Below are 54,371 nucleotides of genomic sequence, written 5' to 3'. Positions count from 1 at the left end.
ACTGTTGAACCTCATCGCAATGAGTCTGGTCGTGCTGGGCTCGTCGGCATCGATCGCGTGTGCGCACGGTGGACCGCCGCGGCCAAGCTTCGGCGTGCGGACCGGTGGGGCGTCGAGTTGGTGGCGCGAGGCGTATAACCACGGCTATCGAGATGGCAGGCGGGAGGCGGAACGGGACGCCCGCCGCGGGCATCCACGCGACTGGCGAGATCGCCGGTGGGATCGCCGTGACGAGCGCCGCCGAGCGTACGAAGAAGGTTACCGTGACGGTTATCGCGCGTCGCTGGGACGATATGGTCGCTCGGGTCGGTCGGGCTACGATCCCGGCTACCGTGATCCGTACGGGCGGTCGGGTGTTGGGTCACGCGCCCCTCGCTCATACCGCAGCCCGGCGTTCGCCCGCGGGTATGAGGACGGCTACAAGGAGGGACGAAACGCTGGCAAAGATCGAGATCGCTACGACCCGCGCCGCGAGAAGAAGTACCGCAAGGGTGACAGCGGCTACAAGCGCGAATACGGCACGAAGGACGCCTACCACACCGAGTATCGCAATGGCTTTGTTGCGGGCTACGGCGCCGGCTATCGGGAAAATCGACGATAACGCTCATAGACCCGGGTCGTCCAGAGGGCGTGGCTGGGCACGACGAGTCTGGGTCCGCCTGGGACGTCCTCTGCCTCGCGGAACGCTTGCCCGAGCGCAGGTTGGACGCCCATGACGCGGAAGAAGGCCGCTGACACACGCGAGCCGGCCACTCGTTCTGGACGACCCGAGCCGACCAAGTTGAACCCTTTGGTCAGGCGTCTGCAATGTGCGATGGGATGACGCGCCCTCTTTCCACATCCCTGGCGGGACTCCACTCCCTTTCACGTTTCTTACCAATGTAAGCCCGGCCACCGTAACGAGCTGACGCTCGACCGGGCACGGTGGCACGTTGCTGCCCCACGTCGCACGCCCAACCGCTGTTCGTATGGCGAGACTGGGTCGTTGTTACTAGAAAGTACCGAACTGCTGCCCCGAGTCAGGACGCTCGTGAGAATTCGCAGCGCCTGACCGGGTGCATGATGCGCGTCCGTCTTTCATCGTCTGAGGAGGTGCCGTGATCATCGCATACGTCAGCTTCGTGATCGCTGGGCTCCTGATCCTGCTTGGCTTCATCGCGCTCCTCGCGCAGAAGGTCTACATCGATCGCGAGACACAACAGCCCGTCGAGGTGGAGATCCCAATGGTTGGGAAGCTGAAGACCAACGTGCCTGCGCTCGCGTTTCTCTTCGGCGGCCTCGCGCTCGCATACCTCACCTTCGACAAGGCATACCCGCCGCATCCCGTGGAGCGGATAATCAGAGGTTCGTTCCAGAACGAGACCGGCCAAAAGATCAACTTCTCGAGCGGCGAGCTCAAGGTCACGCCAGCGGACAGCGACATCCGGGTGTCCGAGAACGGCAAGGAGTTCACAATTACGCTCAAGAACGTCAAGGAAGGACAATCCCTCGAGGAGGTGATCGAGAGGATCCATTTCTCGCATCCCGAGGTCGTGATGGAAGAGATCGTGCTGAAGGACGAACTTGACGCCTACCGGTCGGATCGTGAGAGCAAGCTGAAAAACGTCGGCGAGCATGCCGTCAGCTTGAAACCCATTCCGGTGAAACTCTTCGACGAAGGAGGTGCCACGTGAAGTTTGTCGCCTGTTTCACGTTTCTGCTCGTCTTCTCGGCTGGAACGGCGTGGGCCGATAGGTTCCAACTCCTGCATCGAACCGACGGCGGCAACGATGCCTATCATGTCGCGTACGCAGAGCTGCGTGTCGTTGACGGACGCAGTCAGAAGGAGGTGTTCAGAGGATCCACTGACAAGTATGGACGGGTCATCATCGACCTCGAGAAGAACGGTCGGTACGAGGGCCAGGTGACCTATCGGCAGACCAAGTGGCGCGTGCGCCTCGACATCGACGGGTCGAGGGACCTGAAGCGAGTGTATGTGTCGAAATCCCGGTGATCCGGCCGGATGTTCGGACCATGCGGCTTCGGCATTGATGCAGCCAGGCGTCATTCTCGCCCATTCGACGAGCCGTGCGGCGTTACAGGACAGCACACCGGCGCACCTGAGCCAGATGTCATCCCTGTAATCCCCGAATCGTAAATTGCCGCGGAGAAGTCAGCGTCACCTCCTATCGGCGGTTCATTCCAAGAGCTCCTCCACACTGACAACCCCGCCGTCGTCCTCGGCGTGTGGCTTGGAAGGTTGGTAGCGGTACGGGGATTCGAACCCCGGTCTCGTGGCTGAGAACCACGCGTCCTGACCCCTAGACGATACCGCCCCGCAGGGGCAAGAATCCTCAAGTCTAGCCGAGGCGGCGCGGTCGGGGCAAGTCTCGTTCCTTGCGTGTACATTATCATCCAGCACATGCGCAATTTCCTGTTGTCGCTCCTGCTGTTCGTCGTGCTGGCCGGGGCTGTCTGGTATGGCGCCGGTAAGCTGGAAGGCCCCAAGGTCGCGATCCGCAATCCCAAGGGCGCCATCGGTCATGCGTCACCGTTCGACGTCATCGTGAACGCACAGCCGAATCGGCTCGAGGGCCTGGAGATCGCCCTCGAGCAGGAGGGACAGTCGTACCCGATTTTCAGCCTCTCGAATCGGGGCGATGCGCAGATGGCGTTGGAGGGCGAAGGCACGCGGGTGCGTGGAACGGTCGGCCGGCGGAACGTCCCGTCGTTGGCGCAGGAGCCGGCGCGGCTCGTGGTTCGCGCGTCGCTTGCCGTGCTGTTCGGCCTTCGCACCGTGGACAGCGTGACGACGCAAGACCTGGAGGTGCGGCTGGTGCCGCCGCAGATTGCGGTCACCTCACTGCATCATTTCATCAACCTCGGCGGCTCTGAGGTCGTGCTCTATCGCGTGAAGCCGGCTGATGCGGTATCCGGCGTCCGGGTCGGCGACATCGACTATCCAAGCTATCCGGCATCCGGCGCCGGCATTCCAGACACCGACCGCTCGCTCAGGATGGCGTTCTTCGCCGTCCTCCACGACCAGACACCCGACGTCCAGATTTCAGTCTTTGCACGAGACTCGGCAGGCAACGAGGGGCTCGCGGATCTGGATCATCGCGTTTTCCCCAAGCGGTTTCGAAGCAGTCGCATCCAGCTCCAAGAGGGATTCATGCGGCGAGTCGTCCCGGCCATCCTGCAGAATACGCCTGACTTCAAGATTCCGAATCCGGATAACGTGCTCGAAGCATTCCTTATGATCAATCGCGACCTACGGCAGAAGAATGCCGAGGAGATCGCCGCGCTCTCGCAGAAGACGGCACCGACCATCCTTTGGCGCGGCCCTTTCAAACAGATGGTGAACACGGGTGTCGAATCAGGATTCGCCGACCACCGCACGTACTTCTATCAAGGCAAGGAAGTCGATCAGCAGGTGCACCTCGGCTTCGACCTCGCCTCGCTGCCGCATTCGCCGGTCGTTGCCGCCAATCGCGGTCGCGTTGTGCTCGCTCGGTATTTCGGTATCTACGGTAACTGCGTCATCCTCGATCACGGGATGGGCGTCCAGTCGCTCTATGGCCATCTGCACGAGCTGCGCGTCAAGGAAGGGGAAATGGTTGACAAGGACGAACAGATGGGGACCACCGACATCACTGGGCTCGCCGCGGGTGACCACTTGCATTTCACGATGCTGCTGCACGGCCGCCCGGTCACAGCCATCGACTGGTGGAGCCCACAGTGGATCGAGGACCGGATCCTTCGGAAGCTCCGTGAGGCAGGAGCCAAGATCGCGCCAACGTCGTAAAGAACAGTGACGAGTGACGGTGGCGAGCAGCGAGTGGCGAGTGACGGGTGACGGGAGGCGGGAGGCGGGAGGCGGGTGAGGAGGGGCGCAGCGCGGGCGAAAGGACGTCTGCGCCGTCATTCCTGCGCCCTGTGGCCGGTCGTCTATAATCAACGTAGGCTCGTCGTGTCTCGGCCTCGGCCAGCTTGGCCCAGCAGGACGCCCGGGCTCGAGTATGTAGCGAGGGGGCCTTCAGGCCCGTCGCTCCCACTTCTCACATCCCTGAGGATCCTCGGTTTGTCGAAATCCGGTGTGCTCGCCTCGGCGCCCGCGCAGGGCCGCGCTGCCGATTATCTCGAGCTGGCCAAGCCACGGCTCAACCTTTTGGTCATAGCGACCACCGCGGCGGCCTATTGCCTTGGCGCCCGCGGCGCTATCGAGATGGCGCCCCTGCTGCACACGATTGTGGGGACGGCGCTGGTCGCCGGCGGCGCGTCGGCGTTCAACATGCTGCTCGAGCGCGACGTCGACGCGCTCATGGCGCGAACGCGGAATCGACCGCTGCCAGCGGGACGAATCGGGGTAGTCGAGGCTGGCGCGTTCGCGGCGGCCATCTCGGCGATGGGGCTGGTCCAGCTCGCGCTGTTCGTCAATGGGCTGGCGGCTGGCATCGCGCTCGCCACGCATCTGAGCTACGTGCTCGTGTACACGCCGCTGAAATCGCGCACGTCATTGGCAACGGTCGTCGGTGCCGTGCCCGGTGCCTTGCCTGCCTTGATCGGGTGGGCGGCAGCCACCAACTCACTCTCGCGTGAGGGCTGGCTGCTGTTTGCCATCGTATTCCTGTGGCAGATGCCGCACTTCCTCGCGATAGCCTGGCTCTGTCGCGACGAGTACGCGCGCGCCGGGTTCGCGGTGCTGCCGGTCGCCGAGCCCGATGGGCGCAGTACGGCGCGGCAAACCGTCGCGTACGCCGCCGCCTTGTTCCCGGTGAGCTTGACGCCCTCGCTGGCTGGTCTCAGCGGGCCCATGTACTTCGCCACCGCGCTCGTGTTGAGCGCGCTATTCCTCTGGCTCAGCCTCAGGTTTGCGCGCCGCCGGACACGGAGCGAAGCCCGGCGGCTCTTCTTGGCCTCGATTCTGTACTTACCGCTCCTCTGTGGCGTGCTCGTCGTCGACGGGCTGCTGCAGCTATAAAGGCTCCGCTGGTAAGCGGGGCGCGCTCCATGTTCGACGTCACACTCCTCCCCACCGTCAACGCAACGCTCAATGCGGCCGCGGCATGCCTCCTCGTCGCTGGTTTCTACTTCATCCGTCGCAAGAGCATCTCGCGCCACCGGGTGTGCATGGTCGCCGCATTTGGGACGTCAGTGCTCTTCCTCATCAGCTATCTCGTCTACCACGCGCAAGTCGGGTCCAAGCCTTTCCCGGGCGAAGGATGGATCCGAACCGTTTACTTCGGCATCCTGCTCACGCACACCGTCCTCGCGGCTACTGTCCCGCCGCTTGCCTTGATTACGCTCAGCCGTGCGCTCGGTCGCCGGTTCGATCGGCACCGTGCGATCGCGCGATGGACGCTACCCATCTGGCTCTACGTGTCGGTCACTGGCGTCATCGTCTACCTGATGCTCTATCACTAACGATAGATCAGGTACGGAGCGCGCTTCAGCCGCCAACGCGCCTCACCCTCCGCCCACGACGCAGCGATGTCGGCCGGGTCATCACCCTTCCGAACGCGAACGATGAGATCTTCCGAGCCGAACAAGGTGCGTGCTCGTTCGAGCTCGTACTGCGCGGGGTAGAGACGCGCGAGCGCCGACGCGATTTCGAGGCCAACGCGGACGGGCTCCAGCGCCTCGCGATCCGTGACGATGATGAAAACACCTTCGCATCGCTCGTTCGCGTACTTGCTCGACGTCGGCGTGAAGGAGACCGGGTAAAAGCGCACTCCGGGCAGAGCACGCGCATTGAGCTCCTCTGCCAGCCGATTGCCGTCGATCCAGGGTGCGCCAACGTGCTCGAAGGGCGTGTCGGTGCCGCGCCCTACCGAGATGTTCGTGCCCTCGATGGCACCCACGCCCGTGTAGAGCGCCGCCTGGTACATATTGCGCATGTTGGGCGACGGGTTCGTCCACGGTTGCCCCGTCTCATCGAACCAGGCGTCGCGGCGCCAGTGCTCCATTTCGACGACGCTCAGCTTCGCGCGAATCTTGTTCTCCGCGTTGAAGAGACGCGCCAGCTCTCCAAACGTGAGCCCGTGGCGGATGGGCATTGGGAAGTACCCCGTAAAGCCCATCGCCGCCGCATCCTGTACCGGACCTTCGATCTGCCACCCGCCAATTGGGTTGGGGCGATCCAGAACGACGACTTCGATCTTCCGCCTCGCCGCCTCCTCCATCACATACGCCATGCTCGTCGTATAGGTGTAGAAACGGGCGCCAACATCTTGGATGTCGACGACGAGCGTGTCGATGCCCTGGAGCATCTCGCTCGTTGGCCGGCGCGTGTCGCCGTACAGTGAGTAAATTGGCAGCCCGGTCTTCTGATCTCGCGATGAGGAGACCTTCTCATCCAGGACGCCGCGGATGCCGTGCTCCGGGCTGAACAACGCGATCACCGTGAGGTTCGGCGCGTTGTGGAGGAGGTCAATCGTGCTCGCGCGGTCGCGGGCGCGGCCCGTGTGGTTCGTCACCAGGCCAATCCGGCGCCGCGCCAACCGCTTGAACTGCTCGGCACGAAGAATATCGATCCCGGTCAGCACGGCAGGCAACCCGGAGGCTGGTGACTCGACGGGATCTGGCTCCAGCAGCCGACCGGGAGATCGGCCAACAAAGGCCGCTCGCATTCGATCGGCCCGCTCCAGCGCCTCGTCATCGACATCCTCGAGCGCCGACGCCGCAACCGTGGCCACGTCGGCACGCAACGTGTTGACATCTCCCTTGCCTACCGGATGCACGCGATTGGAGAGAAAGACAACGTACTCGCGGGTGGCTGGATCGACCCACAACGATCCTCCCGTGAATCCCGTATGACCAAAGGACCCAAGCGGAAGGAGCGCACCGCGGTTCCGGGAGAACGTCGAGTCGATATCCCAGCCGAAGCCGCGAGCGTTCTGCTGGGTCGGCGGCGTCTGGGGCCTCGTCATCAGGCGTACCGTGAGCGGCGACAAGATACGCGTGCGGCCCAGTGTGCCTCCGTTCAGGAGCATCCGAGCAAAGCGCTCGAGATCCTCCGCCGTCGTGAACAGCCCGGCGTGTCCCGCCACACCGCCCATCCTTCGGGAGGTTGGATCATGAACGACTCCACGCAGCATGCGCTGATTCGGCCCGTGGCAAGGCCAGCCGAACGGCGTGCACAGCTCGGTGGGAGCCACCCGCGCTCGGAGCTCCGCTGGTGGCAGGAACATCGTATCGTCCATGCCCAGGGGCTCGAAGATGTGCTCACGCGCGTAGCGGTCGAGTGGCATCCCACTCACGCGGCGCACGATGTCCCCGAGCAGAAAGAAGTTGATGTCGCTGTAGATGAAGCGCTCGTCGGGTCGCGCGATTGGCACCTCCTCGGTGGCGAGCCGAATGGCCTCGTCCGAGCCGCGCCACTCGAACGCCAAGTCGAGATCCGGCCTCAGTCCCGACATGTGCGTCAGTAAATGGCGAATCGTGATCTCTTCTTTGCCGTACTTTCCGAACTCCGGGACGTAGGTGGCAACACGATCGTGGAGGTGCAGCTGTGCTTCTTCAAGAAGACGCATCACGCTCGTCGTCGTGGCCATTACCTTGGTGAGCGATGCAACATCGAAGATGGTGTCCTCGTCCATCGGCTCGACCTCCGGCTGGAGCGCACGATTGCCGAACGCTTTCTTGTAGATCGTGTCATCGTCCCGCCCGACGATGATGACGGCGCCAGGGAGCTGACCCTCGGCAATGGCCCGCTCGACGAGCTCGTCGATCCGCTCGAGGCGCTGCTCGTCGACCGCACCGGTGACGCGAGCAGGATTCGCCGCAGTCACCCACAGCACAAGTAAGCACAGGAACAGAGGATTCCGGCGTCGATCGGTACGACCACTCATGGGGGGCATTATACGGGGGCCGTCACGAAGAAGCGGGTCGTGCAGGGGTGACAGGGTGACACGGTGACGGGGTGACAAGGTGTGCGGGTGGGCGTGGGCTTTAGGTCTTCGACGCGGCACCCTCGAGACGTCCCACATACGCCAGAAACAGCCCGCATCACCGTGTCACCTCGTCACCCTGTCACCCCCGCACCCTCTCACCCTAAAACAGCACCTTGGCCGCGACCTGCGCCTGCCGCGGCGACCCGGCCTGGGTGAACTGGCCGAACGTTGGTAGCGGATCAGAGGGGTAACGGCCGGGGCCGAAGATGTTCTGCACGTCGGTATAGTTGGCACGGTTGAAGAGATTGAAGACCTCCACGATGGCTTCGAGCTTGACGCGGCCGCCCAATGGAAAGCGTCGGGCGATCCTGAGATCGACGGTGGCGTGCATGGGGAGGACACCAGCGTTTCTGCCGATGCTGGTGGTCGGGTCAGCGGGGTTCGTGCGTGGCCTGTCGGGCGGAAAGGCGCCGCCGTCACCGTCGCCGTTCAAGTCGACCCCGGCGAGAATGCTGTAGGGGCGGCCAGATGCGAGCGCCACGATGGACGAGAGGTGCACGTCGCCTGGAACGACGAAAAGCCCGCTGAACACGAATCGGTGCCGCTGGTCCTGGAGCGACGGCCCGCGCTCGCTGTCGCGATCGAAGCCAAGCGGAAGGCCGGTGGGATCGTTGGGATCGCGTCCGCGGCCGTTGTGCTCGGGCAGGAAGGCTGTCTGGAAGTCGGTTGTATCGTCCTCGGCCTTCGAGAGCGTGTAGCTTGCAAGGAGCTCCATCTGGTGACTGAAGCGCTTCCTCAACGCTACCGAGATTCCCTGATACCACGTCCGGCCATACGAGGTGTACTGCAGCACCGAGGCAGACGAGCCGGGAACTGCCCCAACATCGAGCGGTCGACGGTTCGGCCCGAGTGCAGAGACGAGGGGGTTGTAGTCGATCGTCCCCACCTGGTTGAAGCCTCTGACGTACAGGTAGTTGATGGCCAACGCCATCTGACCCGGCAGCTGCTGGTCGAGTCCAATCGAGGCCTGATGCGCGTACGGTGTCTGGAGGCCCGGATCGACGGCAATCTCGAGGCTCGGAAACGCGCCGAAGAGCCGCCGCGCGTCCGCTTCTGAGAGCCGCCGCTCGGGCGCGCGCCACGCGATGAGTGAGAGGGGCGGCGGGGCAACAAGGGTGCGGAGGCCGTCCGGATCGCCGTCGACAATGTCCGCAATGCCGAGCATGCCCGTGACGTGGTTGTCGTAGAAGAGTCCCCACGCCGCGTGCAGATTGGTCTCACCGCGGCCGTTCGGGTCCCACGCCAGGGCCATGCGTGGTGCGAGGTTATTACTGTCGCTTGGAAAGCCGTACGACTCGGCAACACCAGCAACTCGATACGTCACATCGGGCCAGAACTGACGTTGATACCGCACGCCGAGCTTCAGCGTGACGCGATCCGTCCGCCAGTCGTCCTGCACGAAGAGCGACAGGTCGCCGGATGGGTACGGCTTGCTCGCGTTCCCATATCCCTGGATGTAGCGGACCGGGAGGCCAAGCGCGAACGCCTGGATTGCAGAGAGGGGGCCCTCGACGCCGAGAGACGCCGCTTGTTGGGCACTGAGATCGGTAAAGATGTAACGGCCGCCAAAGTGGAGCGGCAGCGCCTGCTCGAGGTGGTCGATGTAGTTGAAGTCGAAGCCCGTCTTGATCTGGTGGCGACCCGCGAAGAAGCTGAGCGTGTCGACCACCTGGTAGCGTTCGTTGAGGCGCGGTTGAGGCGTGAAGCGATGCCGTCCAAAGCTGGCCACGCCAATGATCTCGGCCGTCGGCCCGCCCTGATCCTCGGCGAGACAAGAGCCGCCACACGCGGGATCGAGCGCGTTCACCTCCTGGTCGCGCCGCGCGTATTGGAAGCGCAGCTCATGCGCCATCCGGCTCGAGGGCACCGCCGTGTGCGACACCCCCAAGACATGATCCTCACTGTCGAGGATGGCGCCACGGCTTCGCGCCACGTTGCCGCCGAACGGCTCGATGTTCTCGTTGATGGCGTCGCCGTAGTTGTAGCGCAGCGTGAGCGCCTGGCCGGTCGAGAGCTGGTGGTCGACCTTGACAAGGAAGGAGTTGGTCTCCACACGATAGGGTACGTGACCGACGTCGATGGGAAATCCCGTGTCGTTGATCAGTCGCGCCGGTGTGCAGGCCGTGCTGCCCTCCGCGCATGGTGAGGCACCAAGCACGCTGACCGGGGTACGATTGTCGACGTTGACGAAGTTGTTCGCTTCGATGTCGAGCCGCTCGAACGACGTGAAGAAGAAGGTGCGATCCCGCTTGATGGGACCGCCAAGGATGCCTCCGTACTGCTTCTGCGCGTAGGGCGCCTTGTCCTGCTCGATCGGCCTTCCCGCCGGATCGAACTTCTCGAAGTAATTCCTGGCGTTCAACCCATCGTCACGCGCATAGAAAAACACGTCGCCCGCCGCGCTGTTCGTCCCGCTCTTCGTGACGATGTTGACCAGGCCCGCCGAGGCCTTGCCGAACTCGGCCGAGTACGAGCTGGTGAGCACCTGGAACTCGCGAACGGCTTCCTGGCTGAACGTCGCACGCACACCGCCGATTGTCGCGTCGTTGTTGTCCAGGCCGTCGACCGTCAGATTGTTCGATCGGGCGTGCTGGCCGCCAAATGTGAGGCCGGAGGTGGCGGACGCCCCTTGCTGCGGTGTCTGGTCGTTCGAGACATTGGGGGTCAGCATGGCAAACGCGATGAAATTGCGCCCGTTGGTCGGAAGGCTCTCGATCTGTCGCTCGGAGACGACCGTCGCCACGCTGGTCTGTCGCGTGTCGACCAGCGGCGGCGTGGTGCGGACCGTCACGGACTCCTGGGTGCCCGCCACTTGCAGCACGACATCGACGGCGACGGTGGCGCCAAGCTCGAGCACGACCCCCTCTCGCATCTCCGCCGTGAAGCCCGGATGCTCTACCGCCACGGTGTACGTGCCGGGCGGCAGCACCGGAATCGTGTAACGCCCGAGGTCGGTCGTCGCCGCGGATCGCCGAACGTTGGTTGCGACGTTCGTGGCGGTCACGGTCGCGCCACTGACCACTCCGCCGGATGCATCGTGGACGATGCCGGTGAGATCGGCGGAGGTCGCGCGGGACTGAGCCGCGAGGGGCGCGGCGAGCAAACCACTCACCAAGGCGCACGACAGAACGCGTAGGACCGAGCGCAGCATAGCTCCTCCTTCACACGCGCAACTCCTCGCGGCCGCCTGGGCGAGGCGACCCTACCGCCGCGCGTTCGCTGAACGAGCCGCCCACCACGGTCGGTCTGCCTTGCCGAGGCGACCGTTGGGAGGTGTGGCGGCGCATTCTACCACGGCGTCGCGCTGTGGTAGCGCTTGACGGTCTTCTAGAAGGACACGTATGATGAATGAACAGTCATTCATCAACTAGCCCTGACGCCATGCCCGTCCCAGCCGTTGACCGCACGCCTCGCCTCGTCACCGCCCGCACGCCAGCCGCGCGGAGCGACAAGCGAGATGTCATCCTGCGCGCCGCCGCCCGTGTCTTTGCCGAGCGCGGCTTCTTCAATGCTCAGGTGGCTGACGTCGCCAGAAGCGCCGGGGTTGCCGCAGGGACCGTCTACCTCTATTTCCGTAACAAAGACGACCTCCTGATCTCGATCTTCGAGCGGACGATGGGCGACGCCATTGCAGAGGGGCGGGCCGCCCTAGCTGGCGTGGGCGATCCGGTCGAACGACTGCGAACGATTGCCACGCTGCACCTCGAGCGTCTGGGACGTGATCGCCGCCTTGCGGTTGTCTTTCAAGTCGAGCTACGACAGTCCACCAAGTTCATGGAACGGTTCTCGACGACCCGGCTGCGTGAGTATCTCGGCATCATCCGATCAGTCATTGCCGACGGCCAGCAGCGAGGCGTCTTTCGCCCTGATCTCAGCGCAACCATCGGGGCGAAGATCTTCTTCGGCGCGCTGGACGAAATGGCCACGAATTGGATCCTCAGCCGCCGACGTTACTCGCTCGTGTCCATGGTCGAGCCGGTTGTAGGCCTCTTCGTCAACGGCGTCAAAGCATAGAACTGAGGTGCGAGGTCGTAGTGAGGCGCTGATGGTGGCGGGGAGGAGTCGGCGTGGGTGGTGAGATGACCGCAGGCACAATCCGGAAAGCTGCTGTGCTCGGAGCTGGCACCATGGGTGCGCAGATCGCGGCGCACATCGCCAACGCTGGCGTCCCGGTTCACCTGCTCGACACCACCGGCGACGTCGCGAAGCAAGGCTTCCAGCGCGCGCACACGCTCGCCCCCTCTCCATTCTTCACCCTGGATTCGGCACGTCTCGTCACGCTCGGTGGCTTCGATCATGACCTGTCGGCGGTGGCCGGGTGCGACTGGATCATCGAGGCGGTCGTCGAGCAGCTCGAGGTCAAGCGCGAGCTGTTGGCGCAGGTCGAGCCTCATCGTGCGCCCGCCGCCATCGTCAGTTCGAACACCTCGGGGATACCACTTGCCGCGTTGGCGGAGGGACGCGGCGAGCCGTTTCGGCAACACTGGCTCGGCACGCATTTCTTCAACCCGCCACGCTACCTGAAGTTGCTCGAGGTCATCCCAACTGCGGACACGCGCCGTGAGGTCGTCGAGATCGTGGCGAGGTTTGCCGATCTCCGGCTCGGCAAGGGTGTGGTTCGCGCGAAGGACACGCCAAGCTTCATCGCCAACCGCCTGGGCCTCTACAGCGTCGCGAGAGCTCTCGAGCAGCTCGCCTCCGGTCAGTTCACGATCGAGGAGATCGACGCTCTCACGGGCCCGCTCATCGGGCGGCCCAAGAGCGCGACCTTCCGCACATTGGATCTCACCGGCCTGGACCTGCTCGTCCAGGTTGCGCACAACGTCACGGAGCGCCTGAGCGCGGAAGCCACCTTCTTCACATTGCCGGCAGTCGTCCATGAGTTGGTCTCACGCGGTTGGGCCGGCCAGAAGGCCGGCCAAGGCTTCTACAAGCGCGTCGAGCGCGGGGGTGAGCGGGAGATCCTCACGCTGGACCCCGCCTCGCTCGACTATCGCGCACGCCTGGAACCGCGTCTTCCCGAGCTCGAGCGCTTTGGGGCACTTCAGCCGCTCGAGGCGCGTCTGCGCTCGCTGCTGCTCGACAAAGGCCGGGCGGGTGCCTTCACACGCGCCACACTCGGGGCAACCCTGCTCTATGCAGCGCGTGTCGCCCGAGAGATTGCCGATTCAATCGACGATATCGACTGGGCGATGCGGTGGGGGTTCGGTTGGGAGCGTGGGCCGTTCGAGATCATCGACTCGATTGGCATTCGTGAGCTCGTCGACGCGTGCCATGGCGAAGGTGCGACACCACTCATCGACGAGGCGCTCAGCACGGGTCGCAACCGTTTTCGCATGGATGGCCTCGTCTCGCATGATCCCGCGCTGCAACTCCTCGCCCAGGCCAAGGCACACGAGCGCGTCGTGAAGCAGAACGTGGCGGCGAGCCTCATCGATCTCGGGGACGAGGTCCTCTGCGTCGAGTTCCATTCCAAGATGAACGTTATCGGCGGCGACACAATCGCCATGCTCGAGGCGGGCCTAGAGCAAGCGGAGCGACGGTTCGCGGCGCTGGTCGTCGGCAACGACGGGCAGCACTTCTCGGCCGGGGCCAATCTCATGCTGCTCCTGCTTGCGGCGCAGGAAGGAGACTGGGACGAGATCGACCTCATGGTGCGCACCTTCCAGCGCGCGACCATCCGCTTGCGCGGGGCACGGGTCCCGGTGGTCGTCGCTGCGAGTGGGATGACGCTCGGCGGTGGCTGCGAGGTGCTGCTGCACGCCGATCGTGTGCAGGCGGCGGCGGAATCGTACATCGGCCTCGTGGAGACCAGCGTTGGCCTGATTCCCGCCGGCGGCGGCACCAAGGAAATGCTGTTGCGTGCGCTGGCCGCACGCCCCGCCGTCGCAGCCGACTCGCTGCCCTTTGTCCAGCGGGCATTCGAGACCATGGCCCTTGCCAAGGTCTCGACCAGCGCCGCGGACGGCAGATCGTACGGCTTCTTGCGCGCGGTGGATCGCATCACCATGAACCGGGACCGCCTTCTCGCTGACGCCAAGGGCCTGGCCCTCGGCCTCGCACAGGAAAGCTACCAGCCGCCCCAGCCGCCCGCGATGATCTCAATACCTGGCGCAACCGTCAGGGCGGCGCTGCGGCTGGGCGTGCACCTCGCTTGGCGGGCTGGTCGCATCAGCGACCATGATGCGCACATCGGCCGCTGGCTGGCGCACGTCCTGGCCGGCGGCGACCTGCCTGCGGGAACGCCGGTGGGGGAACAGTATCTGCTCGACCTGGAGCGCGAGGCGTTCCTCAGCCTGTGCGGCGAGCGCAAGACCCAAGAGCGCATCGCCCACATGTTGAAGACCGGCAAGCCCCTGAGAAACTAGCCCTGAGGAACTGATGATTGTTCGTGGTGACGGCCCAGCGCTCGTGCTCGTTCCCGGCATCAACGGCCGCTGGGAGTGGATGCGCGCGACACTCGAGGCACTGGCCGAACGACTGCGTGTCGTGACCTTCTCGTATCGTGGCGAGCCGGGCGCGCGTCCCCTGCCTCGAGACGGTGCCGACTTCGACCTCTTCGTCCAGCAGGTCGACGATGCAGTGCACGCAACAGGGGAACAGCGCGTCGCGGTCTGCGGCGTCTCGTACGGCGGCTGGGTGGCACTGCGTTACGCCGCGCAGCACCCGGATCGAGTGGCGGCGCTGATCCTCGTCTGCACGCCGCCGCCCCCGCCAGACGTGCAGTTGGGGTGGCCGTACGATCACTACCTGAGGCACCCGTGGCTCTATGCGCCTGCGTTCTTCCTCCGCGCGCTGCGCCGCACGGTCGTCGAGGTCAAGGCCACGTTCCCCGGTGTCGATCACTGGTTGCCGTTCCTGTTACGGCACCTGCGGGCGATTCTGCGTGCGCCGCAATCACCACGGCGGACGGCGTTACGATGGAGGCTCGCCCAGCAAGTGGACCTTCATGCCGACTGTCGCCGGGTGACGGCGCCGACGCTGGTCGTCATGGGCGAGGCCGAGCTCGATGGCGTCGTGCCAACGCGCGGCACGCTCAGCTATCTCGCGCTCATTCGCGGCACCAACGCGGCAACGCTGCCGGGCACGGGCCACATCGGCCCCATGACGAAGCCAGACGAGTTCGCGCGAATCGTCTCCGAGTTCATCGACACGGACGGATCAGGAATCAGGAATCGGGAGTCACGAATCAGGAGTCAGGATTCAGGAGTCCGGATTCAGGACACAGGAATCAGGCTTGCCTAGCCGCAGCTCGCCGGAGGCGAGCGAAGGCTGGAATCAGCTCACCAACATGTCGGTCTTTATTGATGGTCCTGCGGGTCGTCTCGAAGCTGTGATTGATGGGCCGTCCGGGCTGGTACGGGCCGCTGTGGCACTTGCGGCACCGCATCCGGAGCTGGGCGGCACGATGCAGAACAAGCTGCTGCACGAAGCGGCGAAGGCGCTGGCTGGCATCGGCTGTGTGGTGCTGCGGTTCAATTATCGCGGCGTCGGTCTCAGCGGAGGTCCCTGGGTGGAAGGCCACGGAGCACGTGACGACTACCGCGCTGTCCTCGACTGGCTCGAGATGCAGCACCGGGGCCTCCCTTTCTGGGCCGTTGGCTACTCGTTCGGCTCGTGGGTGGCCATGACGACCGGAGCGAGAGATGATCGCGTTTCGGCGCTTGTCGGCATCGCGCTGCCGGTGGAGTCGCTCGACTACACGCTGCTCACCGAATCGCAGAAGCCGAAGTTCCTCGTCCAGGGCGATTACGACATCCTGTCTCCGCTGCCCGCCGTGCAGCGCTTCTACGCCGAGATGCCGGAGCCCCGTGAGCTCGTCGTCATCGAGGGCGCCGATCACACGTTCGACGGCCATATCTTGGAGGTGGCCGAAGGCTTGACCGATCTCCTTGCGGATTTCTAGGTAGGGCCGCCTCGCCGAGGCGGCCGTGACGGCGCGGGAGGCCGACGCGCCCTACCAAGTCGGAGGCTCTCATGGAAGACGCAGTCATCGTTTCCGCCGTTCGGACCGCCGTTGGCAAGGCACCGTCTGGGACGCTGCGATCGACACGGCCGGACGATCTCGCGGCCGTCGTCTTGAGCGAGGCCTTGAGGCGTGCACCTGGCGTCGACCCACACGAGATCGACGACGTGATCCTCGGCTGTGCGATGCCGGAGGCAGAGCAAGGCTTCAACGTCGCGCGTATCGCGAGCCTGCGGGCGGGGATCCCGCACGAAGCGTCGGCGGTCACGGTCAACCGGTTCTGCGCCTCAGGGCTGCAAGCCATTGCTTTTGGCACCGAGCGGATCCGATCGGGCGGGGCATCCATGATTCTCGCGGGCGGCACCGAATCCATGAGTCTCGTACCCATGACCGGCAACAAGCTCGCGCCCAACCCCACGCTCGTCGACACCTACCCGGATGTGTATCTGTCCACTGGCCTCGTCGCTGAGAACCATGCGCGCGAGCACCGTATCTCTCGCGAGGCCCAGGACGTGTTCGCGCTCGAAAGCCACCGGCGAGCCATTGCCGCAATCGACGCGGGACGGTTTCGTGACGAGGTCGTGCCGTTCGAGGCAGGAGTCGTGGATCCGGATCCTTCGGGCAAGCCTACGATCCGCCACGTGCCCTTCGATACGGACGAGGGTCCGCGCCGCGACACGTCGAGCGAAGCGCTTGCCAAGCTCAAACCGGCGTTCCACGCGCGAGGCACCGTCACAGCAGGTAACTCGTCGCAGACCAGTGATGGCGCCGCGGCTGTCCTCATCATGCGCGAAGATCGGGCGCGTGCGCTCGGTGTGGCACCGCTCGGCCGCCTCGTCGCATACGCAACGGCTGGCGTCGAGCCGGAGCGCTTTGGTCTTGGCCCGGTGCCGGCCATGCGCAAGGCTCTGCGCCTGGCCGGCCTCAGCATCGACGATATCGATCTCGTCGAGATCAACGAGGCTTTCGCGAGCCAGGTGCTCGCCTGTCTCGCGGAGCACCCCATCGATCGCGAGAAGCTCAACGTCAACGGCGGCGCCATCGCGCTGGGCCACCCGCTGGGCTGCACCGGCGCCAAGCTCACCTGCACGTTGCTCTATGAGATGCAACGCCGGAAGTCACGCTACGGCATGGCGACGATGTGTATCGGTGGTGGGATGGGGGCGGCGGGGGTGTTCGAACGTCTTGGGTGACAGGGTGAACAGGGTGAGAGCATGACGACAACCGCACAGCTGGTGCACGGCGGCGGCTGGCTCTTCGAGGACATGACGCCCGGTGAGGCTTTCACGCCCGAGCGGCTGTCGGACGAGCATCGGATGATGGGCCGCACGGCGCTCGAGTTCGTCACACAGGAGGTCCTGCCGCACCTCGAGGCGCTGGAGCGGAAGGATTGGGAGCTCGCACGCCGACTGGTGCGGCGATGCGGCGATCTCGGCCTCCTCGCCACCGACGTGCCCGAGGTGTACGGCGGCCTCGCGCTCGACAAGGTCAGCTCGCTTGTGGTCACGGAAGCCATCGCACACTCGGCGTCGTTTGGTGCAACGTTTGGCGCGATGACCGGATTGTCGATCATGCCGATCCTCTGTTTCGGATCAGACGCGCAAAAGCAGCAGTATCTGCCGCGCCTCGTCAACGGCGAGGTCGTCGGTGCCTACGCGCTCAGTGAATCTGGGTCGGGCTCGGATGCGCTGGGGGCACGCGCGCGCGCGATGCGGCAGGCAGACAACGGCTTCCTGCTGAGTGGCGAGAAGATGTGGATCACCAACGGCGGCTTCGCCGATCTCTACGTCGTCTTTGCCAAGGTAGACGGTGAGCACTTCAGCGCGTTCCTCGTTGAGCGCGCGTGGCCTGGCGTATCGACCGGCATAGAAGAGCAGAAGATGGGACTGCACGGGTCTTCGACCGCCGCGCTCATCTTGCAGGATGTGCACGTGCCAGCGACCAGCGTTCTCGGCGAGGTTGGCAAGGGGCACAAAGTGGCCTTCAACGTGCTCAACTACGGCCGATTCAAGTTGGGCGCCTCCTGTTGCGGCGGCGCCAAGCTCGCCGTTGGCGAGGCGGCCCGCTACGCGGCCACCCGCGCTCAGTTCGGCAGGCCGATAGGAACATTCGGCGCCATCAAGCACAAGCTCGCCGAAATGACGGCGCATCTCTACGCCTTCGAAAGTCTGCTCTACCGTACGGCTGGCCTCATCGACCTCGTCGCCGTCACGGCGAGCGATCATGCGTCCGGCACCGTCACCGCGCTCGAGGAGTTCGCGATCGAAGCGTCGATGATCAAGGTTGCCGGCAGCGAGATGCTGGACTTCATCGTCGACGAGAACGTTCAGATCCATGGTGGTAATGGTTACGTGCACGACTACCCGGCAGAGCGCCACTACCGCGACGCCCGCGTCAATCGAATCTTCGAGGGGACGAACGAGATCAACCGGCTCCTCATCCCAGGAATGCTGATGCGGCGCGCGGTGAAGGGAGAGCTGCCGCTGATTCCAGCGGCGAAGCGACTTCAGGACGAGTTGCTCGCGATGGTGCCAGACGCTGCCGGTGAAGGGTCCCTGGACGCGGAGCGCCGTCTGGTGACAGGCTTCAAGAAGATCGTCATCCTTGCGCTCGGTGCTGCCATGCAACAGTGGGGTGACCGTGTCACCGAGGAGCAGGAAGTGCTCTGCTTCGTGGCGGACATCGCTATTGACGCCTTGGCCGCGGAGAGCGCGGTACTTCGTGCACAGCAGGCAGAGCTCGAAGGGGCGAGCGCCGCCGATCTGCATCGAGCGGCAGCACGGGTGTACGTGCACGACGTCGCACCTCGTATCGAACGTGCCGCACGCGAATCCATTGGCGCCACACTCGAGGGTGATTTGCAGAAGACGGCACTCGCCGCGATACGCCGTTTCGTGAAGATCTCGCCGGTCAACACGATTGCGTTGCGGCGCCAGCTCGCCGACGCGACCGTCACGAAGGAAAGGTATCCCTTCCAGTAGGCGGAAAAAGGTACCCGGTTCCTTTTTCATCTATCCTGTAGGGGTGAGGATCTGCCTGCCGAGCGTCTTGATTCTGGCGTTCACGCTGTCAGCGTGCACGAATGCGCCCCCGCCCCCAGATGCCGCGGACTATCCGGCAAGCATCCGAGCACTTCGTGACAAGAAGGACGAGGCGTTCAGAAGCGCAGACGACTCCCCGGTTCCACCGGCGCGCCGTGAGTCGCTGCTGCCCCTGGAGTATTTCGAAGTCGACGAGCGGTACCGCGCACCGGCGGCTCTTACACCGTCGCCTGACGAGCCGGTCATCGTCATGGCGACATCGACCGGCAAACAGCGTTCAATGCGCCGGGCCGGGCGGCTGGAGTTCGCACTCCTCGGCCGCGAGCTGGCTGTCACAGCGTTCGTCGAGGCCGATGACCAGGAGGCGCGCCGCTTGTTCGTGCCGTTTCGCGACCCGAGCAATGGCACCAAAACATACGCCGGTGGGCGTTACCTGGACCTCGATCGGACTGCGACCGGGCTGTACGAGCTCGACTTCAATCGTGCCTACCATCCCTACTGCTACTACAACGAAACGTACGATTGCCCTTTCCCGCCTGCGGAGAACACGTTGCGGGTGCCCGTGTCCGCTGGAGAACGGATGAAAACCAACGCATCGGATGGAAATTGACGTATGGCCGTTCCTTCGCACCTCAATGGCCTGGCTGCGGTCGTCTTCGACTTCGATGGCGTGCTCGCGAATAGTGAGCCGCTGCACCTACGTGTGCTCCAGCAGGTATTGGCGACAGTCGGTGTCACGCTGTCGTCGGAGGAGTACTACGCGCGCTATCTCGGATACTCGGATCATGACTCGCTGTCGGAGATAGCGGCGGACCGTGGCCTCGGCTGGGACGAGCCGACCATCGAACGGCTCACCAGCACGAAAACGCAGCGGTTTCGGGAGATCGCCCGAGGAGAATCGGTCCTCTTTCCAGACGCAGCTGCGTGTGTGGAACAGGTCGCTGCCGCTGTGCCGGTGGCTATCGCATCAGGCGCGCTCCGTGACGAGATCGAGCTCATGCTCGAGCCCAGTGGACTCCGCTCGCTCTTCAGTGTCGTCGTCGCAGCAGACGACACGCCGCGCAGCAAGCCGGCGCCGGATCCGTACGAGCGCGCGTTCGCGCTGCTCCTGGAGACTGGGCGGCTCGATTCAACGGCTCGACCGAGCCACGCGGTGGCGGTCGAAGACTCGCCCTGGGGCATCCAATCCGCGCGCGCAGCGGGATTGCGCACAATCGCAGTCACGACGTCGTATGGCCAGGATCAGCTGGGTGATGCGGACCTCGTGCTCCCCACTCTCTCTGCGTTGACTCTGAATACACTGGCCAGCGTGGTCGGGTGACTGGAGGGGTCAAGGAATCAAGGGGTCAAGGGATCAAGGGATTGGGCAGTAGCCTAGCGGGCAGCGTCCTCCCTAGACCCCTAGACCCCTAGATCCCTAGATCCCTAGATCCCTAGCCCGCCCTGCCTCGTACAGCGCTATCGCGGCGGCAGTTGCCACGTTGAGAGAATCGACGCCCGGCGTCATGGGAATCCGCGCCTCGGCGTCGAGGTGTGTGCGGGCCTGCTCCGAAAGCCCTGAACCTTCATGGCCGAGCAAGAAGGCAACGGGCAGACCCCACCGCGCAGTCAGGACGTGGGTGAGCGCCGCCGCGTTGGGAGCCGGCGTCAAGCCAATTAGACGCCATCCGGCGCTCTTGATAGCTTCCAGCGACGGGAGCCACTCGGCGACCTTCACGAAGGGAACCTCGAGAGACGAGCCCATCGATACGCGGATCGCCTTCCGATAGAGCGGGTCCGAGCACCGCGGGTCGAGGACGATGGCGCGTGCACCCAACGCCTGGGCACTGCGAAAGATACCGCCGATGTTGTCGGGATTGCCAACCTCCTCGAGCAGGATGAGCGGCGCGCGATCCACCTTCGCGCTGCGCGCTTCGGCGGACAAGTCGGACGAGGTGAGCACCGCTTCGAGCGGCAGCGCCGCCGGACGCTCGCCGCATGCGAGGCAGCCGCGGTGAACGTTGAACCCGACGATTTCAGTGAGGAGATCCCTCGAGCCAACGTAAATCGGCCTAGGGTCGCGGCCCGCATCGAGCAGGTCATCGAGCGACGCCAGCGCCGCGTCGCTTACGAGGAGGGACTGCACACGCGGCGCCCCCGCAGCAAGCAAGCGGCGCACCACCAGGCGGCCCTCCGCGATGAAGATCCCACGGCGCACGAGCAGCTCTCGGTCGGGGATGTTGCGATAGCTCGCAAGGCGTGGGTCCCCGGCAGATTCGATCCGTACCACGGGCATGGTCAATAGCCGTCGATGAGCGCCGAAACGGCGCGAGAATTCCGATCTCCGGCGTCTTTCACTGGAGGAAACGATCGAGCTCGGGAAGCGCCGTCTCGGCGGGCCGCCGCACGACAAGGTCGACAACGTCGGACGCACCCGTGGCTTCGGGGTTGATCTCGACGACCATGGCGCCGGCCGCGCGGGCGCTGTGAATGAAACCGGCCGCCGGGTAGACGAGCGCCGAGGTGCCGATTGTGACAAACAGGTCGCAACGTGCGGTCGCCTCGGCCGCCTGCTCTACCACCGTCGGATCGAGCGCTTCCCCGAACCAGATGACGTCAGGACGGAGATAATCGCCGCACGTACAGCGCGGTGGAAGCTCCGGTAGAGGGACACGACCGTCGCGTCGCGTCCCGCCTTCCGCACACGGCCGGGCGCAGCGCAGGTGCCAGATGGATCCATGCAAGCGAACTACGCGCACCGTACCTGCGCGCTCGTGGAGACCGTCCACGTTCTGGGTTACCAGCGTCAGAGAAGGGGAACGCTGGCTCCAGCGGGCGAGGACGTCGTGCGCAGGATTCGGCTTGCAGGCGGCAATGCGCTGCCGACGCCAGTCGTACCATTCCCAGACCATCCGGGGGTCGCGCCGAAAGGCGCCCGGCGTCGCCAGGTCCTCTCCGCGAAACGACCGCCAAAGACCGTCGGGGCCCCGGAACGTCGGCACACCGCTCGCCGCAGAGACACCGGCACCGGTCAGCACGGTCAAGCGCCGCGCCTCCCGAATTCGCTCGCCTGCCGTTTCGATGGGATCGCGCACGCTCGCCACCCTATCACCTTGCGATCGCGTCATCGCCTCAATTACGCTTCGTCGGGGGAGGCAGACCGATGCGTGAGCCAAAAGGCTTGACAATCCAGCTCGAAAGCGGCGCCACGGTCTCTGCCCGGCATTACACGTCGAGCGCCGCCTCGTCACTGGGCTCCACCCTCATTCTTGCGCATGGCGCGGGGGCCGGCCAGACCCATCCATGGATGGTCGCGCGCGCCTCGGCCCTGGCCGCACGAGGGCTCGACGTCGTCACCTTCAACTTTCCTTACATGGAGCGGCGCAGGCGCGCGCCGGATTCGGCGGCAGTGCTCATCGCCTGCTACGCGGCCGTCCTGACCAAGGTGGCGGCCGGGACAGATGGGCGTGTGCTCGTCGGCGGCAAGTCCATGGGGGGACGCATAGCCACCGAGCTCGGCGCCGCGCGGCCGGACGAGAATCGCCTGAGTGGCATTGTGTTGCTTGGGTACCCGCTCCATCCGCCGGGCCGGCCGCAACAGCTGCGCAGCGCTCACCTTCCCAGCGTGCGTCGGCCGATGCTGTTCGTCCAGGGCACGCGCGACAGCTTCGGCACGCCGAGCGAGCTGCAAGCCGAGCTCGATCGGCTCGCTGTTTCCACGACGATCCATGCCGTCGACGATGGTGACCACTCACTGATCGTCAAACGCGGCGGACGCCCTCAAGAGCTGGTGTTCGATGAGGTCTACGAGGTGATTCTCAGGTGGATAGCGGCTCTATGACAAAACAACACGGAAACGGAGACAGCTCCCGTTAGTGGTACCAAGACTCTTCACCGCCCAAAACCGAGGAGTGTCCCCGCTCTCCTCGTCTTCGGCGGCCCCGAGCGCTGGTCTCCGTTTCAAGCGTCCCCGGCTAAAAAAAATGGGGCGAGCCGCCGCTCGCCCCCCTCAACGCAGGGGCCTGGCACTGTGCCCCAGCGAAACCGTTCGCGTGCCTCGCACGCGGTTCCGATTGGACTACCGCCGAGGTGGAGGCCTTTCAGCGCCACCTCTACGCCTCCCCCAAAGAGATACGGAACGAGCACGGGCCCGCGTGCTGACTGGCCGATACTGGTGCGGGCTCGCGTCGCCACTGATTTATATAGCAGGCAGCGTGCCACGCGAGGTGTTACCAGGTTACCGACGAAACTTGCTGTCGTGATGAGAGTTATCGAATGCGCGGCATGTGAGTATGCTCCGCGGGGCGCCGCGGTCATTCAACGGCTTGGATTACGGCGGTGGCGGCGATCGGAGGGATTGAATTCTCGGTGACTGCGGTAGGGCGCGTTCGCCGAATGCGCCGCGGCGGCCGCCTCGGCGAGGCGGCCCTACCTGGAGTGCAGCGCACCGATCTCGTCGTAGAGCCGCGCAGACGCGATGATGCCGTTGTGGAAGTTGCCGAGGTCGAGCTTCTCATTCGGCGCGTGGGCATTCTCGTCCGGCAGCCCTACGCCAAAGAGCACGCTTGGCAGGCCCAGCTCTTCTTGGAAGGTCGAAACGACCGGGATGGAGCCGCCCTCGCGTACGAGCACGGGCGCCCGACCGAAACCCTGCTCGATGGCACGCGCGGCCGCCTCCATGAACTCGTTGTGTGGATCGCACATCCACGGCTTGCCGCCTTGCATCCTGGTCACAGCGACATCGGCGGTCTTCGGCGCGATCCTCTTCACGTACACCTCGAAGAGATCGCCAATCTTCCCAGGATCCTGGTCCGGCACGAGGCGCATGCTGACCTTGGCCATGGCGCGCGCAGGCAGGACGGTCTTGGCACCTTCGCCGGTGAATCCTGAGAGCAATCCGTTGATCTCGAAGGTCGGCCGTGCCCAGACGCGCTCCAGCGTCGAGTAACCGGGCTCACCAAACACCTTCGAAACGCCGAGCTCCTTCCGATACTTCTTCTCGTTGAACGGGAGCTTCGCGTACTCTCCCCGCTCCTCCTCGGTGAGTGGACGGAGTTCGTCATAGAAGCCAGGAATCTTGATGCGGCCACTCTTGTCCTTGATCTGCGTCAAGATCTGCGCCAAGACCTGACCTGGGTTCGCGATGGCGCCGCCGTACATCCCCGAGTGCAGGTCAGTCTTGGCCGTCGTGACGTCGATTTGAAAGTAGCAAAGACCACGCAGGCCATAAGCCATCGATGGCACACCGCGGTCGAACATCGTCGTGTCGGAGATGAGGACCACGTTGGCCGCGAGCTCGCTCTTGTGGGCGCGAATGAAGTCGTCCAGATTGGCGCTGCCAACCTCTTCTTCGCCCTCCAAGATGAGCTTTATGTTCACGGGCAACTTGCTGTTCTGCGACAGGTGGGCCTCGAGAGCCTTGAGGTGCATGAACACCTGCCCTTTGTCGTCGGCTGCTCCACGCGCGTAGACCTCGCCGTCGCGGATCGTGGCCGTGAAGGGCGGTGACTCCCACAGCTCGATCGGATCGACCGGCTGCACGTCGTAGTGCCCGTAGAAGAGAATCGTCGGCGCGCTTGGCGCGTGGAGCCAGTCGCCGTAGACAACCGGATTGCCCGGCGTTGGAAACTGCGTGACGTTCTGGAGTCCGATCCGCGTCATCTCAGCGGCCGCCCAGTCAGCACATCGCTTGACGTCCTCCTGATGCTCCGGCAGCGCGCTGATGCTTGGAATCGCGAGAAACTGCCCGAGCTCGTCAAGGAACCGATCGCGGTTGGCGTGAATGAAGTCGACGACGGCGTTCATGCTGGGTACTGTAGCGCAGGCCTGAGAGCGTGCCAATAGCGCGCCGCCGCACTAGGGACCAAGGACCAAGGACCAGGCACCTGCGTCGTGGCGCGCGCGGCCATCTTCTTCCAGCATCTGGAGGTGAGCGCGCACGTTCTCGCGGGCGGCCGCGAGCATCTCCGCCTCGAGCGTGGGATAGAGGCGGTCGGCAATCTCCTCGACCGTGCGAGCGCCGACCGTCAGTGCCTCGACGACCTGGTCGTCACGGAGCTGTCGATGGGCGAGATACGCACGGATTAGGGGGGCCGGGTGATCGATCGGATCCCCGTGGCCAGGAAGAACCCGACGTGGCTCGAGCCCGAGAATGCGTCGCAGCGATCGTAGGTACTGCCGCAGGCTGCCGCCGCTCGACGCGGGAATCGTCACCGTTCCGCCGTTCATCACCAGGTCGCCGCCAAAGAGTGTCCCGCTCCGAAGGTCAAAGTAACAAGCGTGATCGGGCGCATGGCCAGGCGTATGCAGCACGAGCAGCTGTCCGTCACCGGCTGGGATGAACTGCTTGTCTCGAAGGGGAGTCCAGTCGACACCGGTTGAAGCGTCCCTCTCGGGCCAGGGAATCTTGACGCTGGCGGCACCTTGCCAACGCGCGGCAATCGCCGCCGCGCCCGCGACGTGATCACCGTGGCCATGCGTGGCAGCAAGCGTCGCCAGCACTTCGCCGCCTAAGGCGTCCGCCACGCGATCGACGTACTCAGCTGTGGGGCTCGCGGCATCGATCAATACCGGGATAGCACCGTGCAGGACGTAGCAGTTCGTCGCACCGCGCGTCAGCGGCTCGCTGTTCTCCGCTCGCACGAGGCTCCAGCGCATAAAAGGCAGTGGTCAGTGGTCAGTGGTCAGGCGACCCAGGGCGCGCCCGGCCAGAAATGAGGAAGGCGCGGCTGGGAGCCGCGCCCGACGTAAGTGCAAATGAAAGTGAGATTCCGGACCCTAGTAAAAGAGGGTACGTATAAGAGAGGAAATAACGACCAGGTGGGCTTCACGTCAGAGGCTCAGCACCGAAGCGCGTGGAGGTCACCACGCACCCGGCTTGCAGGACATCTGAAGCTAGCGCCCGGAATCCCAGTGCACGGTAATTATGTGAAATACTTCACAAGCTGTCAAGCCTTAATCTGCGTAATCTGCCTGCGGGCAGATATTCGCCGTCTATTCGTCATTTGACCGCGCCCGGCGGTCCTCAGACGCCTCACGTCTGGCCCGCAAAGCCTACTGTGACGCTCGAGCCATCGACGATGACCGGCACGCGGCGCTGACTCGCGGTGAGCTTCAGCATGCGCGCGAGCGCGTCGGCATCCTTCTTCACGTTGACGTACTCGAAGGCCACACCTCGCTGCTCGTGGTCCTCGATGGCAGCCTGCGTGTACGGGCAGCCGTCCTTTCCATAAATGTAAACCACGGCCCTACTCCTTCTTGCAGGGCGGAAAAGATACCTTTTTCCGCACTTCGACGCTCACGTGCGCGCCCGAAACTTGAATTTCCGCTTCTCAAGGCGTCTGCTCTGCGTGGTAGCGCGCGTACTCTTCGAGATAAGCCAGTGACTGAAAGTCTCTGATTCGATCGAAGAACAGGACGCCGTCCAGATGGTCCGTCTCATGTTGGACGACTCGCGCGGCGAAATCCGAGAGATCGAGCTCGAAAGGTTGACCCCGGCGATCGAGCGCTTTGATGTTCACGCGTGTGTGGCGCGGCACCTTGCCACGAATATCCGGAATACTGAGGCATCCCTCCCAGCCCTCTGCCTTCTCCTCGCCGATGGGTGTAATCACAGGGTTGATGAACGGGAGCACGCGCATCTTCTCGTGCTCGTTCTCGATGCCGGCCACAAACAATCGCACGCCTTCGTGCACTTGTGGGCCGGCCAGCCCTATGCCCTCGTACTCGAGCATCGTCGCGATCATGTCGTCGATGAGGGTCTGGAACGCGGCGCTCCGAACCTCGCCGAGGTCGATGGCTCGAGCACGGGTGCGCAACACGGGGTGCCCCATGCGCGCAACTTTGAGAATCGACATTTCAGGATTCAGGATTCGGGATTCCCGCTCTTTAAGGCCAATGCGGTTCACTTAACCGTTTTGCACGTGGCGTAATAAGTGAACGGTATTGTCTTCAAGCCACTGTAATGGTCTTGTCGAGATAGACGTCCTGGATGATGTTGAGCAGCTCGACGCCTTCGGCCATTGGCCGCTGGAACGCTTTGCGTCCCGAGATGAGCCCCATGCCGCCCGCTCGTTTGTTGATCACAGCCGTGCGCACGGCATCGGCGTAATCGTTCTCGCCACTCGCGCCACCTGAGTTGATGAGGCCAGCGCGGCCCATGTAGCAATTGGCTACTTGGTAGCGCGTCATCTCGATTGGATGGTCGCCCGGAATGAGCTCCGAGTACACGCGCTTGTGCGTCTTCCCAAACTTCAAGGCGGTGTATCCCCCGTTGGTCTCCGGCATCTTCTGCTTGATAATGTCGGCCTCGATGGTCACGCCAAGGTGGTTGGCCTGTCCGGTGAGATCCGCGGCAAGGTGATAGTCCGTCTTCTCGGTCTTGAAGGCGCTGTTGCGCAAGTAGCACCAGAGCACCGTGACCAAGCCGAGCTCGTGTGCCAACGCGAAGGCTTCGGAGACCTCCTGAATCTGCCGGGTGGATTCCTCCGAGCCGAAATAGATGGTCGCGCCAACGGCGACCGCCCCGAGCTCCCATGCCTGCTTCACGGACCCGAACATGATCTGGTCGTATCTGTTCGGATAGCTGAGGAACTCGTTGTGATTCAGCTTGACCAAGAACGGGATCCTGTGGGCATATTTCCGCGCGCAGGCGCCGAGCGCGCCGAGCGTCGAGGCGACCGCGTTGCACCCGCCCTCGACGGCGAGCTCCACGATCTTCCCTGGATCGAAATACGCCGGGCTCGGCGCGAAGCTGGCCCCGGCCGCGTGCTCGACGCCCTGGTCGACCGGCAGAATGGAGACGTAGCCGGTGCCGGCGAGACGTCCAGTGTTGAGAATCTGCTGAAAGCCGCGGAGCACCTGCGGCCGGCGGTTCGTCTGAGTGACCACCCGATCGACGAAGTCTGGTCCGGGAAGGTGCAGATCCACCGCCCGGAACCCGCGCGCCTCGTATGAGAGCAAAGCCTCGGCATCGGCGCCGAGTAGCTCGTGTATCCTGCTCGTTACAATCGTCGTTGTCATAGCTGTCGTTCCCTCAATCGAGCCACTGCCAGCCGATCAAACCTTCATTTTATCCCATCGCCAGCAGGCGCCGCGCCGCGTCAGCGGCCCATCGCCCGGACAGGCAGGCACCCTCGATCGTCCCCGGCAGGCCGGTATCAACCCAGTCGCCGGCCAACAGCAGCCGTCGCACGCCGGTGGTCGTGGGCGGCCGAGCAGGCTGGCTGGCGGCCAGCGAGAACGTCGCGCGCGGCTCGCGCACCACCAACGTCCGGCGCACGGAAGCCTGGCGAACGCTGGGAAGCGCATCACGAAGCTCGTCGAGCGCAAGGGCGGCCAGCGCTTCGTTCGATTGACGCACCAGGTCGTGCGCCCCGCTTCCAACCAGCGTCACATGCGACGCATCCTCCCCGATGACGGCGCGCTTGTCGAAGGCCCACTGCAGCGGTCGACCCGGCAGGCCGACGAACGCCCACGGCAGAATCCCGCGGTCGAACCAGAGATTGACAGAGACAATGGGTGACGGGGCGGTTTCCGAGGCCGCCCGACACAGTGCCCCCATCCTGCCCGGCCCCCCGTTGTCCATCTCGTCGATGAACAACCGTGGTAGGTCGAACCACGGCACGGCAACGATGACCACATCCGCTTCGACAGGGGAGGAGTGCCCGGAGCTCTGGTCGTCGCGCACATCCACCCCGATCACACGATCGCCCGCTAACCGCACTCGTGCGAGGCTATGTGTGCGGACATGGCCGCCCGCGGCGTCGATGACTCTGCTGGCCACCCCGTAGAGCGCCACGAGTGGTTTGGCGGGAATCCCGAGGGCCGCGCCCTGCGTGCCCCCCTCCATCATCTGACCGAGGACGCGCACGAAGGGTGACGCGGCCGCGATGGCCGCGCTTTCGTTGAGCGCTGCGAGCGCCAGCGGCTCCCACAGCATCGAGCAGAGCTCGGCATGCTGGCCATGGCGAGCCAGCCACCGCGCAACGGTCTCGCCGGGCGGCGCCAGACCGTCGGGCGGGAGACCACGCTCTCCCCGCGCCCGCCGCAGGACAGGGCCGAGCCTGAGCGCCGAGAGCCGAGCGCGCCACCCGACGCCGCGCCAACCGAGCACGCCGCCCACGAGGTTCAATGGCGGCCGCCACGCCGGACAGCGCAACACGGAGAAGCGCCCCTCGGGGTCGACGAACGTCACTTCGAGCGTCCGCTGCAAGCCGACGTCCTGCTCGGCGCCGACCGCGCGAAGGAACGCGAACGTCTCGCGGTAGCAGCCCATGAGGATGTGTTGGCCGTTGTCGACCCACTCACCCGTTTCTCGATCCACGAACGACGACGCCCGTCCCCCGAGCTGACCACGCGCCTCGAGGAGGGTGACACGAACCCCAGACGAAGCGAGCGACACCGCGGCGGTCAGCCCGGCGAAGCCGCCGCCAATGACGATCACATGGGGTGCGATCATGATCGCACCATGACCCGGGCCCAGGTTCGAAGCGCAATCAGCGCCCGTACGGGCCGCGGGACCCGTATCCGCTCCGAGAAGACGTCAAAGTTTCGACGCTCGATGCGCTCCAGGAGCGACGCGTAGATCGCACTCATGATCTCCGCAGCGACGAGCCGGCGCGCCTCGTCGGACGGGAAGGCGTCGCGGGCGCGGGCGAAGAACTCACGGCAGCGTGCGGCTTGGTGCCCCAGCAAGGCGACCACGGGCGGCGTGAGGTGTCCTGCACGGAGGTCCGACTCGTTCACCTCATAGCTTCTGAGATCCTCGACCGGGATGTACAAGCGACCGCGCTGGAGGTCGCTGCCGACGTCACGCAGGATGTTGGTGAGCTGCAGGGCCAGGCCAAGCTCCACCGCGTACTGACGGGCTCGAGGGTTCCGGTACCCGAAGATCTCGAGGCAGATCAGCCCGACGGCCGACGCGACACGCACGCAATATTCGCGTAGCTCGTCAAAGGAGGCGTAGCGTCGCGGAACGAGATCCATGGCAACACCGTCGATGAGGTCCTCGAAGGGCTGTCGTGGCAAGTTGAAACGACCGATCCAAGGCTCGAGTGCGCGGCCTTGTGCCGTTCGGGGCGCCCCCGAGGAAAAGCAGCGATGGAGCTCCGCGCGCCAAGCCACCAGCGCCGCCGTGCCATCCTTCCCCTCTGATTCATCCACGGCATCGTCGACCGCGCGGCAGAAGTCCCAGACGGCGATGATGGCGCGCCGCCGGTCTGGCGAGAGCACGAGGAAGGAATAGTAGAAGTTGGTGTCGCGTGCCATGGAGAGCAGATGAATTCTGTGTCAGCGCCACACCATGGCCCGCCACATCAGCGGAAGAATGTCTCTGCGGGACAACGTGGGCCGGTCGTCGAGACTTCGACGCGGGGCGCGTGCGAGGCGATCCAGAATCGTCCAGCCACCCAGCCAGGTCAGCCGCAGCTCCAATCGCAAACGGCCGTGCGTCAAGTCGCCCACGCGCCGCCCGTCGCGCAACAACACGCGCGTGCGACCGATGAGCTCTGCCAGCACGGCACGCCACGCATCCGTGACGTGACCATTCGCCAGGTCCTCTTCGCGCGCTCCCCATCGCTCTGCGTCTTCCCGAGGCACGTAGAGGCGACCCGCGCGCCAATCCTTCCCGAAGTCCTGCCAGAAATTCGCGAGCTGGAGCGCCGTGCACACGGCGTCCGATGCGCGCGCCAACTCGAGGTCCCGGTAGCCGGCGACCTGCAGCACGAGACGGCCAACCGGATTCGCCGAGCGCCGACAATAGTCCAGCACATCGACCCAGCGATCGTAGCGGTGCATGGTGACGTCCTGTTCGAAGGCGCGCAGGAGGTCGTCGAGCAGGGCGACATCCAGCCGGCAGCGGCGGATGCTATGGCCCAGTGCGCGAAACACCGGCGTGAAAGCTCCCGCTTGGATGGTGGTGCGCGCCACCGACGCTTTGAGTGCGTGCCGCCACTCGTCGAGCCGTGCGAGGCGCTCTGCCGGATCCATCAACCCTTCATCTGCGAGGTCGTCGGCTACACGGGCAAACGCATAGATCGCCGCCACGTGCGGCCGCATCGCCCTGGGAAGCAGGCGTGAGGCCACTGGGAAGTTCTCGTAATGCGCCTGGGCCAGTGCCTGACAGAACCGGTAATCCTGCACGAATGCCGCCGGGACGTCGACCATTTTGCTGGATTATAGGAAACTGTCCGCGCATGGCGAGACGGAAACGACAATATTCGCACCCCAAGACCGGCGCTTCTACGCCGACCGACCTCCCCGCGCTACCGTCGGCCTCCGCGCGCCGCCGATTCCGCACACAGCTCCTCTCATGGTATCGCCGCCATGGACGACGCCTTCCCTGGCGCGAAACCACGGACCCGTATCACATCCTGGTGTCCGAGGTGATGCTGCAACAGACGCAGGTCGAGCGTGTGTTGCCAAAGTACGAGGAGTGGCTCGCCAAGTATCCAACGCTAGAGGCACTCGCGGAAGCCGGTGAGGACGAGGTCGTTCGCACCTGGTACCCGCTTGGCTACAACATCCGTCCGAGCCGACTGCAGTCCATTGCGCGCGAAGCCGTCGCGCGCTATGACAGCACCCTGCCGGCCGACGAGGAGACGCTTCGCACGTTCAAGGGCATCGGCGCCTACACGGCGGGCGCCCTGCTCAGCTTTGCTTTCGGACAGCGCGCCGCAATCCTCGACACCAATGTCGCCCGCGTGCTGTTCCGCGTCTTCATCAGCCAGGGGGATCCAAAGGCACATCGAACACAAAAACGCCTCTGGGAGCTGTCGCGTCTGTTACTGCCGCGACAGAACGTCTTCGACTTCAACCAGGCGTTGATGGATCTCGGCGCGACGGTTTGCACGGCACGAAAGCCCGGCTGCTTGCTGTGTCCCATGGATCGGATATGCAAAGCCTATCCGGCGGGCAGGGGGCAGGGGCAAGGGCAAGGGCAAGGGCAAGGGGGTAAAGGGATCTAGGGATCTAGGGATCTAGGGATCTAGGGATCTAGGGATCTAGGGGCCCCTTGCCCCTCCAAGAGCTCGATGAGGGCGGCATCGGCGGGCGGGAGCGGCAAGGTGCGCAGCTCGTCACGCGGGACCCAGCGCATCTGCTGCCCGAGGCGCGGTTCCGGCTCGCCCAAGAGCTCGCATCGATAAAAGTAGAGATCGACAATACGCGCTGGATACGCGTGCGTCGTCGAGAACAGGCGCTCATGGACGCGGGCGCCGCAGCCCAGCTCCTCGTCGAGCTCGCGGCGGAGGCAAGCGGGAAGCGCTTCGCCCGGCTCGCACTTCCCACCGGGAAACTCCCAGTGACCCTCGAGATGCGTTCCAGCGAGCCGACGGGTCAACAGAAACGCATCGCTTCGCTCGATCACGGCCGCCGCAACGGTCATACGCACCAGCGGCCGCCTCGACAAGGCGGCCCTGCCGTCGTCCACGCCATTACCCAACCGAGACCTCTACTCGCTCGCTGCCGGAGAGAACCTCTAGCCTCGTCCCGGGCTCTGCGAGCTCCCGGCGGACGTAGCCAAGACCAACCGACCGACCAACGCCGGGCGACCAAGCTGCGCTGGTGACTCGACCTACGTCGCGATCGCCACTCGCAATGGTCGCGCCGCGCACAAAGCGCGGCAAGCCTGGCTGTTGCGGCGCTGATGCGGGAGGTGGCGTCGCATCCGGATGGCCGCCCACTGGAAGAGGGACCGGAGTCTCGACGAGTTTGACGAGCCGCCGCGCCACCCGACCTTGGCCGCGATGAAGCACGCGGATGATCACCTCCTGGCCAACGTAGCAGCCCTTGGTGAGGCTGATCGCGCGGTCTTCGATGCCGGCCTCCAGCGGGATCGTATCGTCGGTCATGTCCACGCCGAACAACGGCTGTCCCGCGTCGACGCGCAGCGCGTGCCACGTCGCCTCGTCCAGCGAGACCACGCCCGCCTCGCGCAGCACGTGCTCGAGCTGAGGCAAGTGAGAAGGCGGAACATATACGTCGAAGCCGATTGCTCCGAGATCGCGGGAGCCGGCGATGAGCGCGTCGACACCCGACCAGCGCACAGTGGTATGTTGGTGCTCCGTCAGCGAGGCCACGCGCTCTCCACTCGTGGCAAACGACGCGGCCACGATGCGGGTCGCTTCCGGGCCATAGACAGCTAGCCGTCCGAGCTCACTGGTTCGATCCCAGACATGCACGTCCTCGGTGATGATGAACTGCTCGAAACGCTGGAGCAGTAACGCCAGGGTTTCGCCCGGCACGTCGATCAAGAACGCATCGTCCAATGCGAGAAGACGCAGATCGGAGAGTATTCGCCCCTGAGGCGTGAGGTACGCAGCATAGCAGCCCCGACCTGGCGCGAGCGCTTTGACATCGTTCGTGACAAGCCCTTGAAGCCAGTCGGCTCGATCGGAACCGGAGACGCCTAGCCGGCCCTCCGCCGAGCGATCCCGCATGCCGGCGCCACGCTTCACCGCCTCGTACGCGCTTGATTGTGGGAGCACATCTGGATGGTATCCTTGAGTCATGGGCACGCTCTTTGCTCGTTATTCTAGCGGTCTTGTCCTCGCGCTCACAATGGCGGCCGTTGGAGTCTCAGGAGCCGCGAATCGGGAATCAGGAAACGCGAAGCAAGAACCTGGGAAGCCGGCGGCGCAGGGTGGCGCGAAGCCCAACGCGCGGGTCTTCAGGGTCTTCGTCGGGGGCCGCCCGCTTGGGAGCGAAGAAGTGGCGATCAGCGAGACCGCCACCGGCATGACAATCACATCCGCTGGTTCGCTGGCGGCGCCGCTGGATATCTCGCTCGAGCGCGCCGAAGCCGTTTACTCACCCTCCGGCGAGCCAGTACGGCTCTCCCTCGAGGCACTCGTCAAGGGAGACGCCGTCTCGCTGACCACGACGTTCTCAGAAGGTCAAGCGGCCAGCAAGGTCACGCAGGGCGGTAAGACCGCCGACAAGACCGACCGCGTGTCGCCCCGAAGCTTGGCCGTCGCGCAAGGCGTGCTGTTTCTCGGCTCCTACCACGGGCTCGCGCGCCGATTGGTGTCGGCAGAGCAAGGCACATCGCTCAAGATGTACATTGCCCCAGTTGGCGAGGTCGACGTGAGCGTGACCCGCGTTGGGGAGGAGCGTATCCAGACCACGGAGGGGACGTTCGATGTGAAGCGGGTCGGTATCACCTTGCCCGCACAGCCACAGTCGGCCGGTCCGCTCACGATGGATGTGTGGCTCGATACCAAGGGCGGCCTCCTCCGGATGGCGGTCCCGACGCAGTCACTCGACTTCGTGCGCGAGGATCTGGCAGCGGTTTCCACGCGCCAAGTGAAGGTGTGGCGTGACAACGACGAGGATGTTCGGATCAAGGCATCGGGATTCGCGCTGGCCGCCACGGTGTCGAAGCCGAGGCCGCCTGAGCCACCGGCCGATTCGGACGACGACTCAGACGAGAGACGGGATCCCGATCCGCCAGATTCGCCCGAGTATCCGGCCGTTGTGCTGGTCTCTGGCGCCGAGGCTGGCGACCGGGACGAAACTATCTTTGGGATTCCGGTGCTCGGCCAACTTGCCAATGCACTCGTCGATGCCGGCTATCTCGTCATCCGTTACGACAGGCGCGGCGTCGGCCAGAGCGGCGGCCGCCCTGAGTCTGCCGAACTGGAAGACTATGCGGAGGACGTGCGTGGCGTCGTGCGCTACCTGCGGTCGCGTGACGATGTGGATGACGATCGGATTGCCGTAGTGGGCCACGGCGAAGGCGCCTGGGTCGCGATGCTGGCCGGCAAACGTGAGAAGCGAATTCGGGCGCTCGTGCTGATGGCAGGTGCCAGTGTCACCGGTTCAGAGCTGCTCCTCGAAGAGCAGCAGAACGTGCTCTCGAACATGGAGCTCTCCGACGAGGAGCGTGAGCAGAAGATGGCACAACAGCTCACGATGCAGCATGCAGTGCTGACCGGTGTGGACTGGGACAAGGTGCCGGAGCCGGTTCGGAAGCGGTCGGACACCCCTTCGTTCCGCAGCGTGCTCGAGTACGATCCGGCAGAAGTGATGAAAGACGTTCAGCAGCCAATCCTGGTGGTGCACGGCGACCTCGATAAGGAGGTCCTCCCCCATCACGCCGACGAGCTCGTGGCTATGGCGCGCGCGCGTGACAAGGGGCGCGGCGCCGCCGCGCTCACCAAGCTCCCTGGGCTGAATCACCTCTTCGTCAAAGCACAGACCGGCGCCGTACAGGAGTACGCGGTTCTGACGGACCGCACGATCAGTCCAGGGCTTCCACGCACCATCAGCGCATGGCTCGGTAAGACTCTGCCTTCCAGCTAGGCGTCAGTGTTCGCCTCGAATGCCACGAGGCGTCGGGCAATCAGTGGATGGTGGTCTCCACGACGTGGATCAGTTGAAAGAACGGCCGGGAGGGACGCCCGGCGGAAACATCCCTCCCGGGATGACTAGACAGGTGGGAAAACAGCTGCGATCTGATCTTCGCAGATCATGCAGTCGGGGTCGAAGGTCGTGGTCTGTGTCGTGACAGATCCCGGCGATATCGGCCCATGGCTTCGCACAACGATGTGAATCTCGGCGCCGAGGCCATGACCTCGAAAGAGCTGATTTGCTGGCGTGGGTCGAGCGTCCGTGCCGATTGGCAGTCTGCCGGCCTCGAGGTCCGCTGTGAAGTTCGCGGTGCCGTCGGCACGCCGTGGCAGATACCGAAGATCCACTTCTCCTGGCGGTCGAATGCCCGGACAAGGTCGAGGACGCGCGGGTCGTGCCGCAGGTACTCCGGCGCGCGACCGCCGAGCACCAGCACCGCTTGATGATCATCCACGCGCACGTCGTCCAACGTCGTGTCGGCGTCTGCGCCGTAGCCAGGACGCTCGACGTACGTGTCCCACCCTTCCTCGAAGTCGTGAATCACGAGGTGCAGCCGTCGCCGGCTCGGTGCTGCGATGACCGGCGCGAGTCCCGCTTCGAGCAGTCGGTGCCGTGCGTAGAGACACTCGTAGCTCTCGCCCGCGTCGCCTGTGACGATCAGAATGGAGGTGGGCACGCCGCGATTCTTTCCGACCCGATGGATTTTCGCAAGAGGCCGTGGCTAATACATTGCACCGGGGCGCATCTCTGTGCAGGTCTCATCGCTGCCGAGAGCGTTGTCAATCACGCGCCGGGTCACTTCTTCGAGGTGCTCCTCGAGCACCGTGAGAAGCTGCTGAAACTCCGGCCAGAGCGTTTGATCGACGAACGACTTCGTGACCTTGACCATCACGGTGGTGCGCCGCTGGCCGTGGTAGCGATAGTGTTTCAAGCCGTAGCGGCGAAGGAGCGCGACGAACAGGGTGCGCGACCAGGTGTCGGGCAGCGAAAACCGGTACTCGATGGGTCGCTCGGTTCGTTCGAACGCGAGGAGACGGGCGCGAATCCGCGCCGCCGCGCTCTCTGCCGCGTGACGCTCGCCGTCCGTCCCGGGCCTGGCGAACAACGCCTCAATCTTGCGCAGCTTTTCGATAAGTTGCTGCTCGTCGTCGTCTGGCTTCCACACCGGTCACCTCCGTTGGCGCTCTTCGCCCATTGTCACAGATCCCTTATCCTGCATTCGTATGGAAGGCTCGAGGGATGAACTCTGGAACGCGAGAGTGGCCTATGCCACTCGCCTCGTCACTGACGGTAGGGGTGTGTCTTTCAATGGCGCCATCGATATCGGATGGCAAGGAGGAGAGCGTGCGACGTTGTGGCAGGGTTGCGGGTGCCGTGTCGGTGGGCATGGTCATGTGGCTGTTCGCGAGCGGCGCGTGGGCACAGGCGGAGTCGGCCACGGAAAAGAAGCGAACGCTGCTGGCTGTATTCGCGCATCCAGACGACGAGACGATGGTGGGACCGCTGCTGGCGCACTACGGCAGCAAGGCTGACACCGATGTGTACCTGGTATTGGCAACCGGCGGTGACCAAGGCGTGACGCCGTTTGCCAAGATACCGGCGGGGAAGAAACTGGCTGCCGTGCGCGGCAAGGAAGCCGAATGCGCCTGCCAGAACCTGGGCATCCACCCGCCGATCATGTTGGGTCTGCCAGATGGCGGGTTGAGCGGGTTCCAGGTGTTGGGCGAATTGGTCTCGAAGATCGAAAAGGTGGTCACCGACGTGCGCCCTGACGCGATCGTGACGTGGGGTCCCGAAGGCGGTTACGGACACGCAGACCATCGTCTCGTGAGCGCCGCCGTGACGCAAATCGTGCAAGCGGGAGAGACGACGACGCTCCTGTACTATGCTGCACTGCCGACAAAAGGTCTCACGTCTGACGTATCCAGCGCCCTGAAGCTTCCCGTGTTCAAGCCGACGGCCGAGAGGTTTCTGAACACCCGCGTACCTTACTCGGAGGAAGACGAAGCCAAGGCACGCGCGGCGCTCGCCTGCCACGAGTCACAGTTCACGCCCGAGACGATGGAGCAATTGAGTGCTCTGGGCCGTCGGGTGAACAACGGTGTGATGTACCTGCGTTCATGGTCGGGCGGAGCCGAACGAGCCGACCTGTTTCAGCCGTAGCGATTGGACACTTCAGGTAAACTACTCACATGTCTGTCTCTCACGAGACGCTGGCCAAACGTCTCTGGACCGCCAACGAGCTCTTCAAGACCGCCTTCGTTCTCAAGAGACTCCAACTGCGCCGGGCGTTCCCTGGCATATCGGACGAGGACCTGACGCGGCGTCTCGGGGCCTGGCTTCGCGAGCGTCCGGGTGCCGAGCATGGCGACGGCGTGGGGCGGGTGATCCCGTGGCCGCGCCGATAGACTCTCCAAACCCGCTGTCAATCCTCGGAGGCGTTGCGGAAGTCCTCAACGAGCTCCATCACGCGTGGGCCCTTATCGGCGGCCTGGCGGTTTCGGTTCGTGTGGAACCGCGAACGACCCGTGACGTTGATATTGCGGTGGCGGTTGCCGACGACGCGGCGGCCGAATCGTTGATTCACGACCTAGTGCTGAGAGGCTACCAGGTCCATGCCGCGCTTGAACAACGAACCTCGGGGCGACTCGCCACGATCCGACTGACACCGTACGGTCAAGATCCGGAAGCGGGAATCGTCGTCGATCTCTTGTTCGCCTCGTCAGGTATTGAGTCCGAGGTGGTCGCCGCGGCTGAAGAGATCGAGATCCAGCAAGGGCTGACAGTACCGGTGGCCCGCGCTGGACATCTCGTCGCGATGAAGCTACTCTCCGCCTCTCCTCAACGTCCAGACGACGCCCGGGATCTCATATTCCTGCTTCGCGATATTTCTCCAGCCGAGCTCAGACGTGCGCGGGACGCTATTGCCCTCGTGGAGCAACGTCGGTACAACCGTGGCACGTCGCTCGGCGCACTTCTCGACGATATCCTTGCCGGACGCGGGATCTAACGGAGGCGTCCTTAGCGGCGGCCCGCCGGTCGTGAAAGGCTGCGAGGCGGCACAAGCTTTGTGCCCAACGTGCCGCGCGGTCAGTTGGGAACGCTGGATCATCGACGGCACTGACAGCAAGCTGTCAGGTTCGCGAGCTCAGCGTCGCGACTGGCCTGTATGGTTTCATGTCCTTCGCGGTGGCGTGGGGACAGCGGGAGATCGGCGGGCGCCTGGCGGTCGGTGCCTCTCCGCTCGCTAGAGTGCGGCTGATACTGCGCGTGGTTTGACACCCCGTGGAGTAGTGGACGTGCAACCCATGACCGGAGCGCTCAGCAGAGCGTCGAGCAAAACGGCCGCGGCACCCACCCTCCTCATGTCGCCCTCCTCGTGAACAGTGACCTCATTGCCATCCGTCACTATTGACGGGAGCGGCGTCAGCAGAACCTGAAGGGCGGATTAAGTCTCTCAATCTTCCCGAGGGAGAGCTGGCGCGCGGCGCGCCAAGCATCATGCCGACCGAACTGACCGTGAAGGGCGGGCCGCTGGTTTAGCGCTTCGGCGGCTGACCGACGATTGATGTCGACTCGAAAAGCTCGGTGGCAGCCTGGCGGAGACCATCGTAGGCTGCGCGGGCGAGTGCACCACCGGTCGACACACGGCGGACGCCAGCCGCGGTCAGCTCCGCGATCGATGGTCCTTTGTCAAGCCGGAGGACGTTGACCGGCATGCCGACGGCAGAAACCACACGCGCGATGTCGTCGAGCTCGGTGAGGCCAGGCGCGTATACGACTTCGGCGCCCGCATCGCGGTAGGCGGTCAGCCGCCTGATGGTGTCATCGAGATCCTGGATCCCGCAGATGTGATTCTCAGCCCTGGCTGTAAGGATGAGCCCGTCACGCCTGGCCGCTGCAGCGGCCGCGCCGACCCGTTCGGTTGCCCGACCGATCGAGTCGATGCGCTTGGCGACCGGATTGAAATCCTCGATCGAGAAGCCTGCAGCGCCCGTGTGCGCCAGGCGCGCCACCGTGTCCGCGATCCCAGCCGTATCCTCGGCAAAGCAGCACTCGGCGTCGACGTTGAGCGGCACGTCGACCGCTTGGGCGAGAGCCGTCGCGTGCTCAATCAGCTCGTCGAGCGTGACGTGGCGGTCGGGTCGCCCAAGGCTCGCCGCGTGGCCCGAGCTCGTGGTGGCCAGCGCCGCAAACCCGAGGGAGGCGAGCAGCTTCGCCGAGCCGATATCCCACGGATTGGGCATCACGAACAGGCCATCACGGTGCAGAGGTACGGCCTCAGCCGTCGCCCAACACGCTGTCGATCGAGATGGTCGCAATGTTCTCGCCGGTGTTCGCGGCGTTCCTGCTCGTGCTCGTCACGTCGTGTGCGAACGTGTCGAACGTGATGCTTGCGCGCGCGATCGCGCGCCACCGTGAAATGGCGGTTCGCCTCGCCATCGGCGCGAGCCGGAGCCGCGTAGTGCGGCAGATGCTGACCGAGGGGCTCTTCATATCTGTCCTTGCAGGCCTTACTGGTCTCGCACTCGCTGCGTTGGGCCTTCGGGTCGCGTGGCTCACGCTGTATAGCACCCTGCCGCCGTCCGTGGCCCCCATCCTGCGCCTGGCCCCACTGACGTTCGACTATCGGGTGTTCCTGTTCGCGCTGGCGGTGTCGGCGTTAGCGACGTTGCTGTTCGCCCTGCTGCCGTCGCTGGAGGCATCACGGCTCTCCCTGACGGATGCACTGCGGGGCCACGGTCGCGCCACGCGCGGTCGATTCAGGCTGCGCAACGCCCTCGTCATCGCGCAAGTGGCCGTGGCGCTCGTCCTCGCCATCACGGCGGTGACGCTCGCGCGGAATGGTGCCGCCGTCGCTGCCATGGACCTCGGCTTCGACACGCAAGGCGTGATCTCGGTGAATGTCCGTGGCGATCCGGACGAGCTGGCACGTCCCCTCGCTGGAGGTCTGTCGGCCGACCCACGAGTAGCCTCGGTTGCCGTCACAAGCGGGAATCCGTTTGTTCAACGCGGCGCGGGACCGGGGGTTTCACATCGACGAGGCACGCTCGGCCGCACGCGTGGTGATCGTCAGCGCTTCCACCGCCAATGCGTTCTGGCCCGGTGAGGATCCGATCGGCAAGACGATCAGAATCGACCCGGCCGAGGGTCGCCCGGTCGACGAGTTTGCCGCGTATCGTGAGGTCACCGTCATCGGCACGGTCCGCGACATCGTCACCGGCATGCTGGTCGCGGGACATGACGCCGGGCACATCTACCTGCCGATAGGTCCGGCCGACGCCCACGCCACGGCAGTCCTCGTTCGGGGTCACACGGATCGCGATCTCGGCCCCGAAACGCTCCAGGAGATCTTCAGCCGAATCGTTCCGAATCCGCAGGTATTCGAGGCATTGCCTCTTGGCGAGGTGCGCGACTTGCAGATGTATCCGCTTCTGGCGGCTTCATGGATTGGATCGCTGCTCGGTGCCGTGGCGCTGGCCCTAAGCGTGACCGGGTTGTACGGTGTGTTGTCGTACGCGCTGAGCCAGCGCAGGAAGGAGATCGGCCTCCGCATGGCGCTGGGCGCAACGGGCGGGGCGGTGGTCGGCCTCGTCTTGAAGCAATCCATACGGCTGGCGGGGATCGGTGCATTCATCGGCCTGGTCGCTGGGTTTGCCGTGATGAAGATCCTGGACGCGAACGTCCCATTCGAGGGCATTTCGCTGCTCGACGTCGGAGCCTTTTCGGCCGGTCTCCTCCTCGTCATGGCGGCGACGGCAGTCGCAGCATATCAGCCCGCGCGGCACGCGACGCGCGTCGATCCGTGCCAGACGCTCCGCTCGGACGCGTAGGTCCTGAATTCTGTGCAGCCGCGGCCTGGGCCGACACAAAAGCTTGTGCTGGACTGTCCCCGCCCGGATCAGGCGAGCACGGGTGCAACTCGACCTCGCCGTTTGACCAGACTCGAATGTCACGGTCTGAACTGTTACCCATGCTCCCGGTCCGGACCCCACTTTTTGCTTGACAGGCTTTTTTCGAGGAGTGCTCCGTAATTGAGACGCCGCGCTAGGACGCCTACTGGAAGCGCATACTGCCCGTCTGGCAACCGTTGTTCGCCAAAGAAGGGTCACGGAGACCCCCAGGCTAATTTCGTGGCACCTGGAAGCGTACACGAGGCCGAGAATGCCGGGGGTTATGATGGTCCATGTCTCTTCACGAATCACGACATGCGACCTCCAACACCTCGATCGGTGAAGCGCGGCCCCAGGCACGGACGCCGGTCTCAGAGGAGGAGATCGAACGCCTCGGCGATGCGATCGCCGAGCTCTCTGCGCGCATTCAGGCCGCGACCTACGAACTGTTGGTCTTGATCCGAGAGTTCGATGAGCGAGCCTGCTGGAACGATGGCGGCTGCCTGTCGTGCGCGCACTGGCTGAGTTGGCGCGCCGGCCTGGATCCCGGCGCCGCCCGCGAGAAGGTGCGCGTGGCGCGTGCCCTGGCGCGGCTGCCGCTGATCAGCGCCGCCATGGAGCGCGGCGAGCTGAGTTACTCGAAGGTCCGCGCCTTGACGAGGATCGCAACGCCCGAGAATGAATCGCGGCTGCTAGGGGCGGTGCAGGGTGGCACCGCGTCGCAGGTCGAGCGGTTGGTGCGCGCCTGGCGCCGCGCCGATCGCTTGGACGAAGCGCGGGAGACCGCCCGGCGGCATCAGCAGCGGTATCTCCAGACCTGGGTCGAGGAGGACGGCACGCTGGTGATTCGCGGCCGGCTCACGCCGGAGCTCGGCGCCGTGGTGCAACGAGCGCTCGAGGCGGCAGGCGATCGGCTGTTTCGCGAGAGCGCGAGCGACCCGCGCGACGATGCCACCGCAGAAGTCACACCCGGCCAACGCCGCGCGGATGCGCTCGGCCTGTTGGCCGAGAGTGCGCTGGCGAGTGACTTGGATCGCGGGACGGCCGGCGATCGCTACCAAGTGGTGCTTCACGTCGACGACGACACGCTGAAAGCAGACGCTGGAGCGACCGCTGAGCAGGTGGTCGCGTCGGACGCGGACCAGGCCGTGCTGGAGCATGTGGACGGCACACACGTTTCCTCGGAAACGTCGCGACGCATGGCGTGCGACGCGTCGACGGTGGTGATGCGGCATGGGCCAGACGGCACGGTGCTCGATGTCGGGCGGAAACGACGATCGATCTCCCCAGCGATCCGGCGGGCGCTCGCGGCCCGCGATCGTCACTGCCAGTTCCCAGGATGTACGGCGCGGCACTGCGACGCGCACCACCTTCATCATTGGTGGTCACGGCGGGGCGACTCGACTGACTAACCTTGCCTTGCTCTGCAAACGCCATCATCGCGCAGTGCACGAAGAAGGCTTCACGCTCACGCGGGCGCCGGATGGAACCGTGGCTGTACGCCGACCCGACGGCCGGCCGCTACCGCCCTGCCCGCGCGCGCCGCGCTGGAAACGCGATAGCAATCACATCCAGCATCCGCTCGCGCCCAACACCGCGCGGCTGGCGGCGGCCGGCATTCGCATCCGCCCCGACACGGCCACCCCTCATTGGTTCGGTGAACGCCTCGACCTGCACTTTGCGCTCGACGTGCTGCGAGATCACCCAGCGTCCGTTGCCTCAGGCATGGGCGTTTCCACTGGGCAGTCCGTGGCGATGTAAGTCATAGAACAAGACGTCAAACGGATGCAGTACTCGGCGTCGACGCCGAACCGTACGTCGACCGCGTGGCCCAGATTCACTCATACCGCAGCGCCTCGATCGGATCGAGTCGAGAGGCGCGGAGGGCGGGCAGCAGACCGCTGACGAGGCCAACGCCCATCAGAATCGCCGTCGAGAGGCCAAGCAATTGCGCAGAGAGCACCAAGTGAATATCGGTGCTGCGCGTCACATCGTCGAAGAGCTCCGCCAGAAAGGGTCGTGGGCTGAACAACCAGACCAGGGCGCCTGAGGCCGCAATGCCAAGCGCCCCGCCCGCTGCCGTGATGACGAGGCCTTCGATCAGGAACTGGAGGAGAATCTCTCTCCTGCGCGCGCCGAGCGCCTTTCGAATCCCAATCTCACGCGTGCGCTCGGTGACGGACACGAACATGATGTTCATGATGCCAACGCCGCCAATCGCGAGTGTGAGCACGCCAATGAACGCCAGCACGACCTTCAGGCCGTTTGAGATGCCGGCGAAGGTGGCGCTGTTCTCGACCGAGTCGTTGATCATGATCGCGCGCTCATCCGCGGGATTGAAGCGGTGCCTGCGACCGATTGTGTCTCTCACCTGGCTGACCGACCTCGACGCGATCGCCAACGTCCACGTAAAGCTTCTCGATGATCCCATTGGCCTTCGATTTGATTTCGACCTGGCCGATGGGCTCCACTTTGCCGGTCGCGACGACCGATTGCACCATCGTGCCGCGCTCGACAGTGGCCAGCAGTGACGAGTCGATCGCCCCCTGAGAGCGGGAGGAGCCCGCCAACGCGAATCCGCCCGCGACCAAGACGAGCGCGCCGACGCCCCACCACCACAACCGCCTGTGCTTCCTTGCCATGCTTCCTCGTGTCCTCGGAATGGGAGGGAGCCCCGAACCTCCTTCGACCTGCTTGCCTGACCGAGGCCTGCCTGTTTGACGGAGCCAATGCCGCAGAGGTTCACCAGCCTTCGCTCGCCTCCGGCGAGCTACGGCTAGGCAGGCCGTGCGAATGCGATAGCGAAGGCGGGCTACGGCTAGGCAAGCCTGTTTCCCGTTTCCCATTCGACTCACCTGACGCCTCGGCGCCCCGTCAGGCTCGCTCATGGCAAGCCGTTGACGAGTCGAATGGCCCTGAGCGAGCGAAGCGAGTCGAAGGGCCGTTTCCTGAATCCCGATTCCTGAATCCCGATTCCTGCCCCCTGGCCCTTATAATCCGGTGGAGATGACCGAGATGTTGGTTCTGGGTGTGCCAAGAGAAACGGCGCCAGGCGAAGACCGGGTGGCGCTCGTCCCGGCGCACGTGCCGCTTCTGACAAAGGTGGGACTTCGCGTGCTGGTCGAAGCGGGAGCGGGCGAGGCGGCCGGATTCAGGGATGAGGAATACACAGCGAAGGGCGCCGAGCTGGCGGCCTCCCGCGCCGACGTCTTTCAGGGCGCTCGAGTGCTCCTCCAAGTGCGAACGCCCGGCGCGAATCCAGAAACGGGCAGCGCCGACCTGCCGCTCTTCGGGTCGGAGCAGGCGGTCATCGGCTTTGCCGATCCGCTGGACGCCGGCGAGAGCACGACAGCGTTGGCTGCGCGGGGGACGACAAGCTTCGCGGTGGAGCTCGTCCCGCGCATCACGCGCGCCCAGAGCATGGACGCACTTTCGTCAATGGCCACGGTCAGCGGGTACAAAGCCGTGGTGCTGGCTGCAAGTGCGCTCACCCGGATGTTCCCGATGCTGACGACGGCAGCGGGAACGCTGGCGCCGGCCCGCGTGCTCGTCATCGGGGCTGGCGTGGCCGGCTTACAGGCCATTGCGGTGGCGCGGCGCCTCGGCGCACGCGTCGAGGGCTACGACGTGCGCCCAGCGGTCAAGGAACAGATCGAGAGCCTGGGGGCGAAATTCGTCGAGCTGCCGCTCGAAGCCGCGGCGCCCGAGGACAAGGGGGGCTATGCGACGGCGCAGGACGAGTCGTTCTACCGGCGCCAACAGGAGCTGATGGCGCGGACTGTGGCCGCAAGCGACGTGGTCATCTCGACGGCCGTCGTACCTGGAAAGCCCGCGCCGGTGCTCGTGACAAAGGATATGGTCTCGGCGATGGCGCCAGGCTCGGTCATCGTCGACTTGGCCGCCGAGCGCGGCGGCAACTGCGAGCTGACCAAGGCGAACGAAACGGTTGTCGTCGAGGGTGTCACGATCCTCGGCCCAACGAACCTACCGGCGACCGTGCCTTATCACGCCAGCCAGATGTACTCGAAGAACCTCGTCACGTTCGTGCAACATCTCGCTCGTGATGGAGCGCTCGTCGTGAATCTCGAGGACGAGATCACGCGCGAGACGCTGCTGACGAGAAACGGTGAGGTCGTGCATCCGCGTGTTCGGGCGCTGCTCGGGTTACCGGACATGGTGGAGACCAAAGGTTAGCGGCCGCCTCGGCGAGGCGGCCCTACCACCGTCCTGGTAGGGCGCGTTCGCCGAACGCGCCGTGCTCGCGAGCTCCAAGGGTTCTCGGTGCTTCCTATGTGGATCTTGGAGACAGCCGACGGCGACGCCCCTGAGCTGACGTTTCGTATCTCCTCTGGAATCCGGACCATCGGTCGCGCTGTTCGGGCAGACTTCGTGATTGATGCGGTCATGGTGTCGCGCCTGCATTGCCGCGTCACGGCGCTCGCGAGCGGCGATCTCGAGGTGGAGGACCTCGACAGCACCAACGGCACGTACGTCAACGACCAGCGCATCCACCGCGCCGTCCTCGCCAGCGGTGATCGGCTGCGCGTCGGCCGCATGGAGCTCAGGTGCCGGAAAGACAGTGACGAGTGACTAGCTGCAGCTCCGCAGCACTGCGGCTGACGATAGACGAACGAGGCACCCGCCTTCAATAGCCGTTAGCCGACGTTGGTTCACCCTCACTCGTCACTCGTCACTCGTCACTCCGTTTCGTCACTCGTCACTGAGAAAAGGATTCGTGAGCCGCTCGCGTCCGATTGTGGTCGACGGTCCATGCCCTGGATGAACGATCGCCTCGTCACCAAACGGGAACAGGACCTCGCGGATGGACCTGATAAGCGTGGCGTAGTCGCCGCCAGGCAGGTCCGTGCGGCCGATCGAGCCGGCAAATAGGGAGTCGCCTGCGAACAGTACCGGAGCTGCAGCTCCTCGGCCACCGACCTGCAAGCACACGCCACCAGGCGAGTGCCCGGGCGTGTGGTGCACGAACAGCTGATATCGCCCGAAGCGCCATGGTCCGGGTCCGTCATAGAACTGATCAACCGGCGGTTGCGGATCCGCCTGGAGACCGAACGCCAGTGCCTGTTGGACGACACGCTCGTAGAGAAACTGATCGTCTCGATGCAACACGACGGGCGCCCCCAGCGCCTGCTTGGCGACGCCGACGCCCGAGATGTGGTCGACGTGCGCGTGGGTGAGCAGGATATAAGCGATGGTGAGACGATGCTGTGCAGCGCAGTCGAGCAACAGCTTCACTTCATCGCCTGGATCGATGATGACGCCCACGTGCGTCTCCTCACACCCGAGGACATAGCCGTTCTTCTGCATTGGGGGAACGGCGCGTGTCTCCAAAATCATGCGTTACTCCCCTACCTAGCCTTTCTTTGGCTGCGAGGGTCGGAGCTCGACACGGCTCGGCAGGCTGCGCGCCGGATGCTCCGCGAGATCGATGATGACCTGGGCCACGTCTTCGGCGGCGAGCTTCCAATCCGCCCCTTCCTCCTCGCGACCGGAGAATCCCGTGCGCACGGAGCCTGGCGCAATCGTCGCCACGCGAATCCCGTCGTAGCGCACTTCCTGCATCAGCGCCGCGGTGAAGGCGTCCAGGCCAGCCTTGCTCGCGCAATAGGCGGCCCCGCCCTTGAAAGCGTTGATGCCCGCCAAGCTGCTGACGTTGATGATCCAACCGCCTCCGCGCCGCCGCAGGTGCGGAATTGCGGCCCGACAGCAGTGAAACACGCCAGTCAGGTTCGTCCCAAGAACAAGGTTCCACTCGTCGGTCGACAGCTTCTCGACGTTACCGAAGCGGCCGACGCCGGCGTTGTTGATCAGGATGTCGAGACCACCAAAGGCTCGGACCGCGGCCTCCACGAGCTGTGCGGCATCATGCGGGCTCTGGACGTCCGCACGCACGGCTTCGACCTGGTCGTCTCCCAGTGTTTGCCGCGCAGCGCGCAGGTGCTCTTCATCCAGCCCGCTGATCACAACGGCAGCGCCACGACGGAGGAACGCCTGCGCCGTGGCGAGACCGATGCCTCGTGACCCACCGGTCACGACCACTACTTTTCCGGATAGAGAAGCTTCATGAGTCATCGTTACAGATTACTTGAGACCTGACGAGATGGCTCATGGCTTCCGCATCCTCCGCCTCCACGGCTCGGAGCTGACCATGGATCGCCGCGACGGTGAACGAGCCGCGCTTCGGGCGCAGGCAGCACGTTACACGCCTCCACTGGTACAATCGCCGTGCGTTATGTCCGTCGCGGTCGTTCTCGGCGCCGGGGACCTGGGTGGCAATCTGGCGCACGCGCTTGCTCGAGGTGACCGATTCCGCGAGATCCGCCTGATCGACAAGGCTGAGCGCTTGGCGGGAGGCAAGGCGCTCGACATCTGTCAGGCTGGCCCGGTCGAGGGCTTTGGTACGCGCGTGAGCGCGGCCGCAGACGAGGCAGCAACTCGCGACGCAGCCGTGGTGGTCCTGGCCGACGCGGCCGGCCCTCCGTCGCGTGAGTGGCAGGGTGAAACGGGGCTGGATCTGCTACGCCGGGTGCTGAGGATCAACGCCGGCGCGCCCATTGTCTGCGCCGGTCCGGCAGCCGCCTGGCTCGTGGAACGCGCTGTGGAAGAGCTGGGTGTTCCGCGCGCAGCAATCGTCGGCTCCGCCCCAGCAGCGCTCGCGGCGGCGGTCGCGATCTCCGTTGGGCTGGAAGCGCACGTCTCCCCGCAACACGTGGAGCTGTGGCTGGCCGGGCGGCCACCTGATCGAGTCGTGGTGGCCTGGGAAGAGGGCTCGATTGGCGGAGACCGGCCCTCATCCGTGCTCGGCGTCAGCGCCCTGGCGCGAATCAAGGCACGCGTGCCGCGTCTCTGGCCCCCTGGCGTTCACGCACTGGCGTCGGCGGGCGCTCGCGTCGCCGAAGCGCTCTTGGATGGAGCCCGCCGCCAATTGACTTGCTTCGCCACGCTGGACGGCGAGGAGAGCACCCGCGGTCGAGTCGCTGCAGTGCCCGTTCGGTTCAGGAAGGGTGCCGTCGCCGAGATCAACCTGCCGGCCTTGAGCCCCGGTGAGCGCATCGCGTTCGACAACGTGTTGGCGAGCCGCCGATGAGCCTCGTTGATGCGCTCGTCGTCCTCGTGCTCATTACCGTCAACGCGCTGTACGTGGCGGCCGAGTTCGCCGCCGTCAGCACCAGACGAAGCCGGATTCGACAACTGGCCGAGGAAGGGCATCGTCTCGCGGTTCATCTGCTTCCGGTGCTCGAAGATCCGCAGCGGCTGGACCGCTACATTGCCACGAGTCAGGTGGGCATTACGCTCTCGAGCCTCGTGCTCGGCGCGTACGGCCAGGCCACGATTGCGGTCGATCTCGCGCCGTACATCGGCGCCTGGCTTGGTCTCAGCGCCTCGGCAGCGTGGTCGGTCTCCTCGGTCGGTGTGCTCCTCGTGCTCACCGCGCTGCAGGTTCTGCTCGGCGAGCTGATGCCGAAGTCGATAGCGCTGCAATACCCAATGCCGCTCGCCCTCGCAACGTACTGGCCGATGCGTTGGACCCTGGCGACGCTCGGCTGGTTCATCAACTTCCTGAACGGTAGCGCCCTGCTGCTCCTGAAGTTGCTGCGGAGACCCGACGCCGGGCACCGCCATATCCACTCGCCTGAAGAGATCGAGCTGCTGATTGCCGACAGCCGAGACGGCGGTCTTCTGGAGCCTGACGAGCATGTCCGCCTGCAGCGCGCGCTGCGTTTCAGCCTGCGCACGGCGCGCCAGCTGATGATCCCGCGCGAGCAGGTGAGCGCGCTCGACATCCGGACGCCGATTCACGACGTGTACGCACGCGCGATGGCGAGCCCTTACACGCGGTTTCCGGTGTTCGAGGGATCACTGGACCACGTCATCGGCATCCTCAACTCGAAGCCGCTGCTTCTGAGGCGACTGGCGGGAAACGCGGTGAGCGATCTCCGGGATGTCTTGCGCCCGCCGCTGTTCGTGAACGAGCGACTGACCGGTGATCGGCTCGTGGCGCTCTTACGCGAGCGGCGAACGCACCAAGCGATCGTCCAGGACGGGTCTGGACAGGTCGTCGGCATCGTGTCACTCGAAGACCTGTTGAGAGAGCTACTGACGCCAGCTCAAGGCTCAGCGTCCAGGCGATATGCATAACCGTTCATGCTGATAGCGCTCTTGATCATCATCTCGCTCGTCGTTTTGAACGGCCTGTTCGTTGCCGCGGAGTTCGCAATCGTGGGCGCGCCGCGCGCCGCCATCGAACGGCGCGCCCTCGCGGGGGAACGGCTCGCCCAAGTGGTGCACCGCGTGCTCGAGGTCCCACGGCGCCAGGATCGCTACATCGCGACGGCGCAGCTCGGGATCACCGTGGCCAGCCTCGGCCTCGGCATGTACGGCGAGCACGTGCTCGCCGACTGGATCCTGCGTCAGCTCGCGGACAGCGGCACAGCGCACTACATCGGCGCGCATTCCGTGGCGAGCGCCATTGCCGTATCGGCGCTCACCTACCTTCACATTGTCGTGGGCGAAATGGTGCCGAAGTCGATTGCGCTGCAGCGGGCCGAGCACACGGTGCTTTGGATTACTCCGCACATCTTGTGGATGCAGTATGCCTGTTATCCAATCGTCTTCGGGCTGAACGGTCTTGGCAATCTGCTCCTCAAAGCGCTGGGCCTCCAGCGTCAGGAGGGCACGCGGGAGCACCTCTACTCGCCCGAGGAGCTGGAGCTCGTCGTGCGCGAGAGCGAGGCGGGCGGGTTGCTGCGAGCCGAATCGGGCCGGATCCTTCGAGAGCTCTTCGACTTTGGGGAGCTCACGGCACGAGAAGTCATGACGCCCCGTGTGCAGATCGCCGGCCTGCCGCTGGGAGCCGACGGGTCGGCCATGAGAGCCCTCGTGGCGGAGCGCCCCTACAGTCGATATCCGGTCTACGGCGAGGACCTGGACCAGATCATCGGCATGGTGCACGTCAAGGATCTGATCGCCGCGTGCGAGGACGGCAGGGTGCTCGCAGCAGACATCGTTCACGCGATGCCGTACGTGCCGGAAACAGCGGCCCTGGGCAGCGTCATCGACATGCTCCGCAAGGAAGAGACCCACATGGCCATCGTCATCGACGAGCATGGAGGGACCGCGGGTGTGGTCACGCTCTCGGATCTCTTCGATGAAGTGATCGGAGAGATCGACGAAGCAGGCCCGGCACGGCCCAGTATCTCGCGCGACTACCTCGGCCGCCTCCACGTGAAAGGAACCGTGCGCGTCGAGGAGGTGGGCGAGCAGCTCGGAGTCGCGCTCGAACATCCCGACGTCGACAGCGTCAGCGGCCTAGTCTTGACACTGCTCGGGCGCCCTCCGCGTATCGGCGACCGCGTCGACTACGAAGGGGTTCACTTCGAGGTCACAGCCACAGAAGGTCACGGGGTCAGCGAGTGCATTGTGGCGTTGGGTAGTCCAACCACGAAGGCACCAAGGTAAACACCGAAGAGCACGAAGGCTAAACCACGAAGAACTTCGTGTCTTCGTGGTGGTTAGGCGGCGCGATGCAACGTAAGCCCGCTCTCGAAGTCGCCCAAGCGCTCTCGGAGGATCAACCGGCCCCGGTGAAGGCGCGATTTCAACGTCTGCGTATTCACACGAAGCACGCGGCTTGCCTCCTCGGTAGACAGGCCGTGAACATCGCGCAGAATGACGGGTCGCCTGTATATGGGTGGTAAATCGCGGATCGCTACCCGCAAGCGGTCCCGGAGCTCGCGACGGAGCACGGCTTCGTCACCCAGCGCCGACCAATCCGTTGCCTCCAGCAGCCTGGTCTTTCCCTGTTGACGATCGTCGGGGAGCTCGGCCGAGACTTCAGCCGGGCGTGCGAACTTGCCGTTCCTGAGGCGCGACATCGCCGTGTTGTACGTGATGCGATAAATCCAGGATGAGAGCGCAGCATCGCCTCGGAAGGCGCGGATCTTACGAAAGACCTTCAACAGCACGTCTTGAGCAATCTCTTCTGCATCTTCATGATTCTTCGTATAACGAAGCGCCAGTTGATAGATTCTGGCACCATACGTGTCCGCAAGCTCGGCTACGGCCGTCCCATCCTCTGCCCGGAGCCGACCGACCAGCGTCTTTTCGGACTGCGACTTGTCCCTCATGATGCCTCCAAACTAGGAGAACACCGGAGGAGCCTTATTTATTCCCAGGGGCGAGGGGAGGGGCGAGGGACGAGGTTCGAGGGAGGAGGTCCGAACTTCGAAGCGGTCGAACACGTCGCAGAAATGCCGAACACACGAGTCCTCGATCTCGGCCATAGGGAGGGGGCCGGCCAGGAGCTCGAGGGAAGTCACGCCGTGGTCGGCGATGCCACAGGGAACGATGAGGTCGAAATAGTCGAGGTTGGTTGAGACGTTGAGTGCGAAGCCGTGGCTCGTCACCCAGCGGGAAATCCGAACGCCGATGGCCGCCAGTTTTCGTTGGGCGACCCACACGCCGGTCAGGCCAGCCAACCGCCCGGCGCGGACGCCGAAATCCGCCGCCGTACGGATGAGCACTTCCTCGAGGTCTCGCACATAGCGATGCACATCTTGTCGATCCGGCTTGAGATCGATCACCGGATAGCCCACGAGCTGGCCCGGCCCGTGATAGGTCACGTCGCCACCACGCCCGGCGTCGTAGACGGCCACGCCCCGCGCCGCCAGCTCCCGATCCGAGGCAATGATGTGCGCCCGTGAGTTGCGCGCCTTCACGCCCAGCGTGATGACGTGCTGATGTTGCAAGAGGAGCAGCGTGTCCGGTGCGATGCCGGCACGCCGATCCGCGGCAAGCTGCGCCTGGAGCGAGACGCCTTCCTCGTAGGTGATGACGCCGAGGCGTTGAATGTCGAGAGGCGACATCGAAGTCAGGCTAACACAGCGCCCCGGTGGGCGCGTGCGAAGAAGAGAATGCGTCGGCCGCCGGCCAGGGGCTGGCGGGCCAGAACCTCGAAGCGTGCCGCCAGTGCCTGCTCGAACGTGGGAAGGTCGTAGTCGGCATGTTGCGCCGGGTCCTTGAAGCGGAGCAACCGTTCCACCATCGGGTCGGCGCGGCTGACGAACTCAATCACGAGGTGTGGCGTGAGCGCTGCCAGCCAATTCAAGACGGCCGTGAGCGGGATGTTTGCGCCAATGACAAGGTGGTGCAGCAGCGCGAGCGCGAGCACCAACTCTGGCCGGCCCCGGTGTTCGAGGCGCCAGCGCTCTTCACCGCTCCATCCCTGGCTGGGCGAAGGGTCGGCAAGGTTGCCGACGAGCGGCAGCACATTGTCAACGCCACGCCGCCGGAGATCGGTGAACATCCGGTCCACCACGACGCGATCGGCATCGATGGCCAAGACGTAACGCGCGCACTCTGCCGCGATCCGTGCATAGACGCCCTGATTGGCACCCAAGTCCCAGACCAGCCCCCAGGGCCGCCCAGCAAGGGCTTGGTGGACGAACTGCTGCTTGGCCGCCTGGTCGCGATCGTCGTACCCGGGTGCCTCCGCATAGCCCGCCCACGCGCTCCGCGTCGCAGGGGGCGCCAGGCGATCCACGAGCCGCTGCAACTTTCTCACGTTTGCTTGGATGAGCGCCTTGCCGAACCCGCCCGCGGCGATCTCGGTGCGCAACGTGCGAGGCGCCGCCGCATAGCGCCGCTGGCTCAGTGCGTGCAGATGCACATGGCTGAAGACGCCCGGCCTCAGGAGGCAGCGCCCCCCGAGCAGTCGACGCATCTCCTCCGCCGGAATGCCATCGATACGGCCGCGCAGCCAAGGCTGGAAGGGAACGCCGCGGTAGGCCTCCAGAAAGAGCGGGTAGAGGCAGAGCTCACAGAATTGTCGATAGCCAACCCATGGCTCGCCTGCGCGGAGTGGCGTGAACGACAGAACATCGAGGAAGACCGGCTGCACGCCCCGCCACTGGACGTTGTAGGCCGTGCCATCTTTGAGCACGAGATCCTCCTCCAGCGCCGCGGCGAGCAGATCGAGCTGCAGACGCGCCGCGCCGCGGAGCATCTCGAAGCTCCACTCGTAGGGATAGGAAATGAACGGAATGCGCTCGTGACGCAGGACGAGATGCCAGTCGTTGCCGAGATCCTGCGGGGCATCGACCCGGGTGGTGGCAACGACCTGTCCCCCTGCGAGGGCGCGCCGCCAAAAGTCCGTGCGCTCGATGCTCGCCCAGTCCGCGGCCGCACGCGCAGACAGCGCGCGGAACACCTCTCCGCTGTGATAGAAGACTCGAGCGCTCGCGTCGCGAAAGGACCCCGGCTCGAACTCAACGCCCATCGTCGACCGGCACGCTCTCCAGGTCGTTCGACGCAGGCGGCCGCTCGCCGGGCTGGGTGCCACGGATCCGCGCGACCACGCGGTGCCAGAGCAGCCGCGCGGCGACGGCTAATCCCGCGAGCCCCCCGAGGACGATCTGGAGGACCAGGCTTCCCGCGGAAGGATCGATGTAGGCAATCGGGGCCAGCGGGACATGCTCGAACATGTCACAGGATTGTAACGTCCTTCGTGGCCAAGCGAAAGCTCAACGTGAAAAAGGGGACAGCCCCCATTTTACGAACCGCGTAAGAAGGTCCCGGTTCCTCTCTGTTCATTCATCAGAAGGAAGAGCTGCGGACCTTCTTACGCGGTTCGTAAAATGGGGGCTGTCCCCTTTTTCACGTCTCGAACTGCTCGATGGTCTGTTTCACGAGCTGCATGAACTGGTCGGCGGCTGCGCCGTCGATGAGGCGGTGGTCGTAGCCCAGTGTCAAATACCCCCGCTGACGGATGGCAATGGCGTCGTCAATGACGGCCACGCGCTTCTCAATGGCGCCGACGCCCAGAATGGCCACCTGCGGCTGGTTGATGATCGGCATGCCAAAAAGGGTGCCGAACGTGCCAGGGTTCGTGATTGTGAACGTACCGCCCTGCACCTCCTCGGGCTTCAGCCGTTTGTTGCGCGCGCGTGCCGCCAAGTCTTGAATCGCGCGGCTCAAGCCCAGCAAGTTCTTCTCGTCTGCGTGAGGGACCACGGGCACGACGAGCCCCCAGTCGAGGGCAACCGCGATTCCGAGGTTAATCGCTTTCTTGTACACGATCTTGTCGCCATCCAGAGAGGTGTTGAGAATCGGCATCGTGCGAAGTGCGTCGACGATGGCTTTGGCGATGAACGAGAGAAACGTGAGCTTTGTGCCCGTGCGCTCGTACTCCGCT

54 protein-coding genes, 1 tRNA gene and 1 pseudogene (1 of these 56 only partly in view) are annotated in these 54,371 nt (G+C 64.7%); 29 read left to right on the top strand and 27 right to left on the bottom strand.

Going from position 1 to position 54,371, the window contains the following annotated elements; translation table 11 throughout:
* Positions 1–19: 19 nt before the first annotated feature.
* The 3 genes from GEV06_04910 (at position 20) to GEV06_04900 (ending at position 1,993) form a co-directional block, all read left to right on the top strand.
* Complete coding sequence (locus tag GEV06_04910) at positions 20–601, top strand: hypothetical protein (protein ID MPZ17239.1); 582 nt, start codon at positions 20–22, stop codon at positions 599–601.
* Between the two features lie 496 nt (positions 602–1,097).
* The gene (locus GEV06_04905) at positions 1,098–1,673 is read left to right on the top strand and encodes a hypothetical protein (protein ID MPZ17238.1); all 576 of its coding nucleotides are present in this window, start codon (positions 1,098–1,100) and stop codon (positions 1,671–1,673) included.
* Positions 1,670–1,993, top strand: coding sequence for a hypothetical protein (locus GEV06_04900; GenBank protein MPZ17237.1), 324 nt, complete (start codon positions 1,670–1,672; stop codon positions 1,991–1,993). Before GEV06_04905 ends, GEV06_04900 begins: the two co-directional genes overlap by 4 nt.
* Positions 1,994–2,240: 247 nt before the next feature.
* Here the strand turns inward: GEV06_04900 and GEV06_04895 are convergent.
* Positions 2,241–2,315: transfer RNA gene (locus GEV06_04895), tRNA-Glu, on the bottom strand.
* Positions 2,316–2,401: 86 nt separating this feature from the next.
* Here GEV06_04895 and GEV06_04890 point away from each other — a divergent pair.
* From GEV06_04890 to GEV06_04880, 3 genes are all read left to right on the top strand, one after another.
* Entirely contained in the window at positions 2,402–3,784 is a 1,383-nt protein-coding gene (locus GEV06_04890) for a peptidoglycan DD-metalloendopeptidase family protein (GenBank protein MPZ17236.1), read from the top strand.
* A 261-nt stretch (positions 3,785–4,045) separates the two neighbouring features.
* Entirely contained in the window at positions 4,046–4,960 is a 915-nt protein-coding gene (gene cyoE, locus GEV06_04885; GenBank protein MPZ17235.1) for a protoheme IX farnesyltransferase, read from the top strand.
* Positions 4,961–4,989: 29 nt separating this feature from the next.
* Positions 4,990–5,403: a DUF420 domain-containing protein gene (locus tag GEV06_04880; GenBank protein ID MPZ17234.1), complete on the top strand. Its 414-nt coding sequence runs from the start codon at positions 4,990–4,992 to the stop codon at positions 5,401–5,403.
* On the opposite strand, the gene GEV06_04875 is transcribed toward GEV06_04880, so the two are convergent.
* Together GEV06_04875 and GEV06_04870 are read right to left on the bottom strand one after the other, a co-directional pair.
* On the bottom strand, positions 5,400–7,967 hold the full coding sequence (locus GEV06_04875; protein ID MPZ17233.1) for a DUF1343 domain-containing protein: 2,568 nt from the start codon (positions 7,965–7,967) through the stop codon (positions 5,400–5,402). The genes GEV06_04880 and GEV06_04875 overlap by 4 nt on opposite strands.
* A gap of 64 nt (positions 7,968–8,031) precedes the next feature.
* Positions 8,032–11,082, bottom strand: a complete 3,051-nt coding sequence (locus tag GEV06_04870; protein ID MPZ17232.1) for a TonB-dependent receptor — start codon at positions 11,080–11,082, stop codon at positions 8,032–8,034.
* 230 nt (positions 11,083–11,312) lie between these two features.
* Here GEV06_04870 and GEV06_04865 point away from each other — a divergent pair, with 230 nt between their 5' ends.
* The 8 genes from GEV06_04865 (at position 11,313) to GEV06_04830 (ending at position 20,259) form a co-directional block, all read left to right on the top strand.
* The gene (locus GEV06_04865) at positions 11,313–11,945 is read left to right on the top strand and encodes a TetR family transcriptional regulator (GenBank protein MPZ17231.1); all 633 of its coding nucleotides are present in this window, start codon (positions 11,313–11,315) and stop codon (positions 11,943–11,945) included.
* Positions 11,946–12,010: 65 nt separating this feature from the next.
* Positions 12,011–14,299: a 3-hydroxyacyl-CoA dehydrogenase/enoyl-CoA hydratase family protein gene (locus tag GEV06_04860; GenBank protein ID MPZ17230.1), complete on the top strand. Its 2,289-nt coding sequence runs from the start codon at positions 12,011–12,013 to the stop codon at positions 14,297–14,299.
* A 13-nt stretch (positions 14,300–14,312) separates the two neighbouring features.
* Entirely contained in the window at positions 14,313–15,176 is an 864-nt protein-coding gene (locus GEV06_04855; protein MPZ17229.1) for an alpha/beta fold hydrolase, read from the top strand.
* Positions 15,169–15,837, top strand: a complete 669-nt coding sequence (locus GEV06_04850; protein ID MPZ17228.1) for an alpha/beta fold hydrolase — start codon at positions 15,169–15,171, stop codon at positions 15,835–15,837. Before GEV06_04855 ends, GEV06_04850 begins: the two co-directional genes overlap by 8 nt.
* A gap of 71 nt (positions 15,838–15,908) precedes the next feature.
* Positions 15,909–17,090: an acetyl-CoA C-acyltransferase gene (locus GEV06_04845; protein MPZ17227.1), complete on the top strand. Its 1,182-nt coding sequence runs from the start codon at positions 15,909–15,911 to the stop codon at positions 17,088–17,090.
* Positions 17,091–17,111: 21 nt separating this feature from the next.
* Complete coding sequence (locus tag GEV06_04840; GenBank protein ID MPZ17226.1) at positions 17,112–18,878, top strand: acyl-CoA dehydrogenase; 1,767 nt, start codon at positions 17,112–17,114, stop codon at positions 18,876–18,878.
* Positions 18,817–19,548 (top strand): DUF1684 domain-containing protein, encoded by a 732-nt coding sequence (locus GEV06_04835; protein MPZ17225.1) that lies wholly within the window; start codon positions 18,817–18,819, stop codon positions 19,546–19,548. Before GEV06_04840 ends, GEV06_04835 begins: the two co-directional genes overlap by 62 nt.
* Before the next feature lie 3 nt (positions 19,549–19,551).
* Complete coding sequence (locus GEV06_04830; GenBank protein MPZ17224.1) at positions 19,552–20,259, top strand: HAD-IA family hydrolase; 708 nt, start codon at positions 19,552–19,554, stop codon at positions 20,257–20,259.
* 96 nt (positions 20,260–20,355) lie between these two features.
* Here the strand turns inward: GEV06_04830 and GEV06_04825 are convergent, their stop codons facing one another.
* Positions 20,356–21,213, bottom strand: coding sequence for an RNA methyltransferase (locus GEV06_04825; GenBank protein MPZ17223.1), 858 nt, complete (start codon positions 21,211–21,213; stop codon positions 20,356–20,358).
* 58 nt (positions 21,214–21,271) lie between these two features.
* Positions 21,272–22,045 (bottom strand): NAD-dependent protein deacylase, encoded by a 774-nt coding sequence (locus GEV06_04820; GenBank protein ID MPZ17222.1) that lies wholly within the window; start codon positions 22,043–22,045, stop codon positions 21,272–21,274.
* A 35-nt stretch (positions 22,046–22,080) separates the two neighbouring features.
* Between GEV06_04820 and GEV06_04815 the strand changes: the two genes are divergently transcribed.
* Positions 22,081–22,758, top strand: coding sequence for an alpha/beta fold hydrolase (locus GEV06_04815; GenBank protein MPZ17221.1), 678 nt, complete (start codon positions 22,081–22,083; stop codon positions 22,756–22,758).
* Positions 22,759–23,345: 587 nt separating this feature from the next.
* Here the strand turns inward: GEV06_04815 and GEV06_04810 are convergent.
* The 8 genes from GEV06_04810 to hpnC form a co-directional block, all read right to left on the bottom strand.
* A complete protein-coding gene (locus GEV06_04810) occupies positions 23,346–24,722 on the bottom strand; it encodes a dipeptidase (GenBank protein MPZ17220.1) in 1,377 nt (458 codons plus the stop codon).
* A gap of 51 nt (positions 24,723–24,773) precedes the next feature.
* Positions 24,774–25,574 (bottom strand): MBL fold metallo-hydrolase, encoded by an 801-nt coding sequence (locus GEV06_04805; protein ID MPZ17219.1) that lies wholly within the window; start codon positions 25,572–25,574, stop codon positions 24,774–24,776.
* A 376-nt stretch (positions 25,575–25,950) separates the two neighbouring features.
* Entirely contained in the window at positions 25,951–26,160 is a 210-nt protein-coding gene (locus tag GEV06_04800; protein MPZ17218.1) for a glutaredoxin family protein, read from the bottom strand.
* Between the two features lie 88 nt (positions 26,161–26,248).
* Complete coding sequence (gene def / locus GEV06_04795; protein ID MPZ17217.1) at positions 26,249–26,773, bottom strand: peptide deformylase; 525 nt, start codon at positions 26,771–26,773, stop codon at positions 26,249–26,251.
* 94 nt (positions 26,774–26,867) lie between these two features.
* Entirely contained in the window at positions 26,868–27,938 is a 1,071-nt protein-coding gene (locus tag GEV06_04790; protein MPZ17216.1) for a class I fructose-bisphosphate aldolase, read from the bottom strand.
* Positions 27,939–27,987: 49 nt separating this feature from the next.
* Positions 27,988–29,376: an FAD-dependent oxidoreductase gene (locus tag GEV06_04785; GenBank protein MPZ17215.1), complete on the bottom strand. Its 1,389-nt coding sequence runs from the start codon at positions 29,374–29,376 to the stop codon at positions 27,988–27,990.
* Positions 29,373–30,185, bottom strand: a complete 813-nt coding sequence (gene hpnD, locus GEV06_04780; protein ID MPZ17214.1) for a presqualene diphosphate synthase HpnD — start codon at positions 30,183–30,185, stop codon at positions 29,373–29,375. Before hpnD ends, GEV06_04785 begins: the two co-directional genes overlap by 4 nt.
* A 21-nt stretch (positions 30,186–30,206) precedes the next feature.
* Positions 30,207–31,082, bottom strand: a complete 876-nt coding sequence (gene hpnC, locus GEV06_04775; protein MPZ17213.1) for a squalene synthase HpnC — start codon at positions 31,080–31,082, stop codon at positions 30,207–30,209.
* Between the two features lie 29 nt (positions 31,083–31,111).
* On the opposite strand from hpnC, the gene GEV06_04770 reads away from it, so the two are divergent.
* Entirely contained in the window at positions 31,112–31,882 is a 771-nt protein-coding gene (locus GEV06_04770) for an A/G-specific adenine glycosylase (protein MPZ17212.1), read from the top strand.
* A gap of 20 nt (positions 31,883–31,902) precedes the next feature.
* On the opposite strand, the gene GEV06_04765 is transcribed toward GEV06_04770, so the two are convergent.
* Positions 31,903–32,301 carry an NUDIX domain-containing protein gene (locus tag GEV06_04765; GenBank protein MPZ17211.1) on the bottom strand — a complete coding sequence of 133 codons (399 nt, stop codon included), beginning with the start codon at positions 32,299–32,301 and terminating at the stop codon, positions 31,903–31,905.
* Between the two features lie 49 nt (positions 32,302–32,350).
* On the bottom strand, positions 32,351–33,427 hold the full coding sequence (locus tag GEV06_04760) for a hypothetical protein (GenBank protein MPZ17210.1): 1,077 nt from the start codon (positions 33,425–33,427) through the stop codon (positions 32,351–32,353).
* Between GEV06_04760 and GEV06_04755 the strand changes: the two genes are divergently transcribed.
* Complete coding sequence (locus tag GEV06_04755) at positions 33,426–35,219, top strand: alpha/beta fold hydrolase (protein MPZ17209.1); 1,794 nt, start codon at positions 33,426–33,428, stop codon at positions 35,217–35,219. The two genes, GEV06_04760 and GEV06_04755, sit on opposite strands and share 2 nt — an antisense overlap.
* 166 nt (positions 35,220–35,385) lie before the next feature.
* Here the strand turns inward: GEV06_04755 and GEV06_04750 are convergent, their stop codons facing one another.
* On the bottom strand, positions 35,386–35,943 hold the full coding sequence (locus tag GEV06_04750; protein ID MPZ17208.1) for a DJ-1/PfpI family protein: 558 nt from the start codon (positions 35,941–35,943) through the stop codon (positions 35,386–35,388).
* A 45-nt stretch (positions 35,944–35,988) separates the two neighbouring features.
* Positions 35,989–36,432 carry a hypothetical protein gene (locus GEV06_04745; protein ID MPZ17207.1) on the bottom strand — a complete coding sequence of 148 codons (444 nt, stop codon included), beginning with the start codon at positions 36,430–36,432 and terminating at the stop codon, positions 35,989–35,991.
* A 74-nt stretch (positions 36,433–36,506) separates the two neighbouring features.
* Here GEV06_04745 and GEV06_04740 point away from each other — a divergent pair, with 74 nt between their 5' ends.
* Genes GEV06_04740 through GEV06_04730 form a run of 3 tightly spaced genes read left to right on the top strand, consistent with a single transcriptional unit; the run spans position 36,507 to position 38,277 of the window.
* On the top strand, positions 36,507–37,430 hold the full coding sequence (locus tag GEV06_04740; GenBank protein ID MPZ17206.1) for a hypothetical protein: 924 nt from the start codon (positions 36,507–36,509) through the stop codon (positions 37,428–37,430).
* Between the two features lie 29 nt (positions 37,431–37,459).
* Complete coding sequence (locus GEV06_04735) at positions 37,460–37,675, top strand: hypothetical protein (GenBank protein MPZ17205.1); 216 nt, start codon at positions 37,460–37,462, stop codon at positions 37,673–37,675.
* A 14-nt stretch (positions 37,676–37,689) separates the two neighbouring features.
* On the top strand, positions 37,690–38,277 hold the full coding sequence (locus tag GEV06_04730) for a hypothetical protein (GenBank protein MPZ17204.1): 588 nt from the start codon (positions 37,690–37,692) through the stop codon (positions 38,275–38,277).
* A gap of 529 nt (positions 38,278–38,806) precedes the next feature.
* On the opposite strand, the gene GEV06_04725 is transcribed toward GEV06_04730, so the two are convergent.
* Positions 38,807–39,514 (bottom strand): isocitrate lyase/phosphoenolpyruvate mutase family protein, encoded by a 708-nt coding sequence (locus tag GEV06_04725; protein ID MPZ17203.1) that lies wholly within the window; start codon positions 39,512–39,514, stop codon positions 38,807–38,809.
* A gap of 65 nt (positions 39,515–39,579) precedes the next feature.
* Between GEV06_04725 and GEV06_04720 the strand changes: the two genes are divergently transcribed.
* The 4 genes from GEV06_04720 (at position 39,580) to GEV06_04705 (ending at position 42,922) form a co-directional block, all read left to right on the top strand.
* Entirely contained in the window at positions 39,580–40,377 is a 798-nt protein-coding gene (locus GEV06_04720; protein ID MPZ17202.1) for an FtsX-like permease family protein, read from the top strand.
* Positions 40,247–41,101 (top strand): FtsX-like permease family protein, encoded by an 855-nt coding sequence (locus GEV06_04715; protein MPZ17201.1) that lies wholly within the window; start codon positions 40,247–40,249, stop codon positions 41,099–41,101. Before GEV06_04720 ends, GEV06_04715 begins: the two co-directional genes overlap by 131 nt.
* 353 nt (positions 41,102–41,454) lie before the next feature.
* Complete coding sequence (locus GEV06_04710; protein MPZ17200.1) at positions 41,455–42,573, top strand: DUF222 domain-containing protein; 1,119 nt, start codon at positions 41,455–41,457, stop codon at positions 42,571–42,573.
* A 34-nt stretch (positions 42,574–42,607) separates the two neighbouring features.
* Complete coding sequence (locus GEV06_04705) at positions 42,608–42,922, top strand: hypothetical protein (GenBank protein ID MPZ17199.1); 315 nt, start codon at positions 42,608–42,610, stop codon at positions 42,920–42,922.
* 76 nt (positions 42,923–42,998) lie between these two features.
* Here the strand turns inward: GEV06_04705 and GEV06_04700 are convergent, their stop codons facing one another.
* Positions 42,999–43,592, bottom strand: a complete 594-nt coding sequence (locus GEV06_04700; GenBank protein MPZ17198.1) for an FtsX-like permease family protein — start codon at positions 43,590–43,592, stop codon at positions 42,999–43,001.
* Positions 43,486–43,803, bottom strand: coding sequence for a hypothetical protein (locus GEV06_04695; GenBank protein ID MPZ17197.1), 318 nt, complete (start codon positions 43,801–43,803; stop codon positions 43,486–43,488). Before GEV06_04695 ends, GEV06_04700 begins: the two co-directional genes overlap by 107 nt.
* Before the next feature lie 376 nt (positions 43,804–44,179).
* Here GEV06_04695 and GEV06_04690 point away from each other — a divergent pair, with 376 nt between their 5' ends.
* The gene (locus tag GEV06_04690; GenBank protein MPZ17196.1) at positions 44,180–45,355 is read left to right on the top strand and encodes a Re/Si-specific NAD(P)(+) transhydrogenase subunit alpha; all 1,176 of its coding nucleotides are present in this window, start codon (positions 44,180–44,182) and stop codon (positions 45,353–45,355) included.
* A 96-nt stretch (positions 45,356–45,451) separates the two neighbouring features.
* Positions 45,452–45,751 (top strand): FHA domain-containing protein, encoded by a 300-nt coding sequence (locus GEV06_04685; GenBank protein MPZ17195.1) that lies wholly within the window; start codon positions 45,452–45,454, stop codon positions 45,749–45,751.
* A 120-nt stretch (positions 45,752–45,871) separates the two neighbouring features.
* Here the strand turns inward: GEV06_04685 and GEV06_04680 are convergent, their stop codons facing one another.
* Positions 45,872–46,516 (bottom strand): MBL fold metallo-hydrolase, encoded by a 645-nt coding sequence (locus GEV06_04680; GenBank protein MPZ17194.1) that lies wholly within the window; start codon positions 46,514–46,516, stop codon positions 45,872–45,874.
* Between the two features lie 15 nt (positions 46,517–46,531).
* A complete protein-coding gene (locus GEV06_04675) occupies positions 46,532–47,251 on the bottom strand; it encodes an SDR family oxidoreductase (GenBank protein MPZ17193.1) in 720 nt (239 codons plus the stop codon).
* Between the two features lie 28 nt (positions 47,252–47,279).
* Here GEV06_04675 and GEV06_04670 point away from each other — a divergent pair, with 28 nt between their 5' ends.
* From GEV06_04670 to GEV06_04660, 3 genes are read left to right on the top strand one after another with little or no spacing between them, the layout of a single operon-like run.
* Positions 47,280–48,266 (top strand): hypothetical protein, encoded by a 987-nt coding sequence (locus GEV06_04670; GenBank protein ID MPZ17192.1) that lies wholly within the window; start codon positions 47,280–47,282, stop codon positions 48,264–48,266.
* Entirely contained in the window at positions 48,263–49,318 is a 1,056-nt protein-coding gene (locus tag GEV06_04665) for a DUF21 domain-containing protein (protein ID MPZ17191.1), read from the top strand. Before GEV06_04670 ends, GEV06_04665 begins: the two co-directional genes overlap by 4 nt.
* Positions 49,319–49,324: 6 nt before the next feature.
* A complete protein-coding gene (locus tag GEV06_04660) occupies positions 49,325–50,638 on the top strand; it encodes a DUF21 domain-containing protein (protein MPZ17190.1) in 1,314 nt (437 codons plus the stop codon).
* A gap of 53 nt (positions 50,639–50,691) precedes the next feature.
* On the opposite strand, the gene GEV06_04655 is transcribed toward GEV06_04660, so the two are convergent.
* The 5 genes and pseudogenes from GEV06_04655 to GEV06_04635 all read right to left on the bottom strand — a co-directional run.
* Complete coding sequence (locus tag GEV06_04655; GenBank protein ID MPZ17189.1) at positions 50,692–51,306, bottom strand: sigma-70 family RNA polymerase sigma factor; 615 nt, start codon at positions 51,304–51,306, stop codon at positions 50,692–50,694.
* A gap of 12 nt (positions 51,307–51,318) precedes the next feature.
* Complete coding sequence (gene lipB, locus GEV06_04650) at positions 51,319–52,044, bottom strand: lipoyl(octanoyl) transferase LipB (GenBank protein MPZ17188.1); 726 nt, start codon at positions 52,042–52,044, stop codon at positions 51,319–51,321.
* Between the two features lie 74 nt (positions 52,045–52,118).
* Positions 52,119–53,456, bottom strand: a pseudogene (locus GEV06_04645) (methyltransferase).
* Positions 53,446–53,643, bottom strand: a complete 198-nt coding sequence (locus GEV06_04640; protein ID MPZ17187.1) for a hypothetical protein — start codon at positions 53,641–53,643, stop codon at positions 53,446–53,448. The pseudogene GEV06_04645 and the gene GEV06_04640 overlap by 11 nt, the downstream one beginning before the upstream one ends.
* A 190-nt stretch (positions 53,644–53,833) precedes the next feature.
* Positions 53,834–54,371 carry the 3' portion of a 2-oxoglutarate dehydrogenase, E2 component, dihydrolipoamide succinyltransferase gene (locus GEV06_04635; GenBank protein ID MPZ17186.1) on the bottom strand. Its footprint extends 731 nt past the window's final position, so only the last 538 of its 1,269 coding nucleotides appear in the window; its start codon lies off the right edge, out of view; the stop codon is at positions 53,834–53,836.

The organism is Luteitalea sp., assembly GCA_009377605.1.
Taxonomy (GTDB): Bacteria; Acidobacteriota; Vicinamibacteria; order Vicinamibacterales; family Vicinamibacteraceae; genus WHTT01.
The sequence above is the reverse complement of the archived record's forward strand: the minus strand, read 5'-3'. Positions and strand labels throughout refer to the sequence as shown.

What these genes read in the sequence shown, in the direction of transcription:
- GEV06_04820 (MPZ17222.1), bottom strand. Translation starts at nt 22,045, where the DNA reads ATGACGCGATCGCAAGGTGATAGGGTGGCGAGCGTGCGCGATCCCATC.
- GEV06_04700 (MPZ17198.1), bottom strand. Translation starts at nt 43,592, where the DNA reads ATGGGATCATCGAGAAGCTTTACGTGGACGTTGGCGATCGCGTCGAGG.
- GEV06_04695 (MPZ17197.1), bottom strand. Translation starts at nt 43,803, where the DNA reads ATGGCAAGGAAGCACAGGCGGTTGTGGTGGTGGGGCGTCGGCGCGCTC.
- GEV06_04765 (MPZ17211.1), bottom strand. Translation starts at nt 32,301, where the DNA reads ATGACCGTTGCGGCGGCCGTGATCGAGCGAAGCGATGCGTTTCTGTTG.
- GEV06_04760 (MPZ17210.1), bottom strand. Translation starts at nt 33,427, where the DNA reads ATGACTCAAGGATACCATCCAGATGTGCTCCCACAATCAAGCGCGTAC.
- GEV06_04655 (MPZ17189.1), bottom strand. Translation starts at nt 51,306, where the DNA reads ATGAGGGACAAGTCGCAGTCCGAAAAGACGCTGGTCGGTCGGCTCCGG.
- GEV06_04785 (MPZ17215.1), bottom strand. Translation starts at nt 29,376, where the DNA reads ATGATCGCACCCCATGTGATCGTCATTGGCGGCGGCTTCGCCGGGCTG.
- GEV06_04755 (MPZ17209.1), top strand. Translation starts at nt 33,426, where the DNA reads ATGGGCACGCTCTTTGCTCGTTATTCTAGCGGTCTTGTCCTCGCGCTC.
- GEV06_04790 (MPZ17216.1), bottom strand. Translation starts at nt 27,938, where the DNA reads ATGACAACGACGATTGTAACGAGCAGGATACACGAGCTACTCGGCGCC.
- GEV06_04770 (MPZ17212.1), top strand. Translation starts at nt 31,112, where the DNA reads ATGGCGAGACGGAAACGACAATATTCGCACCCCAAGACCGGCGCTTCT.
- GEV06_04875 (MPZ17233.1), bottom strand. Translation starts at nt 7,967, where the DNA reads ATGTGGGACGTCTCGAGGGTGCCGCGTCGAAGACCTAAAGCCCACGCC.
- GEV06_04825 (MPZ17223.1), bottom strand. Translation starts at nt 21,213, where the DNA reads ATGCCCGTGGTACGGATCGAATCTGCCGGGGACCCACGCCTTGCGAGC.
- lipB (MPZ17188.1), bottom strand. Translation starts at nt 52,044, where the DNA reads ATGTCGCCTCTCGACATTCAACGCCTCGGCGTCATCACCTACGAGGAA.
- GEV06_04685 (MPZ17195.1), top strand. Translation starts at nt 45,452, where the DNA reads ATGTGGATCTTGGAGACAGCCGACGGCGACGCCCCTGAGCTGACGTTT.
- hpnD (MPZ17214.1), bottom strand. Translation starts at nt 30,185, where the DNA reads ATGGCACGCGACACCAACTTCTACTATTCCTTCCTCGTGCTCTCGCCA.
- hpnC (MPZ17213.1), bottom strand. Translation starts at nt 31,082, where the DNA reads ATGGTCGACGTCCCGGCGGCATTCGTGCAGGATTACCGGTTCTGTCAG.
- GEV06_04840 (MPZ17226.1), top strand. Translation starts at nt 17,112, where the DNA reads ATGACGACAACCGCACAGCTGGTGCACGGCGGCGGCTGGCTCTTCGAG.
- GEV06_04845 (MPZ17227.1), top strand. Translation starts at nt 15,909, where the DNA reads ATGGAAGACGCAGTCATCGTTTCCGCCGTTCGGACCGCCGTTGGCAAG.
- GEV06_04665 (MPZ17191.1), top strand. Translation starts at nt 48,263, where the DNA reads ATGAGCCTCGTTGATGCGCTCGTCGTCCTCGTGCTCATTACCGTCAAC.
- GEV06_04670 (MPZ17192.1), top strand. Translation starts at nt 47,280, where the DNA reads ATGGCTCATGGCTTCCGCATCCTCCGCCTCCACGGCTCGGAGCTGACC.
- GEV06_04720 (MPZ17202.1), top strand. Translation starts at nt 39,580, where the DNA reads ATGGTCGCAATGTTCTCGCCGGTGTTCGCGGCGTTCCTGCTCGTGCTC.
- GEV06_04865 (MPZ17231.1), top strand. Translation starts at nt 11,313, where the DNA reads ATGCCCGTCCCAGCCGTTGACCGCACGCCTCGCCTCGTCACCGCCCGC.
- GEV06_04805 (MPZ17219.1), bottom strand. Translation starts at nt 25,574, where the DNA reads ATGCGCTGGAGCCTCGTGCGAGCGGAGAACAGCGAGCCGCTGACGCGC.
- def (MPZ17217.1), bottom strand. Translation starts at nt 26,773, where the DNA reads ATGTCGATTCTCAAAGTTGCGCGCATGGGGCACCCCGTGTTGCGCACC.
- GEV06_04860 (MPZ17230.1), top strand. Translation starts at nt 12,011, where the DNA reads ATGACCGCAGGCACAATCCGGAAAGCTGCTGTGCTCGGAGCTGGCACC.
- GEV06_04870 (MPZ17232.1), bottom strand. Translation starts at nt 11,082, where the DNA reads ATGCTGCGCTCGGTCCTACGCGTTCTGTCGTGCGCCTTGGTGAGTGGT.
- GEV06_04815 (MPZ17221.1), top strand. Translation starts at nt 22,081, where the DNA reads ATGCGTGAGCCAAAAGGCTTGACAATCCAGCTCGAAAGCGGCGCCACG.
- GEV06_04910 (MPZ17239.1), top strand. Translation starts at nt 20, where the DNA reads ATGAGTCTGGTCGTGCTGGGCTCGTCGGCATCGATCGCGTGTGCGCAC.
- GEV06_04740 (MPZ17206.1), top strand. Translation starts at nt 36,507, where the DNA reads ATGAACTCTGGAACGCGAGAGTGGCCTATGCCACTCGCCTCGTCACTG.
- GEV06_04830 (MPZ17224.1), top strand. Translation starts at nt 19,552, where the DNA reads ATGGCCGTTCCTTCGCACCTCAATGGCCTGGCTGCGGTCGTCTTCGAC.
- GEV06_04710 (MPZ17200.1), top strand. Translation starts at nt 41,455, where the DNA reads ATGTCTCTTCACGAATCACGACATGCGACCTCCAACACCTCGATCGGT.
- GEV06_04735 (MPZ17205.1), top strand. Translation starts at nt 37,460, where the DNA reads ATGTCTGTCTCTCACGAGACGCTGGCCAAACGTCTCTGGACCGCCAAC.
- GEV06_04810 (MPZ17220.1), bottom strand. Translation starts at nt 24,722, where the DNA reads ATGAACGCCGTCGTCGACTTCATTCACGCCAACCGCGATCGGTTCCTT.
- GEV06_04660 (MPZ17190.1), top strand. Translation starts at nt 49,325, where the DNA reads ATGCTGATAGCGCTCTTGATCATCATCTCGCTCGTCGTTTTGAACGGC.
- GEV06_04680 (MPZ17194.1), bottom strand. Translation starts at nt 46,516, where the DNA reads ATGATTTTGGAGACACGCGCCGTTCCCCCAATGCAGAAGAACGGCTAT.
- GEV06_04855 (MPZ17229.1), top strand. Translation starts at nt 14,313, where the DNA reads ATGATTGTTCGTGGTGACGGCCCAGCGCTCGTGCTCGTTCCCGGCATC.
- GEV06_04675 (MPZ17193.1), bottom strand. Translation starts at nt 47,251, where the DNA reads ATGACTCATGAAGCTTCTCTATCCGGAAAAGTAGTGGTCGTGACCGGT.
- GEV06_04890 (MPZ17236.1), top strand. Translation starts at nt 2,402, where the DNA reads ATGCGCAATTTCCTGTTGTCGCTCCTGCTGTTCGTCGTGCTGGCCGGG.
- GEV06_04880 (MPZ17234.1), top strand. Translation starts at nt 4,990, where the DNA reads ATGTTCGACGTCACACTCCTCCCCACCGTCAACGCAACGCTCAATGCG.
- GEV06_04725 (MPZ17203.1), bottom strand. Translation starts at nt 39,514, where the DNA reads ATGCCCAATCCGTGGGATATCGGCTCGGCGAAGCTGCTCGCCTCCCTC.